Origin of the sequence: Streptomyces sp. NPDC003300 (assembly GCF_040610915.1) — a bacterium.
In the GTDB taxonomy this organism is placed as follows: Bacteria; Actinomycetota; Actinomycetes; order Streptomycetales; family Streptomycetaceae; genus Actinacidiphila.
On record NZ_JBEXNE010000023.1, the window covers coordinates 57,672 to 113,614 of the forward strand.

At 72.8% G+C, this 55,943-nt stretch carries 50 protein-coding genes and 1 pseudogene (2 of these 51 cut by a window edge); 24 read left to right on the forward strand and 27 right to left on the reverse strand.

Annotation, left to right across the window (positions count from 1 at the left end; genetic code table 11):
* Window positions 1-143, forward strand: the 3' end of a protein-coding gene (locus ABZX65_RS28295) for a glycoside hydrolase family 64 protein (RefSeq protein WP_355346074.1). Its footprint begins 1,024 nt before the window's first position; the window shows 143 of its 1,167 coding nt (coding positions 1,025-1,167); its start codon lies off the left edge, out of view; its stop codon occupies window positions 141-143.
* Between the two features lie 6 nt (window positions 144-149).
* Here ABZX65_RS28295 and ABZX65_RS28300 read toward each other — a convergent pair whose 3' ends face one another.
* Entirely contained in the window at window positions 150-1,046 is an 897-nt protein-coding gene (locus tag ABZX65_RS28300) for a DUF4389 domain-containing protein (RefSeq protein WP_355345910.1), read from the reverse strand.
* Between the two features lie 269 nt (window positions 1,047-1,315).
* On the opposite strand from ABZX65_RS28300, the gene ABZX65_RS28305 reads away from it, so the two are divergent.
* The gene (locus tag ABZX65_RS28305) at window positions 1,316-1,639 is read left to right on the forward strand and encodes a plasmid stabilization protein (RefSeq protein ID WP_355345913.1); all 324 of its coding nucleotides are present in this window, start codon (window positions 1,316-1,318) and stop codon (window positions 1,637-1,639) included.
* Between the two features lie 96 nt (window positions 1,640-1,735).
* Here ABZX65_RS28305 and ABZX65_RS28310 read toward each other — a convergent pair whose 3' ends face one another.
* On the reverse strand, window positions 1,736-2,560 hold the full coding sequence (locus ABZX65_RS28310; RefSeq protein ID WP_355345915.1) for an aldo/keto reductase: 825 nt from the start codon (window positions 2,558-2,560) through the stop codon (window positions 1,736-1,738).
* Between the two features lie 395 nt (window positions 2,561-2,955).
* Here ABZX65_RS28310 and ABZX65_RS28315 point away from each other — a divergent pair, with 395 nt between their 5' ends.
* Together ABZX65_RS28315 and ABZX65_RS28320 are read left to right on the forward strand one after the other, a co-directional pair.
* A complete protein-coding gene (locus ABZX65_RS28315) occupies window positions 2,956-4,002 on the forward strand; it encodes a LacI family DNA-binding transcriptional regulator (RefSeq protein WP_355345918.1) in 1,047 nt (348 codons plus the stop codon).
* Window positions 4,003-4,374: 372 nt separating this feature from the next.
* Window positions 4,375-5,859, forward strand: coding sequence for a GH1 family beta-glucosidase (locus ABZX65_RS28320; protein ID WP_355345921.1), 1,485 nt, complete (start codon window positions 4,375-4,377; stop codon window positions 5,857-5,859).
* 45 nt (window positions 5,860-5,904) lie between these two features.
* Here the strand turns inward: ABZX65_RS28320 and ABZX65_RS28325 are convergent, their stop codons facing one another.
* Window positions 5,905-6,378: an Lrp/AsnC family transcriptional regulator gene (locus ABZX65_RS28325; RefSeq protein WP_355345924.1), complete on the reverse strand. Its 474-nt coding sequence runs from the start codon at window positions 6,376-6,378 to the stop codon at window positions 5,905-5,907.
* 99 nt (window positions 6,379-6,477) lie between these two features.
* Here ABZX65_RS28325 and ABZX65_RS28330 point away from each other — a divergent pair, with 99 nt between their 5' ends.
* Both ABZX65_RS28330 and ABZX65_RS28335 read left to right on the forward strand, forming a co-directional pair.
* The gene (locus ABZX65_RS28330; protein WP_355345927.1) at window positions 6,478-6,918 is read left to right on the forward strand and encodes a DUF2000 domain-containing protein; all 441 of its coding nucleotides are present in this window, start codon (window positions 6,478-6,480) and stop codon (window positions 6,916-6,918) included.
* A gap of 166 nt (window positions 6,919-7,084) precedes the next feature.
* Complete coding sequence (locus tag ABZX65_RS28335; RefSeq protein ID WP_355345930.1) at window positions 7,085-9,169, forward strand: SpoIIE family protein phosphatase; 2,085 nt, start codon at window positions 7,085-7,087, stop codon at window positions 9,167-9,169.
* 39 nt (window positions 9,170-9,208) lie between these two features.
* Here ABZX65_RS28335 and ABZX65_RS28340 read toward each other — a convergent pair whose 3' ends face one another.
* Window positions 9,209-9,820 carry a LysE/ArgO family amino acid transporter gene (locus tag ABZX65_RS28340; RefSeq protein WP_355345933.1) on the reverse strand — a complete coding sequence of 204 codons (612 nt, stop codon included), beginning with the start codon at window positions 9,818-9,820 and terminating at the stop codon, window positions 9,209-9,211.
* Window positions 9,821-9,886: 66 nt separating this feature from the next.
* Here ABZX65_RS28340 and ABZX65_RS28345 point away from each other — a divergent pair, with 66 nt between their 5' ends.
* The gene (locus ABZX65_RS28345; RefSeq protein ID WP_355345936.1) at window positions 9,887-10,855 is read left to right on the forward strand and encodes a LysR family transcriptional regulator ArgP; all 969 of its coding nucleotides are present in this window, start codon (window positions 9,887-9,889) and stop codon (window positions 10,853-10,855) included.
* 82 nt (window positions 10,856-10,937) lie between these two features.
* On the opposite strand, the gene ABZX65_RS28350 is transcribed toward ABZX65_RS28345, so the two are convergent.
* From ABZX65_RS28350 to ABZX65_RS28360, 3 genes are all read right to left on the reverse strand, one after another.
* Complete coding sequence (locus ABZX65_RS28350) at window positions 10,938-13,784, reverse strand: glycoside hydrolase family 3 C-terminal domain-containing protein (protein ID WP_355345939.1); 2,847 nt, start codon at window positions 13,782-13,784, stop codon at window positions 10,938-10,940.
* A gap of 334 nt (window positions 13,785-14,118) precedes the next feature.
* The gene (locus tag ABZX65_RS28355; protein ID WP_355345942.1) at window positions 14,119-14,466 is read right to left on the reverse strand and encodes an excalibur calcium-binding domain-containing protein; all 348 of its coding nucleotides are present in this window, start codon (window positions 14,464-14,466) and stop codon (window positions 14,119-14,121) included.
* A gap of 88 nt (window positions 14,467-14,554) precedes the next feature.
* Complete coding sequence (locus ABZX65_RS28360; RefSeq protein ID WP_355345944.1) at window positions 14,555-14,893, reverse strand: hypothetical protein; 339 nt, start codon at window positions 14,891-14,893, stop codon at window positions 14,555-14,557.
* Between the two features lie 118 nt (window positions 14,894-15,011).
* Here ABZX65_RS28360 and ykgO point away from each other — a divergent pair, with 118 nt between their 5' ends.
* Together ykgO and ABZX65_RS28370 are read left to right on the forward strand one after the other, a co-directional pair.
* Window positions 15,012-15,134 (forward strand): type B 50S ribosomal protein L36, encoded by a 123-nt coding sequence (gene ykgO, locus ABZX65_RS28365; RefSeq protein ID WP_188285404.1) that lies wholly within the window; start codon window positions 15,012-15,014, stop codon window positions 15,132-15,134.
* A gap of 267 nt (window positions 15,135-15,401) precedes the next feature.
* Window positions 15,402-16,061 (forward strand): zinc ribbon domain-containing protein, encoded by a 660-nt coding sequence (locus ABZX65_RS28370; RefSeq protein ID WP_355345949.1) that lies wholly within the window; start codon window positions 15,402-15,404, stop codon window positions 16,059-16,061.
* A gap of 81 nt (window positions 16,062-16,142) precedes the next feature.
* Here ABZX65_RS28370 and ABZX65_RS28375 read toward each other — a convergent pair whose 3' ends face one another.
* Both ABZX65_RS28375 and ABZX65_RS28380 read right to left on the reverse strand, forming a co-directional pair.
* Window positions 16,143-16,793 carry a helix-turn-helix domain-containing protein gene (locus ABZX65_RS28375; protein WP_355345953.1) on the reverse strand — a complete coding sequence of 217 codons (651 nt, stop codon included), beginning with the start codon at window positions 16,791-16,793 and terminating at the stop codon, window positions 16,143-16,145.
* Between the two features lie 40 nt (window positions 16,794-16,833).
* Window positions 16,834-18,306, reverse strand: a complete 1,473-nt coding sequence (locus tag ABZX65_RS28380) for an MFS transporter (RefSeq protein WP_355345956.1) — start codon at window positions 18,304-18,306, stop codon at window positions 16,834-16,836.
* 258 nt (window positions 18,307-18,564) lie between these two features.
* Between ABZX65_RS28380 and ABZX65_RS28385 the strand changes: the two genes are divergently transcribed.
* Window positions 18,565-19,299 (forward strand): class I SAM-dependent methyltransferase, encoded by a 735-nt coding sequence (locus tag ABZX65_RS28385; RefSeq protein WP_355345959.1) that lies wholly within the window; start codon window positions 18,565-18,567, stop codon window positions 19,297-19,299.
* 52 nt (window positions 19,300-19,351) lie between these two features.
* Here the strand turns inward: ABZX65_RS28385 and ABZX65_RS28390 are convergent, their stop codons facing one another.
* Window positions 19,352-20,857, reverse strand: a complete 1,506-nt coding sequence (locus ABZX65_RS28390; RefSeq protein WP_355345962.1) for a PHB depolymerase family esterase — start codon at window positions 20,855-20,857, stop codon at window positions 19,352-19,354.
* 367 nt (window positions 20,858-21,224) lie between these two features.
* Here ABZX65_RS28390 and ABZX65_RS28395 point away from each other — a divergent pair, with 367 nt between their 5' ends.
* Together ABZX65_RS28395 and ABZX65_RS28400 are read left to right on the forward strand one after the other, a co-directional pair.
* The gene (locus tag ABZX65_RS28395; protein WP_355345965.1) at window positions 21,225-22,052 is read left to right on the forward strand and encodes a 3-hydroxybutyrate dehydrogenase; all 828 of its coding nucleotides are present in this window, start codon (window positions 21,225-21,227) and stop codon (window positions 22,050-22,052) included.
* Between the two features lie 417 nt (window positions 22,053-22,469).
* Entirely contained in the window at window positions 22,470-24,383 is a 1,914-nt protein-coding gene (locus ABZX65_RS28400; protein WP_355346077.1) for a GAF domain-containing protein, read from the forward strand.
* 47 nt (window positions 24,384-24,430) lie between these two features.
* Here ABZX65_RS28400 and ABZX65_RS28405 read toward each other — a convergent pair whose 3' ends face one another.
* From ABZX65_RS28405 to ABZX65_RS28425, 5 genes are read right to left on the reverse strand one after another with little or no spacing between them, the layout of a single operon-like run.
* Window positions 24,431-25,528 (reverse strand): branched-chain amino acid ABC transporter permease, encoded by a 1,098-nt coding sequence (locus ABZX65_RS28405; protein ID WP_355345968.1) that lies wholly within the window; start codon window positions 25,526-25,528, stop codon window positions 24,431-24,433.
* Complete coding sequence (locus ABZX65_RS28410; RefSeq protein WP_355345971.1) at window positions 25,525-26,412, reverse strand: branched-chain amino acid ABC transporter permease; 888 nt, start codon at window positions 26,410-26,412, stop codon at window positions 25,525-25,527. The genes ABZX65_RS28405 and ABZX65_RS28410 overlap by 4 nt, the downstream gene beginning before the upstream one ends.
* Complete coding sequence (locus tag ABZX65_RS28415; RefSeq protein WP_355345974.1) at window positions 26,412-27,263, reverse strand: ABC transporter ATP-binding protein; 852 nt, start codon at window positions 27,261-27,263, stop codon at window positions 26,412-26,414. The genes ABZX65_RS28410 and ABZX65_RS28415 overlap by 1 nt, the downstream gene beginning before the upstream one ends.
* Entirely contained in the window at window positions 27,260-28,012 is a 753-nt protein-coding gene (locus ABZX65_RS28420) for an ABC transporter ATP-binding protein (protein WP_355345977.1), read from the reverse strand. The genes ABZX65_RS28415 and ABZX65_RS28420 overlap by 4 nt, the downstream gene beginning before the upstream one ends.
* Before the next feature lie 3 nt (window positions 28,013-28,015).
* Complete coding sequence (locus ABZX65_RS28425) at window positions 28,016-29,326, reverse strand: substrate-binding domain-containing protein (protein ID WP_355345980.1); 1,311 nt, start codon at window positions 29,324-29,326, stop codon at window positions 28,016-28,018.
* A gap of 248 nt (window positions 29,327-29,574) precedes the next feature.
* Here ABZX65_RS28425 and ABZX65_RS28430 point away from each other — a divergent pair, with 248 nt between their 5' ends.
* Entirely contained in the window at window positions 29,575-30,348 is a 774-nt protein-coding gene (locus tag ABZX65_RS28430) for a CoA transferase subunit A (RefSeq protein ID WP_355345983.1), read from the forward strand.
* Between the two features lie 2 nt (window positions 30,349-30,350).
* The gene (locus tag ABZX65_RS28435) at window positions 30,351-31,001 is read left to right on the forward strand and encodes a 3-oxoacid CoA-transferase subunit B (RefSeq protein ID WP_355345986.1); all 651 of its coding nucleotides are present in this window, start codon (window positions 30,351-30,353) and stop codon (window positions 30,999-31,001) included.
* A gap of 38 nt (window positions 31,002-31,039) precedes the next feature.
* Here the strand turns inward: ABZX65_RS28435 and ABZX65_RS28440 are convergent, their stop codons facing one another.
* The 4 genes and pseudogenes from ABZX65_RS28440 to ABZX65_RS28455 all read right to left on the reverse strand — a co-directional run bounded on the left by ABZX65_RS28440 (window position 31,040) and on the right by ABZX65_RS28455 (window position 34,801).
* Entirely contained in the window at window positions 31,040-31,942 is a 903-nt protein-coding gene (locus ABZX65_RS28440; protein WP_355345989.1) for an alpha/beta hydrolase, read from the reverse strand.
* 98 nt (window positions 31,943-32,040) lie between these two features.
* Window positions 32,041-32,749 (reverse strand): annotated as a pseudogene (locus tag ABZX65_RS28445) (FAD:protein FMN transferase).
* Window positions 32,750-32,793: 44 nt separating this feature from the next.
* Entirely contained in the window at window positions 32,794-33,342 is a 549-nt protein-coding gene (locus ABZX65_RS28450) for an FMN-binding protein (protein WP_355345992.1), read from the reverse strand.
* Between the two features lie 91 nt (window positions 33,343-33,433).
* Window positions 33,434-34,801, reverse strand: coding sequence for a ferredoxin reductase family protein (locus ABZX65_RS28455; RefSeq protein WP_355345995.1), 1,368 nt, complete (start codon window positions 34,799-34,801; stop codon window positions 33,434-33,436).
* Between the two features lie 271 nt (window positions 34,802-35,072).
* Here ABZX65_RS28455 and ABZX65_RS28460 point away from each other — a divergent pair, with 271 nt between their 5' ends.
* Window positions 35,073-35,816 carry a response regulator transcription factor gene (locus ABZX65_RS28460; RefSeq protein ID WP_355345998.1) on the forward strand — a complete coding sequence of 248 codons (744 nt, stop codon included), beginning with the start codon at window positions 35,073-35,075 and terminating at the stop codon, window positions 35,814-35,816.
* Between the two features lie 74 nt (window positions 35,817-35,890).
* The gene (locus tag ABZX65_RS28465; protein WP_355346080.1) at window positions 35,891-37,357 is read left to right on the forward strand and encodes a HAMP domain-containing sensor histidine kinase; all 1,467 of its coding nucleotides are present in this window, start codon (window positions 35,891-35,893) and stop codon (window positions 37,355-37,357) included.
* Between the two features lie 69 nt (window positions 37,358-37,426).
* Here ABZX65_RS28465 and ABZX65_RS28470 read toward each other — a convergent pair whose 3' ends face one another.
* Both ABZX65_RS28470 and ABZX65_RS28475 read right to left on the reverse strand, forming a co-directional pair.
* Entirely contained in the window at window positions 37,427-39,160 is a 1,734-nt protein-coding gene (locus tag ABZX65_RS28470; RefSeq protein WP_355346001.1) for a glycoside hydrolase family 9 protein, read from the reverse strand.
* A 118-nt stretch (window positions 39,161-39,278) separates the two neighbouring features.
* Window positions 39,279-40,904: a metallophosphoesterase family protein gene (locus ABZX65_RS28475; RefSeq protein WP_355346004.1), complete on the reverse strand. Its 1,626-nt coding sequence runs from the start codon at window positions 40,902-40,904 to the stop codon at window positions 39,279-39,281.
* A 294-nt stretch (window positions 40,905-41,198) separates the two neighbouring features.
* On the opposite strand from ABZX65_RS28475, the gene ABZX65_RS28480 reads away from it, so the two are divergent.
* Entirely contained in the window at window positions 41,199-43,256 is a 2,058-nt protein-coding gene (locus ABZX65_RS28480) for a phosphocholine-specific phospholipase C (RefSeq protein WP_355346007.1), read from the forward strand.
* Window positions 43,257-43,329: 73 nt separating this feature from the next.
* Window positions 43,330-43,488 (forward strand): hypothetical protein, encoded by a 159-nt coding sequence (locus ABZX65_RS28485; protein ID WP_355346083.1) that lies wholly within the window; start codon window positions 43,330-43,332, stop codon window positions 43,486-43,488.
* Between the two features lie 16 nt (window positions 43,489-43,504).
* On the opposite strand, the gene ABZX65_RS28490 is transcribed toward ABZX65_RS28485, so the two are convergent.
* Window positions 43,505-44,395 carry a LysR substrate-binding domain-containing protein gene (locus tag ABZX65_RS28490; protein WP_355346010.1) on the reverse strand — a complete coding sequence of 297 codons (891 nt, stop codon included), beginning with the start codon at window positions 44,393-44,395 and terminating at the stop codon, window positions 43,505-43,507.
* A 96-nt stretch (window positions 44,396-44,491) separates the two neighbouring features.
* Here ABZX65_RS28490 and ABZX65_RS28495 point away from each other — a divergent pair, with 96 nt between their 5' ends.
* Genes ABZX65_RS28495 through ABZX65_RS28505 form a run of 3 tightly spaced genes read left to right on the forward strand, consistent with a single transcriptional unit; the run spans window position 44,492 to window position 48,002 of the window.
* Window positions 44,492-45,196: a succinate dehydrogenase cytochrome b subunit gene (locus ABZX65_RS28495; protein ID WP_355346013.1), complete on the forward strand. Its 705-nt coding sequence runs from the start codon at window positions 44,492-44,494 to the stop codon at window positions 45,194-45,196.
* Window positions 45,197-45,201: 5 nt separating this feature from the next.
* Window positions 45,202-47,256: a fumarate reductase/succinate dehydrogenase flavoprotein subunit gene (locus tag ABZX65_RS28500; RefSeq protein WP_355346016.1), complete on the forward strand. Its 2,055-nt coding sequence runs from the start codon at window positions 45,202-45,204 to the stop codon at window positions 47,254-47,256.
* Entirely contained in the window at window positions 47,253-48,002 is a 750-nt protein-coding gene (locus ABZX65_RS28505) for a succinate dehydrogenase/fumarate reductase iron-sulfur subunit (protein WP_355346019.1), read from the forward strand. Before ABZX65_RS28500 ends, ABZX65_RS28505 begins: the two co-directional genes overlap by 4 nt.
* Window positions 48,003-48,033: 31 nt before the next feature.
* Here ABZX65_RS28505 and ABZX65_RS28510 read toward each other — a convergent pair whose 3' ends face one another.
* The gene (locus ABZX65_RS28510) at window positions 48,034-48,255 is read right to left on the reverse strand and encodes a hypothetical protein (protein WP_188282053.1); all 222 of its coding nucleotides are present in this window, start codon (window positions 48,253-48,255) and stop codon (window positions 48,034-48,036) included.
* Between the two features lie 192 nt (window positions 48,256-48,447).
* Between ABZX65_RS28510 and ABZX65_RS28515 the strand changes: the two genes are divergently transcribed.
* The gene (locus ABZX65_RS28515) at window positions 48,448-48,816 is read left to right on the forward strand and encodes a DUF427 domain-containing protein (RefSeq protein ID WP_355346023.1); all 369 of its coding nucleotides are present in this window, start codon (window positions 48,448-48,450) and stop codon (window positions 48,814-48,816) included.
* Window positions 48,817-48,905: 89 nt separating this feature from the next.
* On the opposite strand, the gene ABZX65_RS28520 is transcribed toward ABZX65_RS28515, so the two are convergent.
* Together ABZX65_RS28520 and ABZX65_RS28525 are read right to left on the reverse strand one after the other, a co-directional pair.
* Window positions 48,906-49,757 carry a hypothetical protein gene (locus ABZX65_RS28520; protein WP_355346026.1) on the reverse strand — a complete coding sequence of 284 codons (852 nt, stop codon included), beginning with the start codon at window positions 49,755-49,757 and terminating at the stop codon, window positions 48,906-48,908.
* Window positions 49,757-51,037: a VWA domain-containing protein gene (locus ABZX65_RS28525; protein WP_355346029.1), complete on the reverse strand. Its 1,281-nt coding sequence runs from the start codon at window positions 51,035-51,037 to the stop codon at window positions 49,757-49,759. The genes ABZX65_RS28520 and ABZX65_RS28525 overlap by 1 nt, the downstream gene beginning before the upstream one ends.
* A gap of 204 nt (window positions 51,038-51,241) precedes the next feature.
* Here ABZX65_RS28525 and ABZX65_RS28530 point away from each other — a divergent pair, with 204 nt between their 5' ends.
* The gene (locus tag ABZX65_RS28530; protein ID WP_355346032.1) at window positions 51,242-52,102 is read left to right on the forward strand and encodes a hypothetical protein; all 861 of its coding nucleotides are present in this window, start codon (window positions 51,242-51,244) and stop codon (window positions 52,100-52,102) included.
* Window positions 52,103-52,157: 55 nt separating this feature from the next.
* Here the strand turns inward: ABZX65_RS28530 and ABZX65_RS28535 are convergent, their stop codons facing one another.
* Window positions 52,158-53,180, reverse strand: a complete 1,023-nt coding sequence (locus tag ABZX65_RS28535) for a LacI family DNA-binding transcriptional regulator (protein WP_355346035.1) — start codon at window positions 53,178-53,180, stop codon at window positions 52,158-52,160.
* Window positions 53,181-53,353: 173 nt separating this feature from the next.
* On the opposite strand from ABZX65_RS28535, the gene ABZX65_RS28540 reads away from it, so the two are divergent.
* A complete protein-coding gene (locus tag ABZX65_RS28540) occupies window positions 53,354-55,324 on the forward strand; it encodes a discoidin domain-containing protein (protein WP_355346038.1) in 1,971 nt (656 codons plus the stop codon).
* Between the two features lie 74 nt (window positions 55,325-55,398).
* Here ABZX65_RS28540 and ABZX65_RS28545 read toward each other — a convergent pair whose 3' ends face one another.
* Window positions 55,399-55,943, reverse strand: the 3' portion of a protein-coding gene (locus ABZX65_RS28545; RefSeq protein WP_355346041.1) for a benzoate/H(+) symporter BenE family transporter. The gene runs 745 nt beyond the window's last position; only the last 545 of its 1,290 coding nucleotides appear in the window; its start codon lies beyond the right edge, outside the window; its stop codon occupies window positions 55,399-55,401.

The following is a 55,943-nucleotide window of genomic DNA, read 5'->3' on the forward strand; positions in this document are numbered from 1 at the left end:
ACCAGTACGCCCGCGAGATCCACGAGCAGATGGCCGACGGGAGCGCGTACGCCTTCGCCTTCGACGACGTCGGCAACCACGAGTCGCTGGTCCACGACGGCGACCCGCAGGAGGCGTCGATCACGCTCGACCCGTTCGACTGAGCCGCGTCAGCGGCCCGGTGGGGTGACGACGACGGCCGCGGCGGCGGGTGCTGCCGCGGCGTTGTCGTCGTTGTTCCCGTTCCAGTCGGTCACGGTGTCGCCGACGATGTGGCCCGCGAGACCGACCGCCAGGAAGACCCCGACGAGGACCTTCGCCGCGGTGCTCATCAGCAGCGGCCGGGTGGCGGAGGCGAGGGCGCCGGGAACGGCTCCGGGCACCGCCCCGTAGGTGTCGCCCGGCACGGCGCCCGGCATGCCCGGCCGCACCGCGCCCGGTACGGTCCCAGGCGCGTCGCCGTCGCCGAAGAGCCGCTTGGGGTAGGCGGAGGTCAGCAGGAGCACGTAGGCGCTGAACCGCATGCTGTAGCGCAGCGTCGCGGCGCTCGCCTCGAACAGCGGCCGGGGCATGCGGCCGAGCACCAGCGTGATCAGCCAGATGATGAAGGCGAGCGCGTACCAGCCGGAGGTCACCAGGCCCTGCACGATGCCGGCCGGGATCATCAAGATGATGCGGAAGAACACCGCGAGCCGGTTCAGCGGCCCCGGCCGCAGCTCGATCCGCACCGGATAGTGCTCGGCGGGCCGCAGCGCGAACGGCGGATACCGGTCGACCAGCAGCATCGCGCTGGCGTGCACACGCGTCTCGTACGCCAGGAACGCGCCGAGGTAGCGGGCCACGCCCTCGGGCAGGTGCCCGGTGAACAGCGCGGCGAACCAGCCGACGATGACGGTGAAGAACGCGCCGACGCCGAGCACGAACACGACGATGAACTGCGGGATCAGCAGCAGCCAGCGCAGCAGCACCGTCAGCCGCCGCTGGCGGCCCGGGTCCGGCATGTCCAGTTCCGGCAGCCACTCCACCGGCTCGGCCCCCTCGGGCCTCGCCCACATCGGTTGCGTCATGCCCGGCGCTCCGTCCCGGGGCGTCCACGAAGACGCCCTCGTGGACGAACCTCGCAGTACGGGGCACCCCTCGCATGTCCAGCAGGGCGGCCGGGTGACGCCCGGACGGGCCGCACCGCCGTGCGGGCGCTCCCGCGGGCGGTGACCATGGAGCGCGAAGGGGGGCTTCCGTGTAGGCCCGCACGTGCCGGGCAGGCGCGGGAACAGGGGCGCCGCGGGTGACCCGCGGGCGCCGCCGCAGCGATGACGACGACCGAGAGGTGCGAGCCATGCCCAGGGGATCGAGTGCCAAGCGCGAGCGCCAGTACGAGCACATCAAGGAGAGCGTCGAGGACCGCGGCGGGTCCGAGAAGCGGGCGAAGGAGATCGCGGCGCGCACCGTCAACAAGGAGCGCGCCCGCTCCGGCGAGGCGCGCACCGCGAGCCGCAGCTCCACCCACGACATGTCGTCGGGCCGCCGCGGCGGCCTGCGCTCGCACTCCGGCGCGCAGGGCCCGACGAAGGAACAGCTCTACAACGAGGCCAGGCAGCGGAACATCAAGGGCCGCTCGTCGATGACGAAGGCGGAGCTGTCCAAGGCGCTCGGCCGCTGACGCCCGTCCGCTGACGGCCGCCGGACGTCGGACGACTCGGGTTGAGGTCCAGGTCCCGGTCCAGGTCCCGGTCCAGGTCCCGGTCCGGGCTCGGGCTCAGTTGAAGGTGTCCGGGTCGGGGCCCGTGCGCTCACCGCGGTCGAGTGCGGTGATGGCGGCCATGTCGGCCTCGGGCAGTTCGAAGTCGAAGAGCCGGAAGTTCTCCTCGACGCGGGCGCGGGTCACCGACTTCGGGAAGACGATGTCGCCGCGCTGGATGTGCCAGCGGAGCGTGACCTGGGCGGGCGTGCGGCCCAGCCGTTCCGCGGCGGCCACCAGCACCGGGTCCTTGAGCACGTTGCCCTTGGCGATCGGGGACCACGCCTCGGTCGCGATCTCGTGCTCGGCGTTGAAGGCCCGTACGTCGTCCTGCACCAGGTACGGGTGCACCTCGATCTGGTTGACCGCGGGGACGACCGTGCACTTCTGGAGCAGGCGGCTGATGTGCGGCGGCTGGAAGTTGGACACCCCGATGGCCTTGGCGCGGCCCGAGGCGTAGATCTCCTCCAGCGCCCGCCAGGTCTCGGTGAAGTCGCCCACCGCGGGCCTCGGCCAGTGGATGAGGAAGAGGTCCAGATACGGCGTGTCCAGGTCATCGAGCGAGCGGGCGAAGGCCGTGAGGGCGTCGCCGTACGCGTGGTAGGAGTTGTCGAGCTTGCTGGTGACGAAGACCTCCTCGCGCGGCAGGCCCGATGCGCCGACGGCCTGGCCGACTTCCTTCTCGTTGCCGTACATCTCGGCGGTGTCGATGTGGCGGTAGCCGATCTCCAGGGCGGTGGTGACCGCCTCCCGGGTGTCCTTCGGCGGGATCTGGAACGTCCCGAAGCCGAGCTGGGGGATGGCGACGCCGTTGTTGAGCGTGAGAGCGGGCACAGCAGACATGTGCGCGACTTCCTTGCGTGTCTCGGCGGATGATTCCCGGTGGAGCCGCCTGACCTGCGGCGACGAGCCCGGAGTGACAGGGCGGCCTTCACCCACCGTAACTTCTGCCGACGTATCCGGCCTGCCGACGGCAGACCCCGGCGCGCGGACCCTGAGCGGGTCATGAGGGGCGCCCAGCCGATACGACCGGACGACGGGGGGGATGCCGCCGGCCGTATCGGCTTGTGAGGCGGGGGGGTGCCTCAAAGGTTCGGGTGCCCGGGTCCCGCACCGCCAAACACCCCGAATCCGGGAGCGGGCCGAATTCGCTTCGGAGAGCGCTCTCTCGGGAGGGGTGTAACCCGTTACGCTGTGCCTGTTCCGTGCCACGCCGCCCCGCGTGAAGGAGACGTCCCTTGTCCGACCCGAGCTTCGCGCCGCGTCCTACGCTGGAGGCCGTCGCCGCGCGGGCCGGGGTGTCGCGTGCCACCGCCTCACGGGTGGTCAACGGGGGAGCGGGAGTACGGGGACCGCTGGTGGAGCGGGTGCGCAAGGCCGTGGACGAGTTGGGGTATGTGCCGAATCAGGCGGCGCGTACGTTGGTGACGCGGCGCAATGACGCCATCGCGGTGGTGGTGGCCGAGCCGGAGACGCGGTTCTTCACCGACCCGTTCTTCGCGCAGCAGGTGCGCGGGATCAGCAAGGAACTCACCGCGCGGGACAACCAGTTGGTGCTGCTGCTGACCGAGGGGGCCGCGGATTACGAGCGGGTCGGCCGCTATCTGGCGGGCGGTCACGTGGACGGCGCGCTGATCTTCTCGCTGCACACCGACGGTTCGCTGCCCGTGCTCTCCAGCAGGGGAGACGTGCCGATCGTCATCGGCGGCCGTCCCACCTGGTCCGATCAGGAGTCCGGCCGCCGCGCCCTGTACGTGGACTGCGACAACCGGGGCGGTGCGCGGGACGCGGTACGGCACTTGCTGGGCATCGGCCGCCGCCGGATCGCCCACATCGCGGGGCCGCTCGACCAACTGGCGTCGGTGGACCGGCTGGACGGGTTCCGTGACGTGCTGCCGGAGACCGACCCGCGGATGATCGCCGAGGGCGACTTCACCCCGGAAGGCGGCGCCCGCGCCATGGCCGAACTCCTCCAGCGCTGCCCCGACCTGGACGCCGTCTTCGCCGCCTCCGACGTCATGGCCTCCGGCGCCCTGCGCGTCCTGCGCACCTCAGGACACCGCGTCCCCGACGACATCGCCGTCGTCGGCTTCGACGACATGGTCTCCGTCGCCGAATGGACCGACCCGCCCCTGACCACCGTCCGCCAGGACATCGAGGAAATGGGCCGCCTCATGGCCCGCCTCCTCCTGCGCGCCCTGGAGCCCGCGCTGGCCGCCGAGGCCGTTCCGGCGCTGTCGTCCATCGTCACCCCGACCCGGCTGATCGTCCGCGCCTCCGCCTGAGGCCGCCGGACCGGCCGGACCGGATCGGCCGGACCGGATCAGACGGGCCGGACCAGTCGGGCCCGCACGGCCGGGCCGGACCCGACGGACCGGATCGGCCGGATCAGACGCGTCGGACGGACTGGTCCCGCTCGGCCGGGGCCGGATCCGACGGACCGTCACCACTCCACCGCGCGGGCCGAATTGCGGCACTCCTCCCGTATTCGTCGTGCGACGGCTCTTGACGAGGGGTCGCCGGAGCGGGCACGCTCCTTCTGGTGGCCTGAGAGCGCTCTCAGACGGAGCGGCCCCCCGACTCTCGGCGCACCGAACCCGCCCGTTCCGCCCGACCGTCGCGTATCCGCGACCCACCCGCTATGGGAGCGCTTCCAGATGACCGCTGTCGACGACCACGCCACTGCCGAGGAGCTGCGGTTCCCGGCCGGATTCCGGTGGGGGACGGCCACGGCCGCGTATCAGATCGAAGGAGGCGCGACGGAGGACGGGCGGACACCGTCGATCTGGGACACCTTCAGCAGCACGCCGGGGCGGGTGCGCAACGGGGACACCGGCGACATCGCCGCCGACCACCGGCACCGGATGCCCGAGGACGTCGAGCTGATGCGCGAACTCGGCGTCACGGACTACCGGTTCTCGGTGTCCTGGCCCCGCGTCCAGCCGACCGGCCGGGGCCCCGCGGTGCAGCGCGGCCTGGACTTCTACCGGCAGCTCACCGACCGGCTGCTGGAGGCGGGAATCCGGCCGGTGGTCACGCTCTACCACTGGGATCTGCCGCAGGAGCTGGAGGACGCGGGCGGCTGGCCCGAGCGCGACACGGCGGCGCGGTTCGCGGACTACGCGGAGCTCGTCGGCGAGGCGCTGGGGGACCGCATCCCGCTGTGGACGACCCTCAACGAGCCCTGGTGCAGCGCCTTTCTGGGCTACGGCTCCGGCGCGCACGCGCCCGGCAGGACCGACCCGGCCGCCGCACTGCGCGCCGCGCACCACCTCAACCTCGGGCACGGCATGGCCGTCGGCGCCCTGCGCGCACTGCTCCCCGACACGGCCGCGGTCTCGCTGGTGCTCAACCTGGCGGCGGTGCGCGGCCGTTCCGACTCCGCGGCCGACCGCGACGCGGTGCGCAGGATCGAGGCGCTGGCCAACCGGATCTTCCTCGACCCGGTCTTCCACGCGCGCTACCCGCGCGACCTGATGGAGGACACGGCGGCGCTCACCGACTGGTCGTTCGTACGGGACGGCGACCTCGCCGAGATCTCCCGGCCGATCGACGTTCTCGGCCTCAATTACTACAGCCCCACCGTGGTCGCCGCCGCGGCGGCCTCGCCCTCCGCCGTGCCCGGCCGCCCCTCCCCGGCGGAGCCCTCGCCGTGGCCGGGCACCGACGGCGTCGTCCGCTTCCTGCCCGCGGAGGGCCCGCGCACCGCGATGGGCTGGCCGGTCGACGCCGAGGGCCTGACCGGACTGCTGCGCCGCCTGGGCAGGGAACTGCCCCGCGTGCCGCTGATGATCACCGAGAACGGCGCCGCTTACCACGACTACGCCGACCCGTCGGGCGCCGTCCACGACCCCGAGCGGATCGCCTACCTGGCCGGTCATCTGGCCGCCGTGCTGGAGGCGGTGCGCTCGGGCGTGGACGTCCGCGGCTACTTCCTCTGGTCGCTGCTCGACAACTTCGAGTGGTCCTACGGCTACAGCAAGCGCTTCGGCATCGTGCACGTCGACTTCGCCAGCCAGCGCCGCACCCTCAAGGACAGCGCCCGGTGGTACGCCGACCTGATCGCGGCCAACCGCGCCGCGCCCGGCGCGCCGGGACCGCGCCACCCGCACCGCCGCCGTGCCGGAGTCCGCGCGGTGTGAGGCGGGCGGGGCGTGTCGCGGTCCGGCCGTGCGCGCCGGGCCCGGTCAGCGCGCGGCGGGCCCGGCCGGGTCGACGCGGTGCCGCTGTACGTGCTCGTACGCCATCGTCGTCTGCACATCGGCGATCTCGCGGCGCTCGGTGAGCCGGTCGATGACGAAGGCGTAGACGCCGTTCACGTCGGGGACCGCGATGTGGATCAGGAAGTCGTGCGGGCCCGAGGTGACGAACAGGCCGATCACCTCGGGCAGCGTGGCGGCCCACTCGCGGAAGCCCTCGATGACCGGCCGGGCGGGCGGCCTGACCCGTACCGCGATCAGCGCCTGCACCGGGCGGCCGATCGCTTCGAGGTCCAGGGTCGCGTGGTAGCCGGTGATCACCCCGCGGTCGCGCAGCTGCTTGACGCGTTCGAGCGAGGTGGAGGGGGAGACGCCGGTCTTGGCGGCGAGATCGCGGTTGGTCTGCCGTGCGTCGTGCTGCAATTCCCCCAGCAGAGCCTGGTCCAGCGCATCAAATTCCACGAGAGTCCCTATCTGCCTGATGAAGTTCGGTAGCTCTGAGAGAAGACGGCACGTGTGCCTAGTCTAGGCGGCGATTCCCGATCGGATGGAGGGCGCCGCATGGACGTGCGCACGGACCTGTCGACCCGGCAGGCGAAACTCAAATGGGTCATCGTCGTGGACGAGGAGCTGCCCGCCGGGCGGCTGGTGAACGCCGCCGCCTGCATGGCCGCCTCGGTCGGCAAGGAACTGCCCGACCTGGTGGGGCGCGGCGGCGAGGACGCCTCGGGCGCCGTGCACCCCGGCCTGCCCTGGGCGGGCTGCTCCGTCCTCGCCGCCGACGCCGGCACGCTGCGTGAGCTGCGCGGCAAGGCGGCGGCCAAGGACGGTGTCCTGGTGGTCGACATGCCCGAGGCGGCCCAGACCTCACGGGTCTACGACCAGTATCTGGACCAGCTCGCGGGCACCAAGGGCGAGGACGTGGCGTACAGCGCGATCAGCCTGGTGGGCCCGCGCAACGCGGTGGACCGGCTGGTCGGCAGGCTCCCGCTGCTGCGCTGAGCGCGAGTACGGGCCGCGGGCGCGTACGCACGGGCCGCCGCGTATCCGCCGGTAGGTGTCCGCGCGTGCGTCCCGTACCCGCCGCGTGCGTCCCGTACCCGCCGGTACGTACTCGTCCCGGCGCTCCCGACGCGCCCGTCGGCGTCAGTCGAGCGATGATCGAGGGATGAGGCGTACCGGTCGCGAGATGGGCGTCCCCGAGCTGGAGCCCGAGGTGTTCGACCGTGCCATCGTGTCCGTGGCCCTGACGTCGGGGCCCGAGCACCGGCTGGTGTACTACAACGACGCCTTCCACGACCTGTTCGGACCGCGCCCGCTCGGCGTCCCGGCGGGCGAGGTGTTCGACGAGCCGCACGAGTCGCCGTACCTCGACCTGCTCGACGTCGTTTACACCGACAAGGCGCCGCGCCAGGTGACCACCCCGCGCACCACGCGGGGCAGCACGCCCGGCGCGCCCGGGCGGCGGCATTTCGTGTACAGCCTCTCGCCCGTGGTGTCCCGGCACGGCCCCGGCGTGCTGACCGTCGCGATCGACACCACCGCGCACATCGAGGCCGCCGAACGGGCCGAGGAGCTGTCGGAGGAGCGCCACCAGGCGTTGCAGCGCTACGAGGCGCTGATGTCGGCCGTCTCGCAGATCGTCTGGCTGATGCGGCCCGACGGCGCGATCACCGAGCTGGTCGGCGGCTTCGAGGAGTTCACGGGGCTGCCGTGGCGGTCCAGGATCGACGAGGTGTGGCTGGAGTCGGTGCACCCGCACGACCGCGCCGGGCTCCTCCAGACCTTCCAGGAGGCGGCGACCGGGCCGGCCACGATGTTCGTGTGCACCTTCCGGATGCGTACGGCGACCGGCGCGTACCGGCGCGTGCAGTCGCGGGCGGTGCCGGTCGTGCGCGACGGCGAGACCGTCGAGTGGATCGGCACCACCTCCGACGTCGAGGACCAGTGGCGCAACCGGCTGCGCGAGCGGCTGCTGGCCCGGGTCGCCACCGTCACCGCCGCGCAGGACGTGGCCCAGGCGTTCGCCGCGACGGCCTCGGCGGTCGTACCGGAGCTGACCGACGCCTGCGTGGTGTTCCTGCTGCCCGCCGTGGGGCTGCCTCCCGGTCCCGGCGGGGCGGCCACCGCCACCCGGATCGCCGAGACGGCCAGGGCGGGACTGCCCGACCTGCCGCCGCTGAACGACCAGCCGTACCAGGTCGGCCCGGTCGTCCAGCAGGTGATCGAGAGCCGCAGGCCCCGGCTGGTGACCTTCCCCAGCGGCGAACCGCCGCCCGGCATCGTCCCCGACGCGTCCACCGCCTGGCTGCGCAAGGTCAGGGCCACCAGCCTCACCATCGTGCCGATCGTCATCGACGCGGCCGTGGTCGCCTTCGCCGTCGCGGCGGCCTGCGCCGACAGCCCGCCGCCGGGCCCCGCCGACCTCGCGCTGCTCGGCGAGATCCTGCACGAGGTGCGCGACCCGCTGCGGCAGGCGCTGGAGCTCCAGCGCACCCGGCACACCGCCCTCACCCTCCAGCGGGCCCTGCTCACCCCCACCCCGCGCGTGCCGGGCGCCGAACTGGCCGCGCACTACCAGCCCGCCAGCAAGACCGCCGAGATCGGCGGCGACTGGTACGACGCGCTGCTGCTCCCCGACGGCTCCGTCGCCCTCACCATCGGCGACATCGCGGGCCACGACCTGGAGGCGGCCACGTCGATGAGCCAGCTGCGCAGCATGCTCCGCGTCATCGCCTACGACCAGGTCCACCCCGGCACGCCCGCCGACAGCCTCGCCCGGCTCGACCGCGTCGCCGACGGCCTGGGCATCGCGCCGCTGGTCACCGCCGTCCACGCACAGCTCACGCCGGGGCCGGGCGGCGGCTGGCACGCGGCCTGGTCCAACGCGGGCCACCCGCCGCCGCTGCTGCTCCCGGTCTCAGGGGCGCCGCGCTTCCTCCAGGGCGAAGGGCCCGACCTGCCGCTGTGCGTCGACCCGGCGCTGCCGCGCGCCACCTGGCACCACGAACTGCGCCTGGGCGACACGCTGTTGCTCTACACCGACGGGCTGATCGAGGTGCCGGGCACCGACCTCACCGAGGGCATGGCGCATCTGGCCGCGCACGCGGAGGAGGCGCAGTCCGACGGGGTGCCACTGGCCGCGCTCTGCGCCAGGCTGCTGGCCGCCGCCGACTCGCGGCGCGACGACGCGGCCGTGATCGGCTTCCGGCCGACCGCGCAGGGGCGGGTGTGGGAGGGGATGTGGGGCTGAGGACGGGCCGGGGCATCGGCCGCGGTCACCGGCGGTTCCTCAGAGCCGCACCACCATCACCACGCCCAGCGTCACCATCGTGACGGCGATGACCCCGTCGAGGACCCGCCAGGAGCCGGGCCGGGAGAACGGCCGCCGCAGCAGCCGGGCGCCGAAGCCGAGCGCGCCGAACCACAGGACGCTGCCGGACGCGGCGCCGACGGCGAACGGCCAGCGGCCACCGCCGTACCCGTTGGCCACCGACCCCAGCAGGAGCACGGTGTCCAGGTACACATGCGGATTGAGCCAGGTCATGGCGAGGCAGGTGAGGACGGCCGTGCGCAGGGTGCCGCCGCTCGCGCCCGCCGGGTCGAGGTGTTCCGGGCGCAGCGCGCGGCGGGCGGCGAGCACGCCGTAGCCGACCAGGAAGGCGCCGCCGACCCAGGCCGCGACCGTGACGGCCGAGGGCCAGGCGTGCACCACGGCGCCGATCCCGCTCACGCCGAGGGTGATCAGTGCCGCGTCCGACAGCGCGCAGATCGCGACGACCGCGGCGACGTGCTCCCGGCGGATGCCCTGCCGGAGGACGAAGGCGTTCTGGGCGCCGATGGCGACGATGAGCGACAGGCCGGTACCGAGACCCGCCAGAGCCGCGAGAAGGGCTGCGTGCATGGTGACGAGGCTAGGAGAGCCCCTGTCATCAATCCAGCTAATGATTCTTAGGTAGCATAAGGGATCGTGATGATCGATCTCCCGCTGGACCAGGTCCGCACGCTGCTCGCCGCCGTCGACGAGGGCACCTTCGAGGCCGCGGCGCAGACCCTGCACGTCACGCCGTCCGCGGTCAGCCAGCGCGTCAAGGCGCTGGAACAGCGCACCGGACGCGTCCTGCTGCTGCGCACCAAGCCGGTACGGCTGACCGAGTCCGGCGAGATCGTCGTCCGTTTCGCACGCCAGCTGACCCGGCTGGAGCGGGACGCCAGCGCCGAACTGGGGCTGTCCGACGAGACCGCCGGCACGACGGCGCTGCCGATCGCGGTCAACGCCGACTCGCTCGCCACCTGGTTCCTGCCCGCCCTCGCCGAGGTCCCGGCGGGGCTGCCGGTCTGCTTCGACCTGCGCTGCGACGACCAGGACCACACCGCCGGGTGGCTGCGGCAGGGGCTGGTGATGGCGGCGGTCACCTCTTCGCCGGAGCCCGTGCAGGGCTGTACGGTCCGCGCGCTCGGCCGCATGCGGTACCGCGCCATGGCCGCGCCCGCCTTCCACACGCGGTGGCTGTCGGGGGCGCCGCTGCGGGAGGCGCTGCCGGACGCGCCGCTGGTGGACTTCGACCGCAAGGACGACCTCCAGGACCGCTTCCTGCGCGCCCTCGCGCCGCGCCGCGCCGCGAACACCCCGGTCGCGGGCCGCGCCGCGAACACCCAGGTCACCCGGCGCGCCCGGCACTACGTCCCCTCCTCCGACTCCTTCGTGACGGCCGTCGCGGCGGGGCTCGGCTGGGGCATGATCCCCGAGGTGCAGGCCGTGGGGCACCGCAGGGACGGGACGCTGGTCGACCTCGCCTTCGAACGGCCCGTCGACGTCCCCCTCTACTGGCAGCAGTGGAAGCTCGACTCCCCGGCGCTGGCCGCCGTAGCCGAGGCCGTGGTGCGGACGGCGGCGGTCGCGCTCAAGGACACCGACGGCGCGCGGGCGGCGGGCTGACGCGGACCGGCCGGGGCGTGTGTGCGCACGCCCCGGCCGGTCACCGCCGGATGCCCACCGGCGAGTCACTCGTACGCGTCGGCTACCCGTACGCGTTGAACTCCGCGATCGACCACCAGGACGTGGCGCTGCCGGTCTGGGTCACCCGGATGTAGCGGGCGGCCTGCGCGGGGAACGACGCCGTGACCAGCGCGGCGGAACCCGTGCCGGTGGCCACCGGGGCGCTCCAGGTGGTGCCGTTGGCCGACAGCGCGACCTGATAGCCGCGGGCGTAGTCGCTCGCGCTGCCCGCCGAGTCCATCGTGATCTGGTCAACGGTGTGCGACGCGCCCATGTCGACGGTCACCGTCTGGCCGTTGACCATCGGCGTGCCGGTGCTCCAGCGCGTCGACGAGTCCCCGTCCAGCATCCGCGCGGCCACGTCACCGCCGCCGGTCGCCGAGGCGGACGCCGTCCACCCCGTACGCGACAGCAGGGAGTGACCGCCGCCGCCGTTGCCCGCGGGGATGGTGGTCTGGCCGGTGAGGCGGATGTCGCGGGACGACGAACCGACGTAGACGGCGTTGGTGCCGGCCGCGTTGGTCCAGGCGTTCGTCCAGTACTGGAAGCTGCGCGCGTCCAGGGTGACCGAGACGTGCTGGCTCTGGCCGGGGTTGAGGCTGACCCGCTGGAAGCCCCGCAGACTCTTGGGCGGTTCACCCGTCGTGGCGGGCTGTCCGACGTAGACCTGGGCGACCTCGGCGCCCGCTCGTGTGCCGGTGTTGGTGACGTCGAAGCCGACCGCCACATTGCCGTTCGCGTCAGGAGCGCCGACCGTCAGACCCGAGTAGCCGAAGGTCGTGTACGACAGGCCGAAGCCGAACGGGTACGCGGGCGTCTTGTTCTGCGAGTCGTACCAGCGGTAGCCGACGTTCACGCCCTCGCTGTACTGCACCGTGTTGTTCTGGCCGGGCCACTGCGCGGTGGTGTGCGCCGGGACGTCGGCGATCGAGGCGGGGAAGGTCACCGGCAGCTTGCCGGAGAAATTCGTGTCGCCGTACAGCAGCCGGGCGATGGCCGTGCCGTCCTCCTGGCCCGGATACCAGTTCTCGACGATGCCCCGCACCGCGTTGGCCCACGGCATCGTCACCGCCGACCCGCTGTTGACGACCACGACCGTGTTGGGGTTGGCCGCCGCGACATCGGTGACGAGCTGATTCTGCGCGGAGGACAGGTCGATGGACGACAGGTCGCCGCCCTCGGACTCGAAGTTGCTCACGAAGACCACCGCGAGGTCCGAGGAGCGCGCCGTCGCGACCGCCTGGTCGTGCAGCGACAGGCCCGGAATCTGCCAGCCGAGCGTGGCGTTGCTGCCGCCGCCCGCCTGGTAGTAGTCCACCTCGATGCTCACCGGCTGATTGGCCGTCAGACTGATCGTGCCCGTCCGGGTGGTCGGACCCTGGTCGAACCAGTTGTTGATGATCTGCTGGCCGTTGACGAACAGCCTGCTGCCGTCGTCGCTGTTGAGCGAGAAGGTGTACGTGCCGGTGGTCGGCGGGGTCAGCGTGCCGGTCCACTTCGCCGACCAGTTGGTGGTGTTGACCCCGGGGGCCGGGGACTGGCCGCCCCACACGTTGTCGACGGTCGAGTCCACCCGGCTCGCCACCACCGCGCCCGACAGGTCCTTGCTGTTGTGGTACTCGCCGTACAGGCCGCTGCCGGTGCCCTGCGACGGTTTGAGATACGTACTGCCGACCGGCGACAGCGAACCGTTCGCCGACGCGACGCCCTGCGCGTACGTCACCGTGGTGCCGCTGCCCGCACGGGACTTGAGGCCCTGGTACGGCGTGATCACATGCGGCGCGTTCACGCCCGCGCTGCCGCCGCCCTGCGTCATCGCGCCGGTGCCCGCGTCGTCACCGATCACGGCCATGGACTTGACCGACGAGGCGACCGGCAGCACCGAGGAGCCGTTCTTCAGCAGGACGCTGCCCTCCTCGGCGACCTGCTGCGAGATCGCCGCGTGCGCGGGGGAGGTCACGACCGCGTTCGTGGAGCCGTTGTTGGGGTTGTCGAACAGGCCCTGGCGGAACATCGACAGCAGGATGCGGCGCACATGGTCGTCGATCGTGGCCTGCGAGACCTGGCCGTTGTTCACCGCGTTGGTCAGCGCGGTGCCGTAGTAGTCCTTGCCCGGCATCTCCATGTCCAGGCCGTTGTTGGCCGAGGCGACCGTGGAGTGGGTGCCGCCCCAGTCGGAGGTGATGAAGCCGGTGAAGCCGAGGTCGCCCTTGAGCAGGCCGTTCTGCAACGGGCCGTTCTCGCAGGCGAAGGGGCCGTTGATCGCCGAGTAGGAGCACATCACCGAGTCGGCCTGGCCCTGCTTGACCGACGTCTCGAACGCCGGGGTGTAGATCTCGCGGATGGCGCGGTCGGAGACGATCGCGTTGTCCGAGGCGTTGTTGCGGTTGGTCTCCTGGTTGTAGACCACATAGTGCTTGACCTGGGCCATCGGGCCCTGGCTCTGGATGCCCTGGATGTCGGCGGCGCCCAACTGGCCCGCCAGGTACGGGTCTTCGCCCATCGACTCGAAGGCGCGGCCCCAGCGCGGGTCGCGCACGATGTTGATCGTCGGGGCCAGCACCACATTGGTGCCCTTGCCCCACTGCTCCGAGCCCAGCACCTTGCCGTAGTTCTGCATCAGCGCGGGGTCCCAGCTCGCCGCGCCCGCGACCGGGGCGGCCATCTGCGTCACGTCGTTGAAGCCGTCACCCGCACCGACCGGGCCGTCCTGAAGGTGCAGCGGCGGAATGCCCAGGCGCGTGTTCCCGTCCACGCACCCGACGTACCCGCACGACGCCCCGCCGTGCAGCATCGTCAGCTTCTCCGCCTGCGTCATCGCCGCCAGCAGCTCGTCGGCCCGCTGCGCGGGCGTCTGCGCCGTGTTCATCCACGGCTGCGTCGCGGCCTGCGCGGGACTTCGGCTCGCGGAGACAGCGCTTGCTCCGGTCACAAGTAAGAGCGCTGCCGCTATGGGCAGCGCCGTTCGTATCCAAGGACGTGTTCGACGCATGGGGGGACTCCTGTGTGCGGCTCGACAGCGCGTGGGAGAGCGACGGAACGCACAGCCCGCACGACGCGTGGGGGCGCCGACAGCGGACTGCGCAAGCGACGATCGTCCCCCGCAGACCCCGTGTCAAGACTGACAGAGAGCGCTCTCCCGCCGCAGGCGGAGGGTTGCGTGACGAGCCGTGCGGGAAAGCGCGCCCGGCGGCCTGGCGAGGTCAGGGAGCGGCGCCCTCGGACGGCTCGCAGGCCAGGCCGTCGTGATCGCGGTCGAGCTTCGGCCGATAGCGCGGATCGCCGCTCGGAATGTCGCTCGCGCCGTGGTCGTGCGCGTCCGTGGCGGTGGCCGTCGCTGTCGTGGTCGTCGTGGGAGCGGTCGGGGTGGGCGTCGGTGTCGCAGGCGGCGGATTCGGCGTCGTCACGGTGGTCGTCACCGTCGCTCCGGGCGCGCTCGGAGCGACGGTGACGCCCGCCGACGAGTTGCCGTCCGTGCTGCCGCAGGCCGCGGCCGTGGCCGCCGTGACGGCGACCAGCAGCGTGGCGGGCAGGAGTCGTACACGGGCCATGGGACTCACCTCGCGGGTGGCTGTCCCCTTGTCCCAGAGTGCGCCGCCCCGGCCGGTACCGCTCGCCGATCAAGGACGGACGCGCGCCTCAGCGAGTGCGGTCCTCGTCGGGGGCCGGTGGGGTGTCGGGGGTGTCCTCGGCCATGGAGCCGGGGCTGGAGAAGTCGGGGCTGGAGAAGCCGTGGGGGGAGATGCCGACCTCCTGGGGGACGAGGTCGTCGGCGGAGTCGGCCTCGTAGTCGGGGCCCTCGAAGGGCGGGACGACGTAGTCGGGCGGGGTGTAGTCGTGGATCTCGGGCGCGTCGGGGCCCGTGAAGTCGGGACTGGAAAAGTCCGGACTGGAGAAACCGGGGCTGGAGAAGTCCGGCGCGTCCGCGTCCGTACCGCCCGCGTCGCCGCTTCCGCCGCCGTGCTGTTCGTCGTTCATCTCGGTCCCCTCACGGCGGTCCGCACCGCCTGTCCGCGGAACGGAATGAACCCGGCCGCATCACCGTTGCCATGCACACAACGAACAGTACGAGACTGTACGAGCAGGAAGGTGTCCCATGAAGGTCCGTAATTCGCTGCGCTCGCTCAAGAGCCGTCCGGGCGCCCAGATCGTCCGCCGGCGTGGCAAGGTCTATGTGATCAACCGCAAGGACCCCCGCTTCAAGGCCCGTCAGGGCTGACCCCCGCGACCGGGGCGGAATGCCGGGATCCGCCCCAACTCCCCTGTATCGGGCATGAGCCGGTTGAGCGTGTCGTGCACCGAACAGGGTGTGCGACAGTATCCCTTGCCCGGGATCGGGCGACAGTACAGGGCGCGCCGAACAGGCCCGGTGAGAACCGGACGGCGCGTTCGGAAACCGGCGTGGGGTGCGGGGCGTCCGTGCTGGTGGGGGTACCGGCGGGTCAGGGGGCCCGACCGGAGGTGCGCGCGCGGTGGAGGCGTGGGAATGAGTTCCGAGATCTACTTCAGCAACAACTACCGGGATCTGTGCCAGGAGCACGGCACGGGAGCGGGCTTCCAGTTCGAGTTCTCGTGCCGGCGCTGCCAGGACACCTGGCGCTCGGCCTTCGAGCCGTACACCAGCGGGCGGGTCGCGGGCTGGCTCGGCAAGGGCGTCAGCGCGGCCTACGGCGTGCTCGGCCGTGGCGGCTACGGCATGTCCAGCGCCGCCGACGGCCTGGCGGGCGCGGGCTTCGGCAGCGCGCGCGACAAGTCCTTCCAGCGGGCGATCACCAACGCCGAGGGCCACTTCAACCGCTGCCCGCGCTGCACCGACTACGTCTGCAACCGCTGCTGGAACGCCGCTCAGGGCATCTGCCTGACCTGCGCCCCGGACACCGCCGCCGAGGCCCTCGCCGCCCAGCAGCGCGGCCTCAACGACATGGTCTCCGAGCGCGCCTACACCGTGGGCCAGCAGAGCGGCCAGGCGTTCGACGTGACCGCCGCGCGCCAGCTCGTCTGCCCGCAGTGCGGCACGGAGACGCGGGGCGCCGCCTTCTGCTCCGGCTGCGGCCACCGGCTCGCGCAGCCCGACAACTGCGCCTCGTGCAGCGCCCCGATCCCCGAGGGCGCCGCCTTCTGCCCGGGGTGCGGCACCCGCCGCTGACGACGCGCGCCGCCACCCCCTCGCGTCGGCCGACGCGTGAGGGGGAGCGGCGCCATCAGGTGAGGGCCGCGCCAGGGGCGCTTACGCGTCCCGCGCGCAGCTCGCGCGCCCCGCACCACTGCTGATGAGCGTCAATTGCTCGCGCGTGGCCGGGGCGTGGATCGCGGGCGTGCCGTGGGCGCGCAGCCCCGCGAGGTGGATGTCCAGATGCCGCTGCCACGCCTCCGGCGCGACCGGGCCCGCGGTCTCCACGATGCCGCGCAGCGCCCACGAGATCGCCATGATGTCGCCGAGCACGATGTCGGGACCGATCCGCCCGAACTCCTGCGCCTGGGACAGGAGTTCGGTGATCAGGTCGCGCAACTGCTCGACGCAGGCCGCCTTGGAGTGGCCGACCGCCTTGACCGCGTAGCCCCGGTGGGTGCTCAGCGACTGGCCCATGGCCCGCAGATAGACCTCGAGCCCGGTGCCGTCGCCGAGCGCGAGCGCACGGCGCGCCTCGGCGACCAGCTCGCTGAGCATCTGCCCGACGATCTCCTCGACCAGCGCCTCCTTGTTGGGGAAGCGCCGGTAGACCGTACCGACGCCCACCCCCGCGCGCGAGGCGATCAGCTCCACGCTCGCCTCCGTGCCGAATTCGGAGACGACCTCACGCGCGGCCTCGATGACCAACTGCTGGTTGCGTACGGCGTCGCGCCGCATCGGCCGGTCCTGCGTGTCGCGCGCTGTCATCCGTCACTCCCGGTGGGTGCGGCCGTTCGTACGCCGGAGCTCACTCCGGCTTGTCACCCACGACCGTACCGCCGGGTACCACCGCCAACTCCGGATGCGCGGGCTCGTCCGCGAAATCCACCAGCCTGGTCTGCTGCCGGGTGACCGGGATCAGCATCGCGGCGAAGGCCGCGATCAGCAGCGCGACACCGAGCATCGCGAAGCCGTTGGTGTACCCCGACTCGCGCGGCAGGCCGTCGGCGGCCGGGTTCGAGGTGACGACGCTGGCCATCAGCGCCGCGCCGATCGAGCCGCCGATGGTGCGGATGTTGGCGTTCATGCCGCTGGCCACGCCGGTCTGCTCCGGCGGCACCGCGGCGACGATCAGGCTCGACATGGCCGAGAAGGCCAGGCCGAAACCGACGCCCATCACGCCGGTGGCGATGTACAGCTCCCAGGTCGCGCCGTGCGCGAAGGCGATCATCGCCAGCGAGACGGTGCCGATCAGCGAGCCGAGCAGGACGACGATCTTGCCGCCGATCCGCTGGGCGAGACGGCTCGCGCCCAGGCCGACGGCGAACATGGTCACCGACATCGGCAGCAGGATCAGGCCGGACTCGGTGATGCTCGATCCGAAGCCGTAGCCGGTGGACTTCGGGGTCTGCACGAATTCGGTGAGGAAGGCGAAGGTCGCGTACATACCGACACCGAAGAGCAGCGCGACCAGGTTGTTGGTCCACACCGCGGGCAGCCGCATCATCTTCATGTCGATCAGCGGTACGGCGGAGCGCAGTTCGACCTGCACCCAGGCGACGGCCAGGACGACGGCGGCGATCAGCAGGCCGATCACCTTGCCGGAGGCCCAGCCCCACACCGACGCCTGGCTCAGCGCGACCAGCAGGGCGACCAGCCAGCCGGAGAGCAGCACGGCGGGCAGCCAACTGATGCGTCCCGGTGTGCGGATCGGGGACTCGGGGACGAAGAAGTGCGCGGCCACGGCCGCGAGGATCGTCATGATCATCGGCAGCCAGAACAGCCAGTGGTAGTCCAGCACGCTGACGATGGGTCCCGCGAGGACGATGCCGAGGCCGGAGCCGACCGCGATCAGCGAGGCGATGGCGCCGACCGCGCCGTTCAGCTTCTCGCGCGGGAACTCGTCGCGGATGATGCCGAAGGCCAGCGGCAGCACACCGCCGCCGATGCCCTGGATCACGCGGGCGATGATCATCACCTGCACGTTGGACGCGAGCGCGGCCAGCAGCGAGCCGACCGCGAGGGCGGACATCGTCGCCACGAAGACGCGTTCCTTGCCGATCATGTCGCCGACGCGGCCCATGATCGGGGTGAATATCGACGCCGACAGAAGGTAGGCGGTCAGCACCCAGGTGACGGTGTTCTGGTTGGTGTGCAGGCTCTCCTGGATCGTCGGCAGGACGGGGGTGACCAGGGACTGCAACAGCGCGTAGGCGGCGACACCCGCCGCCAGGACCGCGAACGTGACCTGGTGGTGCGGTCGCCGGGTCTCGGACGCCATGGAACTCCTCAAGCTTGAACCGGAACGAACATTCCGTTAAGCCAGCAGAATATCGCATCAGGAATGACGCTTCCGTTTCGTGGAGGTCAGGTGTAATGCACACCTCACTTCGCCCCCGCCGGGAATAAACGGCGGGAACGCCGCCCCGAGGGCCCGTCCGCGCCGGCCTGCCGTCGCCTCCCCGATGCACCCGGGCGGCGGGCCGGGCGTTCGCCGCGACACGGCGTCGCGCGGCTTCGCACGGCCTAAGGTGGCCGGATGTTCTCCGATCAGGGGCCGAGCCTCCGCGAGTTGGCGGTGCAGGCGCTCTCCTCCGTCGACCGCGGCTACGACCTGCTCGCGCCGAAGTTCGACCACACACCGTTCCGCACGCCCGATGCCTTCCTCGACGCGGTGGCGGGCGCTCTCGCGCCGCTCGGGCCCTTCGACGCGGGACTCGACGTCTGCTGCGGTACGGGCGCGGGCGTCGGGACGCTGCGGCCGCTGTGCGGGAAACGCGTCACCGGCGTGGACTTCAGCGCGGGGATGCTGGCCGCCGCGCGCGCCGCGTACACCGGCCGGGACACCGCCGAAGGACCGGAGCCCGAGTGGGTACGCGCCGACGTCCGCGCGCTGCCCTTCGACGCGGAGTTCGACCTCGCCGTCAGTTTCGGCGCCTTCGGGCACTTCCTGCCCGCCGAACGCCCCCGGCTGTTCGCCGAGGTGCGCCGCGCGCTGCGCCCCGGCGGGCTCTTCGCCTTCCCGGTCACCGCGCCGCCGCCCGTCGACTCGGCCCTGTACTGGGCACTGTGGGGCTTCGACGCCGGGATGCGGGTGCGCAATCTGGTCTGGCGCCCGCAATTCGTCATGTACTACCGGACGTTCCCGCTGGGCGGGGTGCTCGACGACCTCGCGGGGGCCGGATTCACCGTGACCCACACGGCACTTGAGGAGTTCGGCCGCCGCCCGGACGGCAGCCCGCGCTGTCGGCTGGTGCTGGCCCGCAGCACCTGACCGGTACGGGGTCCGTACCCGGTCGGTGCCGCGGGCCGGGGCGCGGCCGGGGTCAGGCCGAGCAGCCGCTGTCGGCGATCACGTAGTAACCGGCCGCGGTCTCCTTCAAGGTGTGCGTGACGAAGACATTCCACAGCCCCATGTTCTGGTTGGAGCCGTTGGCGTACGCGTATCCGCCGCTCTGATGGGCGCGGCCCGCCGCCACCTGGGCGTAGTTCGTGGCGGTGAAGCACTGCCCGGAACCGCCGCCGCCCGACCCGGTGGTGGTCGCGGTGACCGCGCCGGACGCGGCGCCGACCGTCCCGGCAGAGTCGACCGCGGCGACGGTGTAGGCGTACGAAGTCCCCGCCGTCAGACCGCTGTCGGTGTACGCGGCCGAGGTGCTGGTGCCGACCTTGGTCCCGGCGCGGTAGACGGTGTACGAGGCGGCCCCGGTCACCGCCGCCCAACTCAGGCTCGCCGTCGTGTCGGTGGTGCCGGTGACCTTCAGCCCGGTGGGCGCGGGCAGCGCGCCCGTGCCCCCGCCGGAACCGGAGTCCAGGCCCCAGAAGCGGGCGGTGTAGTAGCTGGAGCAGATCGTGTCGAGGTAGTACGCGCCGGTAGCGCCGCACTGCTCGGTGCCCGAGCCGGGGTCGACGGCCAGACCGTGTCCCATGCCGGCGATCGAGTACATCTGCACGGCGGGCTTGCCGGAAGCGTCGTTGTACGTGGTCAGCGTGGTGTTGCCGGGCAGGCTCTGGGTGCTCGACGGGGTCTGGCCGATGCCCCACACATTGGTCCACTGGTCGCGCAGCTCGGTGGCGTTGACCGGGTAGACCGTGTAGTCGGAGGCGCCCTGCCAGATCGCCACCCGCGGCCACGGCCCGGTGTAACCGGGGTAGGAGGCGCGGACCTTGTCGCCCCACTGCGCCGGGGTGAGATTGAGGCTGCCGTACTGGCAACCGGACGCCGCCGTCTGACTGGTGGCGCACTGCGCGGGCAGCCCCGAGTCCACCGCGCCGCCCGCGAAGACGTCCGGGTAGTCCGCCAGCAGGTCGGCGGTCATGCCGCCGCCCGCCGACAGGCCGGTGACGTACACGCGACGGCTGTCCGAGCCGTACTGCGTGACGGCGTGGCCGACCATCGACACGACGGACGCCGCCTCGCCCTTGCCGCGGGTGTCCTTCGCGGGGTCGAACCAACTGAAGCAGGACAGCGAGTTGTTGGCCGAGCTGGTCTGCGGCAGCACGAGCGCGAAGCCCCACAGATCGGCGTACTTCTGCCAGCCGGAGTTGGCGAAGTAGTCGCTCGCGCTCTGCCCGCAGCCGTGCAGCGCGACCACGACGGGCGCGTTCGCGGGCAGACCGGCGGGTGCGTACTCGTACATCGCCAGATTGCCGGGGTTGGAGCCGAAGGACGAGACCTGGGTGAGACCGGCCGCGGCGGCCGGACCTGCGGTGACGACCGCGCCGAGGCAGGCGGTGAGCAGGGCGAGGACACCGAGGAGCGCGGTGGTCACGGCGCGGGCGGTACGGGGGAGGGGCGAACGGGCGCTGCCGGGCGGCGGGTTGGGGGGCATGCGGACTCCTCGGGACGGGGGCGGCTCACGATCGGCGGACACCGGCACGTCGGACGACAGCGGTAGGGGGCGTTCCTGATGTGACGGGGACCACGTGTCGGCTGGACGGTAGAACCGCCGCGGCGGCCCCAGACACGTGAAGGACCGCCACCCCTGCGCGGCGGAAGTGGGGGCCGCCGCCATTGCGTCCGCCGCGCCGCGGTGCGCCCGGCGGCGCGGCCGACCGGCCGCCGCCCGCGCCGCGCGGCCGTACCGGCATGGGCCCTGGAGGGCCCGCGCGACATGGCTGCGGACGCCACCTCGGGACGGGGAAGTATGGTCTCCGGCCACGTGTGCGGGCCCCCGCATCGTTTCTAGCGTGGCGGCCATGGAGAGCACTCAGAGCCCCGGCGCCGAGGGGCCGCCCGCTGCGCCGCCCGCCGCAGTCACCCCCGACGACCCGCCCGGCGCGCGGTTCCTGGCCGGGCGGACCGCCCTGGTCACCGGAGCCGCCAGCGGTATCGGACGGGCCTGCGCGGTGGCCCTCGCCGAGGCGGGCGCCGCCGTCTACGTGGTGGACATCGCGGCGGACGCGGCCAAGGAAGTGGCGGCGGAGATCGGCGGCACCTGCTGCGTCACCGACCTCGCCGACCCCGCCGCCGTGGACGCGCTGCCCGACGACGCCGACATCGTGGTCAACAACGCGGGCCTTCAGCACATCGCGCCCGTCCACGAATTCCCCCCGGAGCGCTTCGCGTTGATCCAGCGGGTGATGGTCGAGGCGCCGTTCCGGATCCTGCGCCGCACCCTGCCGCACATGTACGCGGGCGGCTGGGGCCGGGTGGTCAACATCTCGTCGGTGCACGGCCTGCGCGCCAGCCCGTACAAGTCCGCGTACGTCGTCGCCAAGCACGCGCTCGAAGGGCTCAGCAAGACCGTCGCGCTCGAAGCCGCGCCGCACGGTGTGACCAGCAACTGCATCAACCCCGGCTATGTCCGCACCCCGCTCGTCGAGGACCAGATCGCCACCCAGGCCGTCGCGCACGGCATCCCCGAGGCGGAGGTGGTGACCCGGGTGATGCTGGAGCGCACCGCGATCAAGCGGCTGATCGAGCCGGTGGAGGTCGCGGCGGCGGCCCTGTGGTTCTGCTCCCCGCACACTGGCTACATCACCGGGGCCTCGCTGCCGCTGGACGGCGGGTGGACCGCCCACTGACCCGCGCGCACCGAGCCGACCGTCGGGCCAGCCACGGGCCGATCACGGGCCGACCGCGAGCCGACCACGAGCCGGCCACCGGGCGGCCCACTGATCCGGCCGTCGATCCGGCTACTGATCCGGCCACTGACCTCGCGTTTTACTGCGGCCGGTCGATAGGGTCGGCGTCTGCGGCGGCCGTCGTCCCGTCCCGGCGGGGCGGCGAGCCCCACCGCGCGTCCGTCGCACCAGCCGTGCGGCGCGACGGTCCCGACCGCCGCGCCGCACGGACCGTTCTTCGTCCCTCCGGCACGGTGACCCCTGATGTCCGCAGAATCCGCAGATCCCGCAGCCGTACCGGCGCCCGAGTCCGTAGCGGCACCGGCACCTGCACCCGCCCTCGGGCCCGCGGCCGCGGCCGCGCCCATCGCCCGCCATATGCGTCGGCTGCTCGAAATGGTCGCGGCCGACGCGCCCGCGGAGGACTTCGGGGCGGTCGCCGCGCAGGCGAGGATCAACGGGGCGGGCGCGTCCGACCTGTCGGAGCTGGAACAGGCCACCGGGATCGCGCTGCGGGTCCGCCGGGTGCTGCGGCAGCACCGCCGCCGCGAGACCGAACTCGCCGCGCTCTTCGACACCGCGAGCGACCTGGCCGCGCTCCGCGACCTCGACGCCGTCCTCCAGTCCATCGTGCGCAGGGCCAGGATGCTGCTCGGCACGGACACCGCGTATCTGACGCTGCGTGACGAGGAGGCGGGCGACACGTACATGCGGGTCACCGACGGCTCGGTCTCACCGCTCTTCCAGAACCTCCGGCTGTCGTACGGCGACGGTCTCGGCGGTCTGGTCGCGCTCACCGCCCGCCCGTACGCGACCCCCGACTACCGCACCGACGAGCGCTTCCGGCACACCGGCTCGATCGACGAGGGCGTGCTGGACGAGGGCCTGGTCGGCATCCTGGGGGTGCCGCTGCTGCTCGGGTCGCGCGGCGCGGGCGGTCACGCGGGCGGCGCCGTCGGCAGCGACGTGATCGGGGTGCTCTTCGCCGCCGACCGCACCCCGCGCCCCTTCTCGCCCGACGAGGTCGCGCTGCTGTGCTCGCTGGCCGCGCACGCCGCCATCGCCATCGACACCGCCAAAGCCATCACCGACCTCGCCGAGGCGGGCGCCGTGATCCGCGAGCACGCCGCCGCGATGCAGCGCGCCGAGGAGGCGCACGACCGGCTCACCGACCTGGTGCTGCGCGGCGGCGACCTGTCGGAAGTGGCCGCCGCCGTCGCGGGACTGCTGGACGGCGCCCTCACCATCCACGACCCGGAGGGCCGACAACTGGCCGCCGTCGGGCGCGGCGGCGGCGACTTCGACGGTCTGCCCCCGCAGCCGGCGGCCCTGGTCAGGCACGCCGCCGACTCGCACGCCGCGGCCCGCGCGGTGTTCCGCGACGGCCGCTGGACCTGCGCCGTGCTCGCGGGACAGGAACTCCTCGGCAGCCTCGTGCTGTACGGGCGCGAACGGCTCGACGACTCCGACCGGCGGCTGTTCGAGCGCGCCGGGGTCGTCACCGCGCTCCTGCTGCTGCTCAGCCGCTCCGTCGCGGAGACCGAGAACCGGGTGCGCGGCGAGCTGATCACCGACCTGCTGACCGCGGCGGGGCGCGACCCGGCCGGTCTCGTCGTGCGCGGCCACAGGCTCGGTGTCGACCTCGACCGGCCGTGCCTGCTGCTCGTCGCCGAGACCGTCACCGCCTGCCACGACAAACTGCCGGGCGCCGCCGTCCAGTACCTCTTCGGCGGCGACGGCATCAGCGCCGAGCAGTCCGGCACCGTCGTCCTGCTCCTCCCGTACGACGGCGCACCGCCCGGCGAGGCCGCCAGGGCCGCCGTCGCCCAGCTCGGCCACCTGGTGGGCGCGCCCGTCACGGTCGCCGCGGGCGGACCGGCCGCGGGACCGCGGGCCCTGGCCGACGCCCACGCCGAGGCGCTGCGCTGCCTGCGCGCCCTCCAGTCGCTCGGCCGCGTCGGCGACGGCGCGAGCGCCGACGAACTCGGCTTCCTCGGCGTGCTGTTGGGCAACGAACGGGACGTCGACTCCTACGTCACCGCGACGCTCGGACCGCTCCTCGACTACGACGCGCGACGCGGCACGGAACTGGTCCGTACCCTCGGCGCCTACTTCGCCTGCGGCGGCACCCTCACCCGTACCAAGGACGAACTCCACCTGCACGTCAACACCGTCGTCCAGCGCCTCGACCGCGTCCAGGCCCTCCTCGGCCCCGACTGGAACGCCCCCGACCGGGCGCTGGAGCTCCAACTCGCCCTCCGTCTGCACCTGTTGTCCACACCTCGCGGCTAGGGGCGGCGCCCGGCCGGGACCGCCTCCCGGCCGCGACCGCCTCCCGGTCAGCTCCTCTTCCGCGCCGCCGCGCGCAGCCGTTGCGGCAGACGGGCCACGCCGCCGGGCAGCACGTAGACGACCACGACGAACAACGTGCCGAGCAGGAACAGGGGCTGGGAGAGCGGGACCCGCAGGACCGAGGGCAGACCGGCGACCGAGCCGGAGCCCGCGAGGTCGCCGAGCCGGTGGTCGGCCCAGGTGTAGAGGACCCCGCCGATCAGCGGGCCCCAGCGCGAGCCGGAGCCGCCGAGGACGACCATCACCAGCAGCGACAAGGTGAAGTCGGAGGTGGTGGTCTGCGGGGTGGCGCCGCCGGTCAGCAGCAGATGGACGATGCCGCCGACCGCGGCCAGCGCGCCCGCCAGCACGAAGGCCGTCAGCTTGAAACCGTACGGCCGCAGGCCCAGCACCTCCACCCGGCGCTCGTTCTCCTTGATGCCCTCCCAGACCCGCCCGGTGGGGGAGCGGACCGCCCAGTGCACGACGGCGACGGTCACCACGAGGTAGGCGAGCGCGATCCAGTAGAGATTGACGGTGTGCTCGATGCCGACGAGTGACGCGGGCAGCCTGTCCGCGGGCACCGCCCGGCCCTCCTCGCCGCCGGTCACCCCGCCCGGGTCGCGCTCCACCAGGATCGAACCGGCCTGCGCGAAGGCGAGCGTGACCATCGAGAAGGCGATCCCGCTCACCCGCAGCGACACCGAGCCCAGCAGCGCGGCCAGCGCGATCCCGAAGAGCAGCCCCAGCACGGCGGCGGCGCCGAACGGCAGCCCGGCCTCGATCATGATGACGTCGGTGGCGTACGAGCCCGCGGCGAAGTACAGCGCGTGGCCGAACGAGAGCAGGCCCGTACGGCCGAGCAGCAGGTCGTATCCGGTCGCGAGCGCGCCGAACACCAGGCACAGCGCGAGGAGTTGAAGGCTGCCCGCGCTGCCGATCGGCCCGTCGAGCAGGCCCGGCAGCGGCAGCGAGCTGTACGGGGCCGCGAGCAGCGCGGCCAGGGCGGCGGCGGGCCACCAGCGGGTGACCCGGCGCAGTTGTCCGGCCGGCGCGGGCGCCGCCTGGACGCGCGGCTCCTCGCGGGTCGGGGTTGCGGTGGTCATGCGAGCCTCCCGGTGGCGCCGTGCGGCCGGAGCAGCAGCAGCGCCGCGAGCAGGACGACGACCGCGAGATCGCCGAGCCCCGACGCGGTGTAGTAGTTGGCGAACTGCTGGACGAGGCCCACGCCGACGGCCGCGAGCGCGGCGCCCGACACCGACCCCATGCCGCCCATGACGACCACGACGAAGGCGAAGATCAGCAGCGAGGTGCCCTGGCCCGGGTCGACCGAGCCGTAGTACAGCCCGCCCAGCGCGCCGCCGAGCGCCGCCGCGGCCCCGCCGATCGCGAAGACCAGGGTGAAGGCGCGCCGGACGTCGATGCCGAGCGCGGTGACCATCGCCCGGTCCTCGACCCCGGCCCTGACGACGAGGCCGTGCCGGGTGCGGCCGAGGAACAGCCGCAGCGCCAGCAGGACGAGCACCGCGGCGCCGATCAGCACCAGCCGGTTGACGGGGACGCGCGCGCCGAACAGTCCGAAGGTGCCGGACAGGGCCGCGGGTCCGGGGAAGGTGCGCGCGTCGGCGCCCCAGATCGCCGACAGCAGCGCGGGCACCGCGAGCCCCACCCCGACGGTGGCGAGGACCTGCTCGCGCGGCCGTTCGTACAACGGGCGGATCAGGGCGAGTTCGAGCACCATCGCGGCGACGGTGCCCACAGCGGTGCCGAAGGCGACGGCGAGGACGAAGCCGAATCCGCCGGAGCCCGCGCCCGGCAGATGCCCGGAGGCGGCCCACCAGGTGCCGTACGCGCCGATCGACAGCAGCGCGCCGTGCGCGAAGTTCAGCACGTCCATCAGGCCGAAGATCAGGGAGAGGCCGGAGGCCACCAGGAAGTACAGGGCGCCGAGGCCGAGACCGGTGGCCGTGAGCAGCACGACGGTCGACATCAGGCGCCCGCCTCCCGTGCCGCGGACGGCGGTGGGTACGACCCGGCCGCGGCCTGGACGTGCGTCCCGGCGGCGTCGGTGGCGGATTCCCTGGCGGGATCGGGTGACACGGCCTCTGCCTCTCTCACGTGCGCGTCCGCGCCCTTGCGTCCGACGCCCAGCAGCCTGCGGGTCGCCTCGGGATCGGCGAGCAGGTCGGCGGCGGGGCCGCGGTGCGCGGTCCTGCCGTCCGCCAGCACCACGCAGTGCTCGGCGAGCCGCCGTACCATCGCTAGATTCTGCTCGACCAGCAGCACCGGCACCGCCTGCGCGGCCCGCTCCAGCACCCGCGCCACCTCGGTGACGACCTTCGGCGCCAGGCCCTTGGTGGGCTCGTCGGCGATGATCAGCCGGTTGCCGTTGAGCAGGGTGCGGCCGATCGCGACCATCTGCTGCTGCCCGCCGGACAGCGTCCCCGCGCGCTGCGCCGCCCGCTGCCGCAGCTCGGGGAACAGTTCGTGCACCAGCGCGTAGGCGGGCTCGCCCGCGCCGCGCCGTTCGGCCAGCCGCAGATTCTCCGCGACGGTCAGCGCCGCGAAGACCCCGCGGTCCTCCGGCGCGTAGCCGATCCCTCGCCGCACCAGGGCGTGCGTGGCGAGCCGTACCGTCTCCTGACCGGCGAAGCGCACGCTGCCGCTGCGCGGCACCAGGCCCAGCACGCCGCGCACCGTCGTGGTCTTGCCCGCGCCGTTGCGGCCGAGCAGCGCGGTCACCCCGCTCGCGGCGACGTCGAGGTCCACGCCGTGCAGGATGTGACGGCCGCCGATGACGACCTTCAAGTCCCGTACGGCCAACAGGGGTTCGACGGTCACAGCGCCTCCCCGAGATAGGCCAGCTGCACGGTGGCGTCGGCCGTGACGGCCTGCGGGGTGTCGAGCGCGAGCAGGGTGCCGTGGTGCATCACCGCGAGCCGGTCGGCCAGGCCGAGCAGCACGTCCATGTGGTGCTCGACCATCAGGACCGTGCGGCCCTCGTCGCGGTGCAGCGAGCGGATCAGCGCGGTCAGGGCCGGCACCTCCTCGGCGCTGACCCCGGCCATCGGCTCGTCGAGCAGCATCACGCGCGGCTCGCCGACCAGCAGCACCGCCAGCTCCAGCTTCCGTTTCTCGCCGTGCGACAGCGCGCTCGACAGCGCCTCGGCGCGGTGCCCGAGCCCCGTGCGCTCCAGCACCTGCCCGACCTGCCGCGCGTATCCCGCGGCGCGCCGCCAGATCCGGTACGAGCCGCCGCCCGCCGCCTGGGCGGCCAGCCGCACATGGTCGGCGACCGTCATTCCGGGCCACAGACTGGACGTCTGGAACGTCCGCCCCAGCCCGCGCCGCGCCCTGGCCGGGACGCTCTCGGCGGTGATGTCCGCGCCGTCGAGCCCGATGGACCCCCGACTGGCCGGTACGAGACCGCTGATCAGGTTGAACAGGGACGTCTTTCCCGCGCCGTTGGGACCGATGAAGGCCAGGAACTCGCCCTCGCGCACCTCAAAGGACACCTCGTCCACGATGGTCGCGCCGCCGACCGACCAGCCCACGTCACGCAGCCGGAGTACCGGGGCCGTGCTCGTCACCGGTCAGCCCGCCATCTGCTTCGAGGGCGGGTTCACCGCGTCCTTGGGCAGCCTGCTGATCAGCTCCGGCTTCGCGGCGGCGCCCGTGCCGTTCAGCTTCGCCGTGAACATCGGCTGGAGCAGCGCGTGGTCCACCGCCCTGATCTGCTCGTCGCCCTTGGGGCCCTCGAACGACCAGCCCTCCAGCGCCTTCGCCATCGCGGTCGGGCTGTCCGCGCCGCCCGCCTCCACCGCGTGCACGATCATCTGCGCGGCGGTGAATCCGTCCGGGCTGAACAGGTCGGGCGTGCCGCCCGCCTTGGTGACGCCGTCGAGCATCGCCGTCTCCACCGCGTTGTGCGCGGCGCCGGGGAAGTAGTGCGCGAGGAAGGAGATCTTGGACCCGGCCGCGCCGAACAGCGGGTACGAGGCGGTGCCCGCCAGGCCCGTCACGACCTTGGTCGAGGTCACCACGCCCTGCTGGTCGAGCGCCGTCCACAGCGCGGGCGCGCTGGCCCCGGCCCAGGCGACGAAGACCAGATCCGGCTTCTTCGACTTGACCTGCTGCGCGAACGGCGTCAGATCGCCCGCGCTCGGCGGCGCCAGCACCGAGTCAACGGTCGCGCCCTGCCCGCCCAGCACCTCCTTCACGGCGGTGACATTCGCCTGCCCGAAGGCGGAGTTCTGGGTCAGCACGGTGACCCTCTTGCCCTTGGAGTCGCCCAGCAGCGACCCGGCGGTGAGGATGTCCTGGTACGACTGCCTGCCGGAGCGGAAGGTGTACGCGTTCACGCCGGTCAACGCGTCGGTGGCGGCGGGTCCCGCGATGTACAGCACCTTGTTCTGGGCGGCCAGCGGGGCCAGTTGGAGCGCCACGCCCGAGTCGGTGGTGCCCGCGATGATGTGCGTGCCCTTGCCGATCAGGGTCTTGGCCGCGGCGACGGCCTTCGCGGGGTCGCCCGCGTCGTCCTGCTCGACCACCTCGATCCGGTGGCCGCCCGCCGTGCCCTTGCCGTGAGTGGCGTACGCCAGACCGGCGTTGAAGCCGTCCAGATACTGCTTGCCGTAGGCGGCCAGCGGCCCGCTGCGCGAGTAGACCAGGCCCACCTTGACCGCCGAGTCGCTCGTGCCGTCGGAGGACTTGGCGCTGCCCGCCGTCCCCGCGGCGCTGCATCCGGCGAGCAGCACACCCGCGGTCAGCACGGCCAGCGCCGGTACGGTCCGAGTACGGAAGGCGCCCGGCCCGTTCGTCGGGCGCGGCCGACGGGACGCGGCCGGTTCGCTCGAACGGCTCGCTCGGCTCGATCTGTTGGTGCTCGATGTGCTGCGACGCATGGCGACCGGCTCCCGGGGAGGTGGATTGTTGCGCAAACCGTAGAAGCGCCCCGCCGAACCGGACATGTGGGCGGCACACGCTCCTTCCCCGCGAGCCATGTCGACAGGGACCATGGCGGCGCCGCTGCGCCGTCGCAAAGGTGACAGGGCGGGCGCCAGGGGCCGGGTCACGCCCGGCACGGCGGCCCGGCGCACCCTCAACTCACGCTCGACACACCCTCGATGACCCCTGCGGGGAAGGCGGACGCATGGACAAGGTGGTGGCCTCGGCCGCCCGCGCGGTGGCGGACATCCCGGACGGCGCGACACTCGCCGTCGGCGGATTCGGCCTGTGCGGCATCCCGTCGGCGCTGATCGCGGCGCTCGCCGCGGCGGGCCCGACGGATCTGCGGGTCGTCTCCAACAACTGCGGAGTGGACGACTGGGGACTCGGCCTGCTGCTCGGACTCGGCCGGATCTCGCGGGCGACCTCCTCGTACGTCGGCGAGAACAAGGAGTTCGCCCGGCGCTATCTGACGGGCGAGCTGGAGGTGGAACTCACCCCGCAGGGCACCCTCGCGGAACGGCTGCGCGCGGGCGGCTGCGGCATCCCGGCCTTCTACACCCCGGCGGGCGCCGGTACCCAGGTCGAGGAGGGCGGCCTGCCCTGGCGGTACGCGGCGGACGGCACGGTCGCGGTCGCCTCGCCGCCCAAGGAGGTACGGGACTTCGGCGGCGTACGCCATCTGCTGGAGGAGGCCATCACCGCCGACTTCGCGCTGGTCCGGGCGGCCGTCGCCGACCGGCACGGCAACTGCGCCTTCCACGCCGCCGCCCGCAACTTCAACCCGCTGTGCGCGATGGCCGGCCGGATCACCCTGGTGGAGGCCGAACGCATCGTGCAACCGGGCGAGTTGCCGCCGGACGCCGTCCATCTGCCCGGTGTGTACGTCGACCGCGTCGTGGCCGCCGATCCGACCGACAAACGCGTCGAGCGACGCACCGTCCGTACCGCCCACGCCACCTCCGACCGGGAGAACTGACCGTGCCACTCGACCGCGACCGACTCGCCGCCCGCGCCGCCCGCGAACTGCGCGACGGCCAGTACGTGAACCTCGGCATCGGCCTGCCCACGCTCGTCCCCGGCCACCTGCCCGCCGGGACCCAGGTGGTGCTGCACTCGGAGAACGGCGTCCTGGGCGTCGGCCCCTACCCGTACGACGGCGACGAGCACCCCGACCTGATCAACGCGGGCAAGGAGACGGTCACCGTGGCACCCGGCGCCGCGTACTTCGACTCCGCCGCCTCCTTCGGCATGGTGCGCTCCGGCCGGATCGACGTGTCGGTGCTCGGCGCCATGCAGGTCTCCGCCCGCGGTGACCTGGCGAACTGGATGATCCCCGGCAAGATGGTCAAGGGCATGGGCGGGGCCATGGACCTCGTGCACGGTGCCCGCCGGATCGTGGTGGTCATGGAACACACCGCCAAGGACGGCTCCCCGAAGATCGTCGGGGAACTGACCCTGCCCGCCACCGGCCGCCGCGTCGTGCACCGCGTGATCACCGACCTCGCGGTCCTCGACGTCACCCCCGAAGGACTGCGGCTGGCCGAACTGGCCCCCGGCGTCGGCGTGGAGGAGGTACGGGCGGCGACCGGGGCGGACCTGCTGGTGCCGGACGCGGTGGCGCGGGGCTGACTGACCGCCCTGCGCCGTACGGGCCGCGGCCCGGAGGATCAGCTCCGGGCCGCGGCCGCCGTGCGCCGTACCGCGTCCGTCAGGTGCCCGGCCACCAGGCGGGCGCCGGGCTCGCCGAGCAGCACCGAGTAGTGGTTGACGCCCGGGACGAAGTGCAGGGCGATCCCCTCCGCCACCAGGCCGCTCGCCGCGATCACCTCGGGCGCGTACAGCCCGGTCGGCTCGTCCGACAGCCCCCGCTCGGCCCACAACAGCCGGGTGGGGAGGGTGATTTCGTGGATCGCGGCGAAGACGTCCGGGTTGCGCAGCTCGTCCGCCGCGTCCTCGCGGATCGCGTCCGCCCGGCACGCCGACCTCAAGTGCGGTGCCTCGCCGGTGAGATCGCGGTCGAGATACGCGGCGAGCAGCGGCCCGCCGAGCGTGCTGAACGCCGGGTGCTCCGCCCAGAAGGCGTGGTAAGCGGCGCGGTCGGCGAACTCCATCTCCAGCTTGCGCATCGCGGGTCCGACCACGGCGTGCAGCACCGCGTCGATGTCCACGCCCGCGGGTACGGGGAAGCCCAAGCCGCCGTCGACCAGCACGAGTTCGCAGTAGCGGCCCGGATCGCGGCGCGCGGCGACGCACGCCGCGTAGCCGCCCATGGAGTGCCCGGCCAGCACCGCCCGTTCGACGCCGAAGCGGTCGAGCACCGCGAGCATGTCGTCGGCGTGCCGGGCCATCGAACAGGCGCCCGCCACCTCCCGGCTGAGCCCGCGCCCGCGCAGGTCGGGCGCCAGGATCTCGACCCCGTCGAGCGCTTCGGCGACCTGCGCCCAGGCCAGGCCGTTGCTGGCGATCCCGTGCAGCGCCAGCACCACAGGGCCGCCCGCGGGGCCCGGCCAGCGCCGTACCGCCAGCCGTCCGCCCGGCACCTCGACGCCGACATCCTCGAATTCCCGCATGCGCGCTCCCGCGATCCGCTCGCGCCGTCCCGTACGGCCCGAGCAGGATAGGGGCCGATCCGGCGGCCGGGCATGGGCGCGGCCCACACAGCGGGGGTTCAGGGTGTGTGGGCGGCGGTGGTCACGCCGTAACCGGCGGTCTGCCATGTGGCGCCGTCCGCCGCGACCGCGAAGCCCTCGGTGTCGGGGAGGGATTCGAGCCAGCGGCGGGCGCGGGCGGGGCCCATCGCGTAGCCGGCGGTGGCGCGGGCGTCCGCGTCGGTCAGGCCGCGGCAGACCACGGTGAGGGAGGCGAGCGCGGGGGCGGGCGGCTGATGGGTGAAGGGGTCCAGGATGTGGCAGCCGCGCTCGGCGGGACCCGAGGTGGCGACGGCCAGTTCGCCGTCGGTGTGCACCACGCGGACCAGCGCGCCCGGCCGCAGCGGGTCGGCGACACCGATCCGCCAGGGGCCGCCGTACACCTGTACGTCGCCCCCGCCATTGAGGCACACCGCGTCGGCGCCCGCGGAGGCCAGCATGGCGACGGCCCGCTCCACCGCCCACCCCTTCACCAGCCCGGTCGGGTCGAAGCCGCCCGCGTACCCCGTACTGAACCAGCCGTGACTGAGCCGTCCGGCCGTCTCGCACAGCGCCAGCACCTCCCGCACGTCGGGGGAGCAGGCCGACATCGTGAGTGTGCCGGCGGCGAGCCGGCTGATCTGGCTGTCGGGGCGGTAGGTGGAGAAGACCTCGTCGACGTGGTGCAGCCAGGCCGCCGCCGCGTGCAGCGCCGCCGCCCCGCACGTCGAAGGAGAAGACCGTGCCCATCGTGTGTTCCACCCGGCGCGGCCGGGCCCGCGTGTCGGACACGGTCAGACCCCCGCCTTGTCCAACGCGCTCTGGAGCGACCGCACATACCCCTCGCTGGTGTACGTCGCCCCGGACACGGTGTCGATCTTCGCGCTCTGCGCGGCCAGCGTCTCCTGGGTGAGCTGCGGGATCGCGAAACCGGAGATCTCACCGTCCCTGGGATTGTCGTTCGGCAACTGAACGGCCTTCACCGCGGTGATCTTGCCGCCGGTGAGGGTGAGCCGGAGCTGGACGGGACCGTAGCGGGTCTGCGCGGTGTCGCCGTCGACCGTCCTGGTGCCCGAAGTCCCCTTCGAGGACGAGCCGTTGGACGGGCCATTGGAGGAACCGCTGGACGAGCCGTTGGAGGAACCGCTGGACGGGCCGTTGGAGGAGCCGGACGTCCCCGACGTCGCGGACGGCGCCGGTGCGGGGGCCGCGGAGCCCGCGGCCACGTCACCCGCGCTCGCCGTCGTGTGCGGCTTGAGGGTCAGCAGCAGCACCACGCCGGCGACGGTGGCCAGGGTGCTCAACAGGACGCGCCGCAAAGGGCGGGCGGGAAAGGCGCTCATGGACGGCTCTCACCTCGGTTCACCATCTGGCTCACGACATGGCTCACGACATGGCTCACGGCAGGGTTCACGGCATGGTTCACGGCACGGCTCACAGTTCGAAGGACTCGTGATGGATGTGGCGGGCCGGGACACCCGCCGCGCGCAGCGCCTCGTACGACGCCCGCGCCATTCCGGGCGGCCCGCACAGGAACACGTCGTGCCGCGCGATGTCCGGCAGCGTGGCGCGCAGGGTGTCCGCGCTGAGGACGGGCCGCCGGCCGTCGGGCGCGTTGACCGCGAAGTGCAGACGGGCGCCGCGCACGGCGGCGATCCGCTCCAGTTCGCCGCGCAGCGCCAGATCGGCCTCGGTGCGCGCCCGGTAGACCAGCGTCAGGTCGCCGGGCCCCGCGGGCAGCGACTCGAACAGCGCCCGCAATGGGGTCACCCCGACCCCGCCCGCGAGCAGCAGCACCTTCTGCCGGGTCCTGCGCTCCGCGGTCAGCGCGCCGTACGGTCCCTCGGCCCAGATGCGGGTGCCGGGCCGCAGCCCGGCCAGCGCCGTACTGTGCTCGCCCACCGCCTTCACGGTGATCCGCAGCAGGTCGGGACGCGGCGCGGCGGACAGCGAGTACGGGCTGGCCGTCCACCACAGGCCGGGCGTCAGGAACCGCCAGCGCAGGAACTGCCCCGGTCGCGCCGCCAGTTCGGGCAGCCGCCGGCCGCGTATGAGCACCGACACCACCCCCGGCGCCTCCCGTACCACCGACGCCACCCGCAGCCGGTGCCGCAGATTCAGCCGCTGCGGCACCAGCACCCGGTACCAGAGCGCCGCCGCCGCGACACCGAGGTACAGCGCGTACCAGAGCCCGCGCGCGACCGTGCCGCCCGCGAAGTCCGCGCCGAGCGCGAGCTGGTGCCAGAAGGCCAGGAAGATCGCCAGATACGTCAGCAGGTGCAGGTAGTACCAGGTCTCGTAGCGGACCTTGCGGCGTACCGCGCGTACCGACACCGCGCCGACGACCAGCAGGAGCAGACCGCCGATCGTGCCCTTGAGCATGTCCGGATAGGTGAACACCACCGTCCATGTCTCGCCGAGCACCGAGGCGTGCGCCTGCGCCGCGTAACCCCACAGGATCAGCGTGATGTGCGCGATCAGCAGGCAGACGGTGTAGCGCCCGGCCATCGCGTGCCAGCGCGCCACCCGGTCGCTGCCCACCCCCTGCTCAAGTGCGGGAATCCGGGCCATCAGGCCGACCAGCAGCGCGCAGCAGTAACCGGTCAGCAGCCCGGCGATCCGGCCCGCGCCGATCAGCCAGCCCGCGGGGCCGACGACCGACGACGTGTCCTGCCACCACAGCGCGATCACGGCCGCCGCGCCCGCCCAGCCCAGGGCCAGCACCACGACGGCCGGTGACCGCCTGCCGGGATACGTCACCGCGTGCCGCGCGGTGGTGCGGGGGCTGTGGGTGCCGCTCATGTCGTGCCGCTCACGGTGGTTCCCTTCCTGGTCGTACGCTTGCCACTGTGCGGGCGGAACCTCTGAGCCAGCTCTGAATCCGCGCCCCGGCCGCGGACTCACAGGTGATCCAGAGGCTCACGGCGGCCCGCGGGACCCGTGGTGACGGCGCCGCGCGGGCGGCTCGCTCACCGATCGGCGACAGGACTCACACGACCCACAGGACTCACAGGGAACGCAGAGGCGCCCGCCCTCGCCGCGCGACCGCCCGCCGGGCGATGCTGGAAGGACCATGGACATCACAGACAGCGCGGCACCGCACCCCCTCGCCCACCCGGACGGCTCCCCGGTCCGGGTCCTCGTCGTGGACGACGAACCCGACCTCGCCGAAGTGCTGTCCGGTGTCCTCGCCTACGAGGGCTGGCAGGTGCGCACCGCCGGTGACGTCGCCTCCGCGGTCGCCGAGGCGCGGGCCTTCCGTCCCGACGCGGTCGTGCTCGACGTGATGCTTCCCGACGGCGACGGCCTGTCCGTACTGCGCCGGCTCCGTGCGAGCCAGCCCGAGGTGTGCGTGCTGTTCCTCACCGCGCGCGACTCCGTCGAGGACCGCATCGCGGGCATCACGGCGGGCGGCGACGACTACGTCACCAAGCCGTTCAGCCTGGAGGAACTGCTGGCCAGGCTGCGCGGACTGCTGCGCCGGGCGGGCATGACCAGGGCGCGCGGCGACGCGGCCGTCCTCACCGTCGGCGATCTCGTCATGGACGAGGACGCGCGGGAGGTGACGCGCGGCGGGGCGGTCGTCGAGCTGTCCCCGACCGAGTTCGAGCTGCTGCGGTACCTGATGCGCAATCCGCGCCGGGTACTGAGCAAGGCACAGATCCTCGACCGCGTGTGGTCGTACGACTTCGGCGGCCAGGCACATGTGGTCGAGCTGTACATCAGCTACCTGCGCCGCAAGATCGACAGCGGTCGCGAGCCGATGATCCACACGGTGCGCGGCGCGGGCTACCTGCTGAAGGCGCCGCCGTGGTGAGGCGGCCGTCGCCGCGCACCGGCCGTCGCTCCACGCCGCTCGCTTTCGCGTCGCGGGTCCTCGTACCGCGCACGCTGCGCGCCCGGCTCACCTGCGGCCTCGTGGTGCTGCTCGCGCTGAGCTGCGCCGCCGTGGGCATCGCGGCGGTCGTCGCACTGCGGTCCTTCCTCGGCGAACGGCTCGACCAGCAGCTCTCGGAGGCCGGGGGCGCGTTCCCCGCCAGCCTGGAACACGCGCACGGCGCGGGGGAGCCGGACGCGGACAACGTCCATGTGGACACCCGCCGCCAGGCGCGCGGCACCTTCGGGGCGCGGCTGCTCAAAGGCCGGGTCACGGCCGCCGCCGTGGTCCGCGCGGGCACGGACACCACGGTACGGCTGACCCCCGACGACCGGACCGCCCTCGCGGCGGTCCCCGTCGACGGCCACTGCCACCGGGTCGATCTGTCCTCGCTCGGCGACTACCAGGTCAAAGCGGTGGCGGGCGACGACGGGGACGTCCTGATCACCGGGCTGCCCCGGCAGGGCATCGAGGACGCCGAGACGCGGCTGATCGCGGTGGAGGCGGCCGTCTTCGGCGGCGCGCTGGTCGTGGCGGGGGCCGCGGGCGCCTTCTGGGTGCGCTGGTCGCTGCGACCGCTGCGCCGGGTGGCCGCGACCGCCGCCTCGGTGACCGCGCTGCCGCTGGACAGCGGAGAGGTGGCGCTGCCCGACCGGGTGCCCGACACCGACCCCGGGACCGAGGTCGGGCAGGTCGGCGCGGCCTTCAACCGCATGCTCGGACATGTCGAGGGCGCGCTGACCACCCGGCACGCCAGCGAGGAACGGCTGCGGCGCTTCGCCGCCGACGCCAGCCACGAACTGCGCACCCCGGTCGCCGCGATCCGCGGCCACGCGGAGCTGGCGCAGCGGCACCCCGGCCCGGTGCCGCCCGGTGTGACGCGGGCACTGGACCGGATCGCGGCGGAGTCCGCGCGGATGGGCGGCATGGTCGACGACCTGCTGCTGCTCGCCCGGCTCGACGCGGGCCGCCCGCTGGCCCGTGAGCCAGTCGACCTGACGCGCCTCGTCCTCGACGCGGTCGACGACGCCAGGGCCGCGGGCCCCGGCCACCGCTGGCTGCTGGACCTGCCCGCCGAACCGGTCACCGTCACCGGCGACGCCGCCCGGCTCCAGCAGATCACCGGGAATCTGCTGACCAACGCCCGTGTGCACACCCGCGAGGGGACCCGCGTCACCGTACGGCTGCGCCACGACGGCGCCGCGACCGTCCTCACCGTCGCGGACAACGGCGGCGGTGTCCCGCCCGCCATCCAGCGCACCGTCTTCGAACGCTTCGCCCGCGCCGACCACCACCGCGCCGACGACCGGCGCGCCGACCCCGCCGCCGGCCACGGCGCCGGTCTGGGCCTGGCCATCGTCACGGCGGTCGCCGCGGCCCACGGCGGCACGGTCACCCTCACCAGCGAGCCGGGCGACACCTCTTTCACGGTGACGCTCCCGGACGCGCCGCCCGAGCGGCCGGGAGCGTCGGCGGTCTGACGCGGGGTTCCGCGAGGCTTCCCGCGAGGCCGCCGCGCCGGTCCGGACACCGCCGCCCCGGCCGTTTCCTCAGCGGGCCGACGCCACCGCCAGCAGGAACCAGCCGGTGTGCGGGATCCACTGCTCGGCCCAGCGCCAGACCTCGGCCTCGGGGGCGTCGGCGGGAAGGAAGGCGATGTCGTCCTCGTCGGTCCAGCCGGAGGTGATGCCGTTGACGATGCCGCCGGGGATGTTGGGGAAGTCCGACTCGTAGTCGACATTGTGACGGCCGCGGCCGTGCAGCATCGAGACGTCGAAGGGGTTGCGGCCGGTGATCCAGGCGAGCTGGTCGTCGGCGAAGCCGAGCAGCAGGTCGCGGTCGGCCTGCGCCGTGCCGGGCAGGTCGGCGCAGGTGTTCGCGGCGGCGGCCAGCGAGGCGATGGTGGCGTTCTCGCCCTGCCACCAGTAGCCGGTCTCGTTGTCGTGCGGGAAGAAGAAGGCGTCGCGCGGTGTGCCCCCCGCGGGCTGCACGCGCTGTCGGGGATAGCCGAAGGGATTCGGCACCGAACGGGTCCTGGCCACGGTGTCGAGCACGGCCTCCAGGGCGAGCGCGCTCGCGGCCCCGGCCTCGGGCGCGTCCGGCAGCACGGCGGCGAAGCGGGCGAGGGCGAGCGCGGGCAGCCCGGCCTCGGCGGCGTGGAAGAACGGCCGCCCCTCGGCGTCCGCTCCGAACCAGCCGGGGCCGTGCGCGGGCCGTACGTACCGCGCCAGCAGGGACCGTACGCGCAGCCGGGCCGCGTCCCGCGCCGCGGCCGGGACCGTACCGCCGCCCGCCGCGACCAGCTCGCAGGCGGCCAGCAGCGCCGTGTAGTCGTCGAGCACCGTCTCGGCCCCGCCGACGACGTATTCGGTGTTGTGCGCCTCGAGGTGCGTGAAGCCCTCGACGGCCGCCGCCAGGTACTCGGGTCCGGTGAAGTCGCCGTGGTCGTCCAGGGTCGAGGCGCGGGCGAGGGCCGCGATGGCCAGGCCGCCGCCGTGCCGGTACGCGGCCTGGTAGCGGTCGGTGCGCACGCACTCCGGGAGCGGCGCCGTCACCACGCGTTCTTCGAGCCGCTTGGTGAGCGCGTCGAAGATTCCGGTGTAGAAGTAGCCCTCGGGGGAGCGGAAGCGGACCAGGAAGTCGGCGCCCCACAGCGCCTCGTCGCGCAGCCGCGCGCTCAACGAGCGGACCAGCAGCGGGTGTCGCTCGGCGACCGCGTCCCGCGCGGCCATCATGGCCCACGCGCACAGCGGGATCTGCTGCGGACTCATGGTGCGGGTGTACGTGAGGTGGCTGAGGAATTTGCTGGTGTCGCCGCTCGCGTCGAGCCAGCCGCCGCGCGCGTCGACCTCCCGGCCGCTGTCGTCGCCCCACAGCGCGGCGCGCCGGTCCTTGCGGTCGATCTCGCCGCTGGAGCGCATCGCCTTGAAGTACGCCAGCACGTCGGACATCGTCTGCCGCTGGAGCCGGTCGGCGGCCACCTCGAAGTCGTCCGAGACACAGGCACGGCCGCGGCCGTCGACCAGGCGGACCGCGTACCGGCCGGGCGCGAGGCCGGTGGGCAGCGGCACCCGGGCGAAGGGACCGCCGTGCCAGCCGGGCACGGACTCCAGCGGGCCGGGTTCCAGCTCGTGCAGCGAGCCGCCGTCGGCGCCGAGCAACTGCACGCGCCGCGGTGCCCTTCCGTCGGGCAGGACCGCCACGACCGCGGGTGCGCCGCCGAGTCCGTAACCGAGGTGCGCTACGCGTACCGCCGAGGTCTCCAAGCCGGTTTCGATGGGCACCTGCGGGCACCGTCCCTTCTCTCGTGCCCGCAAAGGTATGCAGTGGACTGCTATTGGTCAACAGTGATCGTGGGGGCGGCCGGGCACGCGCCCGGCCGCCCGGGAACAGCGCGCGACCTCAGTGCCGGCCGCCGTCCGACCGCTTGCGGTGCAGCGTGAACGTCTCGAAGACCGACAGCTCGCCGTTCGGCTTGTTCACGTTGTAGTACGTGACGTGCATCCGCGTGGTGTCGCCCGCGTGACGGCCCGGATCGACGGTGAACGCCGCGAAGCCGTAGGGGTGGTCGACATCGCGCACGCCCGCCCAGACCGCCTGCTCCCGCACGTACGTGGCCGTCCGCTTGCCGTTGGAGCCGGGCGTCGAGGAGACCGCGGTGATGACCTTGCCGGTGCCGTCCTTGAAGAACGACTGGTTGGTCGTGCCCGACACCCCGCCGCCGCCGAGCACCATGTGCACGGTGCCGAGACCGGTGTCGATGTCGTCGGTGGCGTGCGACACCGGGTTCGGCGTCAGCGTCTCGCTGCCGCCGACCACACCGCGAACGGCCAGCGACCGCTCGTAGTTGTGCTCGTGGCCGCAGACCACCAGGTCGACGCCGTAGCGGTCGAACAGCGGCCCGTACTTCTCGCGCAGGCCCAGGTCGGCGCCGTTGGCGTCCGTCGAGCTGACCATCACCTGGTGCATGGCGACGACCACCCAGTCGATGTCGCGGTCGGCCCGCGCCGTCCGCAACTCCTTCTCCAGGAAGGCGAGTTGACGGCCGCCGGAGTAGCCGTTGATGTAGACGTCGCCGCCGTCCTGGAGGCAGTTGTCGTCGTTCTGGAGCACGATCACCCGCACCGAACCGGCGGTGAACGCGTACCAGAGGTTGGCCAGTTCGCGGTCGCTCTCGGTCGACGGGAGCTGGAAGTACGTCTGGTACGCGCCGAGGCCGAGCGGGCCGTTCGCGGACTCGATCTCGTGGTTGCCCGCGGCGGGCATCCACGGCCGGAAGCGCGCCGAACGGCTGTTGTTGGTGAAGAAGTTGTTCCAGGTGCGGACCCGGTCGACGTCCAGATTCGCGTAGCACAGGTCGCCGTTGAGCAGGTGGAACAGCGGCGCGACCTGCTCGATGCCGGTGACGATGTCCTTGGTGGCGGGCGTGGAGTTGGCGTCGAGGCCCACCGCGCCGGTGCTGGTCCAGGTGACCTGCGGCGCCGACTGGTCGCCGAAGCTGGTGAAGGTCAGCGGCTGACGGCCGCGCGGCGCGGTCCTGAAGGTGCCGCTGTCCGGCGCGGCGCCGTCGTGCGACACCAGGTACAGGTACTCGGTGCCGGGCGAGAGCCGGTCGATCGCGGCGTGGTGCACGTACACGACCCGGCCGGACTTGCCGTCGCTGTAGGAGCGGGTCCGCGCCGAGGCGACCGACCCCAGACCGTGGCTGATCGTGCCGTACCGCACCCGCGGGCGCTTGACCGGGCCGTCGGTCAGCCAGGACACCACCATCTGGCTGCCGGGGTCCTTGCCGAAGGTGAGGTGCAGCCCCTGCACCGGGGACGCGCCGCTCGCGTCGGGCGTGGGGTGGAAGGCGGGGGCGGCGCTCGCGGGTGTGCCGGACGGGGACGGCGCGGCGGCGGACGCGGGGCCCGCGGTCAGCAGCGGCGCCGCGACCGCGCCGACACCCGCGGTGCCGAGCAGGCCGACGACCGTACGGCGGCTGAGGCGGTCTCCTGACGGACCCGGTGTCTCCATCTGTGCGACCATCGTTGCTCCTTGGTGCGGTGCGGGGTCTCGCGACACGAACCTCCGAAGGCTCCCGCCCGTCGGCGACGGCCAGTTGAACGCCGCCTGTCGCACACGCGGCGGAATCCTGTGACCCGCCGGGCGCGGCGAGAACCCGCCCCCCCCCGTCGAGCGAACGGCCGTGTGCGCCGGGCCTGTTCGTGACGCGTACCGCCCGCTGTCACGCGCCGGACACCGGCAGGTCGCCTGTGGTCGCTGCTGTGGGAGGACCCTGCACTGCGCGCATCCCCCTACCGCGAAGAGGTCCTCGGATCCATGTCTGAACTCAACCGGCGGCGGTTCCTCCAGATAGCCGGTGCCACCGCGGGCTTCACCGCCCTGTCCAGCAGCATCGCCCGCGCCGCCGCGATCCCGGCCAGCCGCAGGACCGGCACCCTCAAGGACATCGACCACATCGTCGTCCTGATGCAGGAGAACCGGTCCTTCGACCACTACTTCGGCGCGATGAAGGGGGTCCGCGGCTTCGGCGACCCGCGCCCGGTGTCCCTGCCCAACGGCAAGTCGGTGTTCCACCAGCCGGACGGCGACAAGGAGGTGCTGCCCTTCCACCCGGACGTGGACGACCTCGGCCTCCAGTTCATCGAGGGCCTCAACCACGAGTGGATCGGCAGCCACGCGGCCGTCAACGACGGCAAGTACGACCAGTGGATCCCCGCCAAGGGCACCGGCACGATGGCGCACCTGACGCGCGGCGACATCCCGTTCCACTACGCGCTCGCCGACGCCTTCACCGTCTGCGACGCGTACCACTGCTCGTTCACCGGCGGCACCGACCCCAACCGCTACTACATGTGGTCGGGATACACGGGCAACGACGGCAGGGGCAACGGCCCCGTGCTCGACAACTCCGAGGCCGGGTACGACTGGACGACCTACCCGGAGCGGCTGGAGAAGGCGAAGATCTCCTGGAAGGTCTACCAGGACATCGGCGACGGCCTGGACGGTGACCACTCCTGGGGCTGGATCCCGGACGCCTACCGCGGCAACTACGGGGACAACTCCCTGCTCTACTTCGACAATTACCGCAACGCTAAGCCCGGCGACGCGCTCTACGAGAAGGCCCGCACCGGAACCGACGCCAAGGCGGGCGACGGCTTCTTCGACGTGCTCAAGGCCGACGTCACGGCGGGCAGGCTGCCGCAGATCTCCTGGATCGCCGCGCCCGAGGCGTTCTCGGAGCACCCCAACTGGCCCGCGAACTACGGCGCCTGGTACATCTCGCAGGTTCTCGACGCGCTCACCTCCAACCCCGAGGTGTGGAGCAGGACCGCGCTGTTCATCACCTACGACGAGAACGACGGGTACTTCGACCACGTCGTCCCGCCCTTCGCCCCGCTCACCGCGGACGGCGGCGCCTCCACCGTCAGCACGCGGGGTGAGATCTTCCCGGGCAACGGCACCTACGCGGCCGGCGCGTACGGGCTCGGCCAGCGCGTCCCGATGCTGGTGGTCTCGCCCTGGAGCACCGGCGGCTACGTCTGCTCCGAGGTCTTCGACCACACCTCGATCATCCGCTTCATGGAGCGCCGCTTCGGCGTGCACGAGCCCAACATCTCGCCCTGGCGGCGTACCGTCTGCGGCGATCTGACCTCCGCCTTCGACTTCAAGCTCACGCGGGACCGGCCCCCGCACCTGCCCGGCACCGACGGCTACCGGCCGCCGGACGGCGACCGGCACGACAGCTACGTCCCGGTGCCGCCCGCCCGCCAGGCCGTGCCCACGCAGGAGCGCGGTGCTCGGCCGACCCGCCCGCTGCCGTACGCGCCGTTGGTCGACGCGGCCGTCACGCCGTCCACCGGCCTGGTCACCCTCACCTTCGGCGGCGGTGTCGCCGCGGGCGTCTGCTTCCACGTCACCGCCGCGGACCGCGCCGACGGCCCGTGGACGTACACCACCGAGGCGGGCAAGAAGCTCTCCGGCGCCTGGGAGACGGCCGCGACCGGCGGCGGCTACGACCTCACCGTGCACGGCCCCAACGGCTTCCTGCGCGCCTTCCGCGGCGCGGTCGCCACATCCGGCGCGGAGGTGACGGCCCGTCACGACGCCGCGAGCGAAAGGGTGGAGCTGACCATGAGCAACTCCGGCCGCCGCGACGTCCGGCTCACGGTCACCAACTCCTACGACGGCCGCCACCACACGTACGTGGTCCGCGCCGGGCGCCGCGAGACGCACTCGGTCGACGTCCGCGCGGGCAAGCGCTGGTACGACCTCACGGTGGTCGCCGACCACGACGCCGCGTTCCTGCGGCGCTTCGCGGGACACGTCGAGACGGGCCGCCCCGGCGTGAGCGACCCGGCGATCAGGACGCACTGACGGCGACCTGGGCAGCAGCGGCCGTCTCACCATCCAGCTCCGCGACGGCGACGTCGTCCTCGGCCCCGGTGAGCTGTACGTCGTCCCCGAGGGCGTCGAGCACTGCCCCCGCGCCGACGAGGAGACCGCCATCCTCCTGCTGGAGCCCGCGGGCATGCTGGAGCCCGCGGGCACCCTCAACACCGGCAGCGGGGGCGGCCCGCTGACCCTGGCGGCCGTCCCGCTGGACTGAGGTCTCCCGCGCGGCTTCAGGTCTCCCGGTGGGCCGCGGTCAGAAGGACTTCCTGGAGGACCCGGGCGGCCCGTGGCGGAGCCACGTCACTGCGGTGGGCCAGGGCGATGGTGCGGCGCAGCCCCGGCCGGGCCAGCGGTGTGACCCGCAGGTCGTGACCCGCGCGGGCGGCGACCATGCTGGGGACGACGCCCAGACCGAGCCCGGCCCGCACGAAGCCGAGCACGGCGTCCATCTCGCCGCCCTCGACGGTGAGGTAGGGCTCGAAGCCCGCGGAGCGGCAGGCGGCGAGGGTCAGGTCGCGCAGGTCGTAGCCGTGCCGGAACATCACCATCGGGCGGCCTTCGAGGTCGGCGATCCTGACCGGTGAGCGCGGCGGCTCGGCCGCGGCCGAGGAGATGACGACCAGATCCTCCTGGAAGAGCTCGACGGTGGTCAGGGCGGGCGACGGGTTCGGCAGCGGCAGCACCACCAGCGCCAGGTCGAGGCCGCCGCGCGCCAGCTCCCGTACGAGATCGTGCGACCCGCTCTCCTCGATCAGCAGCCGCACCCCGGGGTGCCGGTCGTGGAAGACGCGCAGCACGTCGGGGAGCAGGCCGGTGCACAGGCTCGGGGTGGCGCCGAGCCGGACCCGGCCGCGCCGCAGCTGAGCCAGCTCCAGCACCTCGTGGCGGGCGGTTTCGGCGTCGGCGAGGATCCGCCGGGCCAGCGGCAGCAGCGCCTCCCCGGCGTCGGTGAGCGCGATGTTGCCGCGCGCCCGGCTGAACAGGGGCGCGCCCAGCTCCGTCTCCAGCGCGCGGATCTGCTGCGACAGCGACGGCTGCGAGACATGCACCCGCTCGGCGGCGCGGGTGAAGTGCCGGGCGTCGGCGACGGCCACGAAGTACGCGAGCTGCTGGAACTGCATGGGTCCCACGATAACCCGGCGATAGGCCCAGGCTATGGACACGAGCCAGATCATGTCTTGGACCACTCGACTCCGGTGACCGTAACGTCTGTGGACATGGCACTGGCAACGCGGACGGACCGACGTCCGTCGATGGCGCGCACGGTCTGGGGCTCGACCGTCGGCAAGAAGACGATCATGGCGGTGAGCGGCCTGATCATGCTGCTGTACCTGGTCGTCCACATGTTCGGCAACCTCAAGATCTTCTTCGGGTCCGGCAGCTTCAACGAGTACGCGCACTGGCTGCGCACCATCGGAGAGCCGTTCCTGCACTACGAGTGGGCGCTGTGGATCATCCGCGTCGTGCTGGTCGCCGCCGTCGTGCTGCACGGCGTGTGCGCGTACCAGCTCAGCCGCCTCGACCGGCGCGCCCGGCCGGTCGCCTACGCCCATCCGCGGCCGCGCGCCAGCTACGCCACCCGCACCATGCGCTGGGGCGGCGTGATCCTGCTGCTGTTCATCGTCTGGCACATCCTCGACCTGACCACCGGCACCGTGCAGCGCGGCTTCGTGCCCGGCCACCCGTACCAGAACGTCGTGGCCGCCTTCCACGACTGGTGGAACAACGTCATCTACATCGTGGCGATGCTCGCCCTCGGCCTGCACATCAGGCACGGCTTCTGGAGCGCCGCCCAGACCCTCGGCGCGGGCAGTGCCACCCGTGACCGGGTGCTCAAGGCCACCGCGAACGCACTCGCACTGGTGCTGACGGCCGGCTTCATCGCCGTACCCGTCGGCGTCATGACCGGAATCGTGAGCTGACTGACATGCCCGAGACCTCCGAGACCCCCGACAGCCCCGAGCTTTCCGCGACGACCGCCGCGACCGACGCCGCGCCCGCGCCGTCCGGCTCCGCGCCGTCCGACTCCGCGCCGTCCGACTACGCGCGGTACGCGACCGGCGAGCCCCTCGCCGACACCAAGGCACCCGAAGGCCCGATCGAGGACCGCTGGGACACCCGCCGCTTCACCGCGAAGCTGGTCAACCCCGCCAACCGCCGCAAGCACACCGTGATCGTCGTCGGCACCGGGCTCGCGGGCGGCTCCGCGGGCGCCACACTCGCCGAACAGGGCTACCACGTCGTGCAGTTCTGCTACCAGGACTCCCCGCGCCGCGCCCACTCGATCGCCGCGCAGGGCGGCATCAACGCCGCGAAGAACTACCGCAACGACGGCGACTCCGTCCACCGGCTCTTCTACGACACCGTCAAGGGCGGCGACTTCAGGGCCCGCGAGTCCAACGTCCGCCGCCTCGCCCAGATCTCGGTGGAGATCATCGACCAGTGCGTCGCGCAGGGCGTGCCCTTCGCCCGTGAGTACGGCGGCCTGCTCGACACCCGCTCCTTCGGCGGCGTCCAGGTCTCCCGCACCTTCTACGCCCGCGGCCAGACCGGCCAGCAACTGCTGCTCGGCGCCTACCAGGCGCTGTCCCGGCAGATCGCCGCGGGCAACGTCGAGATGCACCCGCGGACCGAAATGCTCGACCTGATCGTCATCGACGGCAGGGCCCGCGGCATCGTCGCCCGCGACCTGATCACCGGCGAGATCCGCAGCCACTTCGCGGACGCCGTGGTGCTGGCCTCCGGCGGCTACGGCAACGTCTTCTACCTGTCGACCAACGCCATGAACTCCAACGCGACCGCCGTCTGGCGGGCGCACCGGCGCGGCGCGTACTTCGCCAACCCCTGCTTCACCCAGATCCACCCCACCTGCATCCCGCGCACCGGCGACCACCAGTCCAAGCTCACGCTGATGAGCGAGTCGCTGCGCAACGACGGCCGGATCTGGGTGCCGCGCACCAAGGGCGACACCCGCCCGCCCGGCGAGATCCCCGAGGACGAGCGCGACTACTACCTGGAGCGGATCTACCCCTCCTTCGGCAACCTCGTACCGCGCGACATCGCCTCCCGCGCCGCGAAGAACGTCTGCGACGAGGGCCGCGGCGTCGGCCCCGGCGGCCAGGGCGTCTACCTGGACTTCGCCGACGCCATCGCGCGGATGGGCCGCAGGGCGGTCGAGGAGAAGTACGGCAACCTCTTCGAGATGTACGCGCGGATCACCGCCGAGGACCCGTACGAGGTCCCGATGCGGATCTACCCGGCCGTGCACTACACGATGGGCGGCCTGTGGGTGGACTACGACCTCCAGACCACCGTGCCCGGCCTCTTCGCGATCGGCGAGGCCAACTTCTCCGACCACGGCGCCAACCGGCTCGGCGCCTCCGCGCTGATGCAGGGCCTGGCCGACGGCTACTTCGTGCTGCCGGCCACCATCAACGACTACCTGGCCCGCCACCCGGGGCGCGAGGAGATCGGCGCCGAACACCCCGTCGTCCAGGAGGTCCTCGCGGAGACCGAGGACCGGCTCAATCTGCTCCTCGCCGTCGACGGCGACCGCACCGCCGACTCCTTCCACCGCGAGATCGGCGAGCTGATGTGGGAGTTCTGCGGGATGGCCAGGACGGAGGAGGGGCTGCGCAAGGCGCTGGACCGGATTCCGCAGATCCGGGACGAATTCTGGCGCCGGATCAAAGTGCCGGGCAGCGGCGCGGAGTTCAACCAGTCGCTGGAGCGCGCCAACCGCGTCGTGGACTACCTGGAGCTGGCCGAGCTGATGTGCCTCGACGCGCTGCACCGCGCCGAGTCCTGCGGCGGCCACTTCCGCGAGGAGTCCCAGACCCCGGACGGCGAGGCCGCCCGCCGGGACGAGGAGTTCTCCTACGCCGCCGCGTGGGAGTTCACCCGGACCGGCGACGCGCCCGTCCTGCACAAGGAAGACCTCGTCTTCGACTACGTACACCCCACCCAGCGGAGCTACGCATGAAGCTCACCCTGCGCGTCTGGCGCCAGAAGAACACCGAAGCGCCCGGCGCCATGGCCACCTACCAGGTCGACGACGTCTCACCCGACATGTCGTTCCTGGAAATGCTCGACACGCTCAACGAACGGCTCACCGTCGAGGGCGAGGACCCGGTCGCCTTCGACCACGACTGCCGTGAGGGCATCTGCGGCGCGTGCAGCCTGGTGATCAACGGCGACGCGCACGGCCCGGAGCGCACCACGAGCTGCCAGCTCCACATGCGGTCCTTCCGGGACGGCGACACCATCGACGTCGAGCCGTGGCGGGCCGCCGCCTTCCCCGTCGTCCGCGACCTGGTCGTGGACCGCTCGTCGTTCGACCGGATCATCCAGTCCGGCGGCTACGTCAGCGTGCCCACCGGCGCGGCGCCCGAAGCACACGCCACGCCCGTACCCAAGGCCGCCGCCGACTCCGCGTTCGAACACGCCGAGTGCATCGGCTGCGGCGCCTGCGTCGCCGCCTGCCCCAACGGCTCCGCGATGCTCTTCACCTCCGCGAAGGTCAACCACCTCAACGTGCTGCCGCAGGGCGCGCCGGAGCGCGAGACCCGTGTCCTCGACATGGTCGCGCGGATGGACGAGGAGGGATTCGGCGGCTGCACGCTCACGGGGGAGTGCGCCACCGCCTGCCCCAAGGGCATCCCGCTGACCTCGATCACCGCGATGAACAAGGAGTGGCTGCGGGCGGCCCGCAAGGTCCCACGCCGTTAGGAACCTTCGGGGTCCCCACGCCGTTGGAACCTCAGAGGTTGGTGAGCTTGGTGTACGGGCTCATGATGCGCTTCTGGAGCGAGCCGAAGTCGACGATCACCGCGACGCCTTCCTCGACTCCGGTGACCCGGCCGAGGCCGTACACATCGTGGGTGACCCGATTGCCCACGGCGAACTCCTTCGGTGGCGGCGCCACCGGGGCTTTGAAGGGACTGGTGGGCAAAAAGCGCTTCGCTGCATCAGGCTTTGTCATTGTCACCAGTATGCGCCAGTCGGCGGTCCGATTGTCCCGTCGGACGACGCATCTGCGACTACCCGCCAGCCGTCCTTGACCCGTATAGACCTGTCTGTCTACCCTCGGTGGGTATCGCCCAGGACAGGCGGACCGCGGCAGATCCCCCCAGGTCACCTCGGGTCCATCCAGGTTCTACTCATGGAGCCCCCCATGGCACGCACGGTCAAGACACCCGGTCCCGACCACCCCATCACGGTCGAGCCGAACCCGGAGCGCATCGTGGTCAGGGCCGCGGGCAAGGTCATCGCCGACACCACCCACGCCCTGACCCTGCGCGAGGCCGACTACCCGCCGGTGCAGTACATCCCGCTCGCCGACGTCGAGGCCGACGCCCTGCGCCCGACCGAGTCCCAGACGTACTGCCCCTACAAGGGCGACGCCTCCTACTACTCCCTCGTGACCGCGGACGGCGAGATCACCGACGCGGTGTGGACGTACGAGAAGCCGTACGACGCGGTCGGCACGATCGCCGGACACGTCGCCTTCTACCCGCAGCACGTCGAGGTCGCCGCGCGGTAGCGCTCGCGTGGCAGTGGCCGCGTCGCAGCCGTCGCACGCGAGAAAGGAGGGCCCGTCCGGTCGGACGGGCCCTCCTCGCGTGCCGTGCCTCAGTCCCGGTATCCCACGGGCTCGCGGGGCCGCTCAGGGGTGCGCGGGTCCCGCCGAGACCGGATCGGACCCCGGGCGAGTCGGTGCGCGCCCAGACCGGCCAGAGCGGCCAGCAGACCGCCGCCGCCGGTCCACAGCCAGCGCGGCGACCACCAGGTGCCCGCCCAGCCGTCGCCCGGCGCCACATGCGGCGCGTACGCCGACACCACGGGCGTCACCGAGCCGTCGACCGCCTGCTGCCCCGCCGTGCCCTCCGACGTGGCCTTCACGGCCGCCTTGACCGGCTGGCCGAGGTCGGCCGCGGGCAGGTCGAGCACGGTCAGCCGCAGGAAGTAGCCGCCGCGCAGCGGATCGTTGGACCAGGTGTCGGCCCACGAGCGGATCGCCCGCAGGTGGCAGACCAGCTCGACCGAGCCCGCGTCGGCCGCCACGGACCTGCTCTGCGCGCCGTATCTGCACGGCTGGCGGCGCCGCAGCCCGTCGTACACATCGAGCTGCCAGGTGGACGCGCCGTGCCGGGCCGCGGTCTCGGGGAAGGTGACGGTGGCCTTCACCGTCACGTTCTGCCCGCTGTCGGCGGGGAACGTCCAGTACAGGTAGTCGCCCGCCGACGCGTCCGCAGTCGCCTCCTGCCCCTGCCGGACGACGGCGGCGGTACGGAAACTCGTCCCCGCCTCCGTCGGCGCGGTGTCGCCGTCGCCGGGAGCGGCCGTACCCGTGCTCGCGCTCGGGTCGGCCGACGGGTCGTCGGCGACCGCGCCGCCCGCGCTCAGGGCCAGCGCCGCGGCGGCCAGCAGCCCCGCCGCGGTGACCGTCAGCAGCCGTACGGCCTTACGTGGTGACGTACGCATCAGACGGTCCTCCCCGTGTTCAGACGCCAGCGGGACACCCAGCCCGACAGCAGGCCGAGGACCGCGCCGGCCACGGCCAGCGTGCCCAGCAGCCACCAGCCGCGCCCGAGGCCGAAGAAGGCCACGTCGGAGGGCTGGTCGGGGGAGTCCACCAGGTCGATGGAGAGCTCCACCGGCAGACCGGGGGTGGTCTTGACCGACGGCGCGGCCGAGAAGGAGTTGCCGACCTGGAGGCAGACCGTCTCCGGCGGGGTGTCGGAGTCCGCGTGCGGCTTGGGGTAGCGGATACCGGCGGACACGACGTCGGTACGGCCGGTGCCGCCCTCGTCGTCCCTGACGATCTCCCGGCCGTGCGTGGTCACGCCACGCAGCAGGACGCCGTAGTTCGCGTTCACCGCGCGGTCGGCGGAGACGCTCACCGAGGCGCGCAACTCCTGCCCCGGCGGCACGTCCACCCGGTACCAGCGGTTCTCCGAGAACAGCTCGCGGTCGGTGTAGATCCCCGCCTTGAGCTGCGGCGCGTCCGCGCACTGCGCGGCGCCCCGGGCGGCCACCGGAGCCACCACGGCGTCGGTGCTGCGGCCCACCAACTGCTTGACCTTGGTGGTGAGCTGCTGCCGGTGCTGGACGGCGGTGTACGTGCCGCCGGTCGCCTCCGCGATGCACGTCAACTGGTTACGGGTCGAGGAATCCGGGATCAGGCCCAGCGTGTCGATGACCAGATGGATGCCCTTGGCGGCGATGTCCCGCGCGACGTCGCACGGATTGAGCGGCGCGCAGGTGTCCTCGCCGTCGGTGATCAGCACCAGGCGGCGGGTGCCGTCGCCGCCCTGGAGATCGTCGGCCGCCTTGAGCAGCGCGGGGCCGATCGGCGTCCAGCCGGTGGGCGCCAGCGTCGCCACCGCGGCCTTGGCCTCGGTGCGGTTCAGCGGGCCGACCGGGTAGAGCTGCCGGGTGTCCTTGCACCCGGTCTTGCGGTCGTTGCCCGGATAGTCGGCGCCGAGCGTCCTGATGCCCAGCTCCACGTTCTCCGGCACCGAGTCCAGCACGTCGTCGAACGCCTGCTTCGCGGCGGCCATCCGCGACTGCCCGTCGATGTCCTTCGCCCGCATGGAGCCGCTGACATCGAGCAGCAGTTCCACCTTCGGGGCGGCTTGCGCCGTCGGCGTCGCCGGTGTCGTGGGTTCGTCGGCGACCGCGCTCGCGGGCAGCAGACCGCAAGCCAGGACGACCAGCAGGCCGCAGCCAACTCCGGCCGTCAGTAACCTTCTTATGATCATCGCCGGATCGTAGTGAAGGTAGTGTCAAAACCTGAAGTCGGCCGGTCGGCGGCCGGTGCGGGACCGTGCCAAAGCGGACGGACGGGGACGGACCACGGGCGGGGACGACGAGCGCGCGCCGGGCCGGGGAGCCGCCGGGGCCGCGCGCCGGCAGGTGGTGCGCCGGGGGTGGACGTGCGCGGCGATCTCAGTAAAGTGGCGGATATGACGCTACTGGCCGGTAGGAAATGTTTCCGGGTGCTCGAACCGCTGCACTCGATGGTGTACTTCGCGCCCGAGACGCAGGCGGCGCTGGTCGCGGCCGGGCTGGAGAACAACCGCATGTGCTACTTCGCGGGCCGCGCCGCCGCCCTCGGCCCGGTCGGCCCTGCCGTCGTGACGAGCACCTTCTACAACTTCAGCCCGTCCCTGGTGGCCCGACACATCCCGCTCGCCTGGACCCTGGCCGCCCCCGAGGACATCACCGCGGCGCGGCTGCGCGCGGTCGACGCCGTACAGCGCCGTCTGCTCGGCGACGCCGTCGACTCCCCGGAGATGGCCGAGGCCGCCGAACTCGCCCAGCGGGCCGCCGAGGCGTGCACCGGCGGCGACCGTATCCTCTACGCCGCCCACGCGGCCCTGCCGTCGCCGAAGGAGCCGCACCTGGCCTTCTGGCACGCCACCACGCTGCTGCGCGAGTACCGCGGCGACGGACACCTCGCCGTCCTGCTCTGCGCCGAACTCGACGGCCTGGAAGCCCTCGTGACCCACACCGCGACCGGCAAGGGCTTCCTGCCGGGCTTCGCCAGGACCCACCGCGGCTGGAGCGAGCAGGAATGGGACGCGGCCGTCGCCCGGCTGCGCGACCGCGGCCTTCTCGACGCCGACGGCTCGCTCACCGACCAGGGTGTCGAACTGCGCCGCCACATCGAGTCCGAGACCGACCGTCTCGGCCGCGCCCCCTACGAGCACCTCGGCGAGGCCGGCACCGCCCGTCTGACCGAGATCGCCCAGGGCCTCACCATGCGCGCGCTGGCCGCGGGCGCCTTCCCCGAGGGCGTCTTCGCGACCGGCTCCAAGCGCTGACGCACCTGTCGCCGACTCCGGGCGGCCCACCGGCCCCGGACGTCCTCCCCCCGCGTCAGCGGGGAGGCGTCGGGGCCGGGCCCGTCGAGCCGCGGACCACCAGGTGGGTGGCCAGTTCGACGTGGAGGGTGTCGACCGTGTGGCGGTCCAGGAGCCGCATCAGCAGGGAGACCGCCATCCGGCCCATCTCTTCGAGCGGCTGGCGGACGGTGGTGAGGCGGGGCACGGTGCTGCGGCTGAGGTCGATGTCGTCGAAGCCGGTGATGGAGAGGTCCTCGGGGACGCGCAGGCCGCGTTCGTAGGCGGCGCGCAGCGCGCCGACGGCGGCCTTGTCGTTGAACGCGACCAGCGCGGTCGGGGGTTGGGGGAGGTCGAGGAGTTCGCAGGCGGCCCCGTAGCCCCAGTCGGCGGTCGGCTCGATGCTGCGCAGGAGTTCGGGGGAGGGCAGCACCCCGGCGTCGGCGAGGGCCGAAGTGTGGCCCGCGAGACGGGACTTGCTGGCGAGCCAGTCGCCCGGTCCGCCGATGACGCCGATCCGGCGGTGGCCGAACTCCACCAGGTGCGCGGTGACGCTGCGGGCCGCGGCGAGGTTGGCGGCCGAGACCGAGGCGATGTCGCGGGGGAGCGGGGTGCGCGGGTCGACGACCACGAAGGGGAAGTCCTGGGCCCGCAGGACCTCCAACTCCCTTTCCGGCTCGGGCGGGACGATGAGGATCGCGCCAGCGATGCCCGGGTCGCCCGGCAGCCCCGGCAGCACCTGGACCTCGCGCGCCGCGTCGCCCGCGCTGAGCACCACGCGCCTGCCGTGCAGGTCCAGCGTCTCGGCGATCGACGAGACGATCACACCGAAGTAGTCGGTGAGGACATACGGGCAGCGCACGTAGATCGCGCCGTCCGCCGCGCCGCGCCGGACGGGGGCCGGGGCCCCCAGCCGTTCGACCGCCCGGCGGACCAGCGCCTGGGTGTCGGGGGCCACGTTGGCCTGTCCTGTCATGACCCGCGACACGGTGGCGATCGAGACGCCCGCCTCCGCCGCGATGGCGCGGACCGTCACGCGGGTGCCCGGTGACCTAGCCAACTGTTACACCCGTTCGTTTCATATGCGCAGCTTAGCGCCCCGACCCATCAGGGTCACGGCAGGATCGGTACAAGGCATTGACAGCGCACGCCGCCGACCGCTTACCTGATTTTCGCCACGGTTCCAGAAAACGTTTCATTCCGTTTCAGAGTGAGTGCTGCCCGAGGAGAACGATGAGGAGACGCGCCGTAGGTGCCGCCGCTGCCACAGCCGCCGCACTCTGCCTGGCCTGCGTACCGGCCGCCCAGACGGCCGCCGTCACCCCGACGGCCGCCACCGCGGCCTCCCCCTCCCGCCCGGCGCCGCCACCCCGCGCCCAGGTGTGGCTGACCACGGCCGACGGCGCCCAGGAACTACGGCAGCAGGCGCCGGTCGACTTCGGCCGGGGACCGTCCGACCTCACCACCATCACCGTCGACCCGAACCAGAGCTACCAGAGCGTGGACGGCTTCGGCGGCGCGCTCACCGACTCCTCGGCCGCCGTCCTGAGCCGACTGCCGCGCACGACGCGGGACTCCGCGATGCGGCAGCTCTTCGACCCCGCCCGCGGCATCGGCGTCAGCTTCCTGCGCCAGCCCATCGGCTCCTCCGACTTCACGGCCTCCACCGCCCACTACACCTACGACGACATGCCCGCGGGGCAGACCGACTTCGCGCTGCGCCACTTCAGCATCGCGCACGACCAACGGCAGATCCTGCCGCTGCTGCGCCAGGCGAAGCGGCTCAACCCCCGGCTCACCGTCATGGCCACGCCCTGGAGCCCGCCCGCGTGGATGAAGGACGGCGACTCGCTGGTCGGCGGCCACCTCAAGGACGACCCGAAGGTCTACGACGCCTACGCCCGCTACCTGGTGAAATTCGTCCAGGCGTACGCGGCGGCGGGCGTGCCCGTCGACTACCTGACGGTGCAGAACGAGCCGCAGAACCGTAAGCCCTCCGCGTACCCCGGCACCGACCTGCCCGTGCAGGCGCAGGTCAAGGTGATCGAGGCGCTGGGACCGCTGCTGCACCGGGCCAGCCCGCGCACCAAGATCCTCGCGTACGACCACAACTGGACCACGCACCCCGACGACATCAAGACCGCCGAGCAGATGGGCGAGGACCCGCAGACCGACTACCCGTACGAGGTGCTGGACAGCCCGGCCGCCCGGTGGATCGCGGGCACCGCCTACCACTGCTACTCGGGCGACCCCAGCGCGCAGAGCGCGCTGCACGACGCGCACCCCGACAAGGGCATCTGGTTCACGGAGTGCTCCGGCTCGCACGGCGCGACCGACACGCCCGCGCAGATCTTCCGCGGCACGCTGACCTGGCACGCGCGCACGATCACCGTCGGCACCACGCGCAACTGGGCGAAGTCCGTCGCCGACTGGAACCTCGCGCTGGACGCCGACGGCGGCCCGCACAACGGCGGCTGCGACACCTGCACCGCCCTGCTGACCGTCCAGCCGGACGGCACGGTCACCCCCAGTGCCGAGTTCTTCACCATCGGCCACCTGTCGAAGTTCGTCCGGCCGGGCGCGGTACGGATCGGCAGCACCAACTACGGCACGACCGGCTGGAACGGCCAGCTCACCGATGTCGCCTTCCGCAACCCCGACGGCTCCACCGCGCTCGTCGTGCACAACGAGAACGACGACCCGCGCTCCTTCGCCGTCGCCGTCGGCGACCGGACCTTCGCATACTCCCTGCCCGGCGGTGCGCTGGCGACCTTCACGTGGCCCAGATCGGCTGATCTGACCAGCCGGTCGCACGCGGTGCCGCTGAACGGCGCGAGCGCCACCTCCCAGCCCGCCGGGCAGGGCGCCCCCGACCTCGCGATCGACGCCGACGGCTCGACCCGCTGGTCCAGCGGCGCGGCCCAGACCCCCGGTCAGTACGTGCAGATCGACCTCAAGAAGCGCACCGCGTTCTCCCGCGTCGCCGTCGACAGCGGCGACAACCTCGGCGACTACGCCCGCGGCTGGCAGATCTCGACCAGCGACGACGGCGTCACCTGGCGGACGGCCGCCGCCGGTACGGGAACCGGGCAGCTCACCGTCGCCGACCTGCCCCGTAGGACCACGGCACGCTATGTGCGCGTCACATCGACGGGCACGGCGGCCAACTGGTGGAGCCTGGCCGATCTGCGGCTCTACCGCTGAGCCGAGGCGTTCAGACCCGACGCGTCACCCCGGGGCAGCCGCGACCTCCAGGAGGTCGCGGCTGCCGCCGCGTGTCACGCGTCCGCCTCCGGTACGGGACGCGCCGCCGCCTCCGGCCCGGCGTCCGCCGCTGCCGCCCGCTCCGTCCGGCGCGCCTGCCACTGCCTCGTCGCGTACAGCGCGCCGCCCGCGCCCAGGCCCCAGAAGGCGCCACTGACGCCGAAGAAGGTCACGCCCGAGACGGTGACGACGAGCGTGACGACCGCCGACTCGCGGTGGTCGGCGTCGGCCATCGCGCCGGTCAGGGAATTGCCGAGGGCGCCGAGCAGCGCGAGTCCCGCGACGGCCTCGATGACATTGGGCGGTGAGGCGTTGACGAAGGCGACCGCCGCCGCCGCGCCCAGGCCCAACAGGATGTACGCGCCGCCGGCGACGACCGCGGCCCGGTACCGCTTGCGCGGGTCGGGCCCCGCCTCCTCGCCCGCGCACAGCGCGGCGGTGATCGCCGCCAGGTTGACCGCGTGCCCGCCGAAGGGCGCCGACAGCAGGCTGAAGACGCCGGTCCAGCCGAACAGCGGCCCCGGCTCCGGGTGGTAGCCGTTGACATTGAGCACCGCGA

Bases quoted from the DNA above. Each gene is read 5' to 3' on its own strand.
- ABZX65_RS28300 (WP_355345910.1), bottom strand. From the start codon at position 1,046: ATGACGCAACCGATGTGGGCGAGGCCCGAGGGGGCCGAGCCGGTGGAG.
- ABZX65_RS28305 (WP_355345913.1), top strand. From the start codon at position 1,316: ATGCCCAGGGGATCGAGTGCCAAGCGCGAGCGCCAGTACGAGCACATC.
- ABZX65_RS28310 (WP_355345915.1), bottom strand. From the start codon at position 2,560: ATGTCTGCTGTGCCCGCTCTCACGCTCAACAACGGCGTCGCCATCCCC.
- ABZX65_RS28320 (WP_355345921.1), top strand. From the start codon at position 4,375: ATGACCGCTGTCGACGACCACGCCACTGCCGAGGAGCTGCGGTTCCCG.
- ABZX65_RS28330 (WP_355345927.1), top strand. From the start codon at position 6,478: ATGGACGTGCGCACGGACCTGTCGACCCGGCAGGCGAAACTCAAATGG.
- ABZX65_RS28335 (WP_355345930.1), top strand. From the start codon at position 7,085: ATGAGGCGTACCGGTCGCGAGATGGGCGTCCCCGAGCTGGAGCCCGAG.
- ABZX65_RS28340 (WP_355345933.1), bottom strand. From the start codon at position 9,820: ATGCACGCAGCCCTTCTCGCGGCTCTGGCGGGTCTCGGTACCGGCCTG.
- ABZX65_RS28350 (WP_355345939.1), bottom strand. From the start codon at position 13,784: ATGAACACGGCGCAGACGCCCGCGCAGCGGGCCGACGAGCTGCTGGCG.
- ABZX65_RS28355 (WP_355345942.1), bottom strand. From the start codon at position 14,466: ATGGCCCGTGTACGACTCCTGCCCGCCACGCTGCTGGTCGCCGTCACG.
- ABZX65_RS28360 (WP_355345944.1), bottom strand. From the start codon at position 14,893: ATGAACGACGAACAGCACGGCGGCGGAAGCGGCGACGCGGGCGGTACG.
- ykgO (WP_188285404.1), top strand. From the start codon at position 15,012: ATGAAGGTCCGTAATTCGCTGCGCTCGCTCAAGAGCCGTCCGGGCGCC.
- ABZX65_RS28370 (WP_355345949.1), top strand. From the start codon at position 15,402: ATGAGTTCCGAGATCTACTTCAGCAACAACTACCGGGATCTGTGCCAG.
- ABZX65_RS28375 (WP_355345953.1), bottom strand. From the start codon at position 16,793: ATGACAGCGCGCGACACGCAGGACCGGCCGATGCGGCGCGACGCCGTA.
- ABZX65_RS28380 (WP_355345956.1), bottom strand. From the start codon at position 18,306: ATGGCGTCCGAGACCCGGCGACCGCACCACCAGGTCACGTTCGCGGTC.
- ABZX65_RS28385 (WP_355345959.1), top strand. From the start codon at position 18,565: ATGTTCTCCGATCAGGGGCCGAGCCTCCGCGAGTTGGCGGTGCAGGCG.
- ABZX65_RS28390 (WP_355345962.1), bottom strand. From the start codon at position 20,857: ATGCCCCCCAACCCGCCGCCCGGCAGCGCCCGTTCGCCCCTCCCCCGT.
- ABZX65_RS28395 (WP_355345965.1), top strand. From the start codon at position 21,225: ATGGAGAGCACTCAGAGCCCCGGCGCCGAGGGGCCGCCCGCTGCGCCG.
- ABZX65_RS28400 (WP_355346077.1), top strand. From the start codon at position 22,470: ATGCGTCGGCTGCTCGAAATGGTCGCGGCCGACGCGCCCGCGGAGGAC.
- ABZX65_RS28405 (WP_355345968.1), bottom strand. From the start codon at position 25,528: ATGACCACCGCAACCCCGACCCGCGAGGAGCCGCGCGTCCAGGCGGCG.
- ABZX65_RS28410 (WP_355345971.1), bottom strand. From the start codon at position 26,412: ATGTCGACCGTCGTGCTGCTCACGGCCACCGGTCTCGGCCTCGGCGCC.
- ABZX65_RS28425 (WP_355345980.1), bottom strand. From the start codon at position 29,326: ATGCGTCGCAGCACATCGAGCACCAACAGATCGAGCCGAGCGAGCCGT.
- ABZX65_RS28430 (WP_355345983.1), top strand. From the start codon at position 29,575: ATGGACAAGGTGGTGGCCTCGGCCGCCCGCGCGGTGGCGGACATCCCG.
- ABZX65_RS28440 (WP_355345989.1), bottom strand. From the start codon at position 31,942: ATGCGGGAATTCGAGGATGTCGGCGTCGAGGTGCCGGGCGGACGGCTG.
- ABZX65_RS28450 (WP_355345992.1), bottom strand. From the start codon at position 33,342: ATGAGCGCCTTTCCCGCCCGCCCTTTGCGGCGCGTCCTGTTGAGCACC.
- ABZX65_RS28455 (WP_355345995.1), bottom strand. From the start codon at position 34,801: ATGAGCGGCACCCACAGCCCCCGCACCACCGCGCGGCACGCGGTGACG.
- ABZX65_RS28460 (WP_355345998.1), top strand. From the start codon at position 35,073: ATGGACATCACAGACAGCGCGGCACCGCACCCCCTCGCCCACCCGGAC.
- ABZX65_RS28475 (WP_355346004.1), bottom strand. From the start codon at position 40,904: ATGGTCGCACAGATGGAGACACCGGGTCCGTCAGGAGACCGCCTCAGC.
- ABZX65_RS28480 (WP_355346007.1), top strand. From the start codon at position 41,199: ATGTCTGAACTCAACCGGCGGCGGTTCCTCCAGATAGCCGGTGCCACC.
- ABZX65_RS28490 (WP_355346010.1), bottom strand. From the start codon at position 44,395: ATGCAGTTCCAGCAGCTCGCGTACTTCGTGGCCGTCGCCGACGCCCGG.
- ABZX65_RS28495 (WP_355346013.1), top strand. From the start codon at position 44,492: ATGGCACTGGCAACGCGGACGGACCGACGTCCGTCGATGGCGCGCACG.
- ABZX65_RS28500 (WP_355346016.1), top strand. From the start codon at position 45,202: ATGCCCGAGACCTCCGAGACCCCCGACAGCCCCGAGCTTTCCGCGACG.
- ABZX65_RS28505 (WP_355346019.1), top strand. From the start codon at position 47,253: ATGAAGCTCACCCTGCGCGTCTGGCGCCAGAAGAACACCGAAGCGCCC.
- ABZX65_RS28510 (WP_188282053.1), bottom strand. From the start codon at position 48,255: ATGACAAAGCCTGATGCAGCGAAGCGCTTTTTGCCCACCAGTCCCTTC.
- ABZX65_RS28515 (WP_355346023.1), top strand. From the start codon at position 48,448: ATGGCACGCACGGTCAAGACACCCGGTCCCGACCACCCCATCACGGTC.
- ABZX65_RS28520 (WP_355346026.1), bottom strand. From the start codon at position 49,757: ATGCGTACGTCACCACGTAAGGCCGTACGGCTGCTGACGGTCACCGCG.
- ABZX65_RS28525 (WP_355346029.1), bottom strand. From the start codon at position 51,037: ATGATCATAAGAAGGTTACTGACGGCCGGAGTTGGCTGCGGCCTGCTG.
- ABZX65_RS28530 (WP_355346032.1), top strand. From the start codon at position 51,242: ATGACGCTACTGGCCGGTAGGAAATGTTTCCGGGTGCTCGAACCGCTG.
- ABZX65_RS28540 (WP_355346038.1), top strand. From the start codon at position 53,354: ATGAGGAGACGCGCCGTAGGTGCCGCCGCTGCCACAGCCGCCGCACTC.